This window comes from Enterobacter sp. 725m/11 (assembly GCF_011683705.1).
Taxonomy (GTDB): Bacteria; Pseudomonadota; Gammaproteobacteria; order Enterobacterales; family Enterobacteriaceae; genus Enterobacter; species Enterobacter bugandensis.
In genome coordinates this window covers 1-45,502 of sequence record NZ_JAAQOK010000040.1, presented here as the reverse complement: position 1 = coordinate 45,502, position 45,502 = coordinate 1, and the positions used below count along the sequence as shown (strand labels likewise).

The following is a 45,502-nucleotide window of genomic DNA, read 5'->3' as shown; positions in this document are numbered from 1 at the left end:
TTTTTTCTCTTCAACCGACCGGGTTAACTGTGAAGTGATTCACATCCGCCGTGTCGATGGAGGCGCATTATAGGGAGCTGCCGAGGAATGACAAGCGGAAATATGCATTTTTATTTCGACCGCTCACCTTTTCGCCAAAAAGGCTATTTCTGATGCTTTTTTATCTCTTTTGGCAGCTCTGCCAGACTATTAATCACCCAATCCGCTGCACTTTCTGCTTCTGGCGTTACGGGCTTACCGGTACGCACTAATATTTTGGTACCCACTCCCGCCGCTGCGGCCGCCTGCATATCTTCCAGCTTATCGCCCACCATATAAGAAGCAGCCATATCAATGTGCAAGAACTCCTGCGCAGAGTTAAACATGCCCGGATGCGGTTTACGGCAGTCGCAGGTCTGACGATACTCTTCTACCGTTCCCTGCGGGTGGTGCGGGCAGTAGTAAATGCCATCAAGATCGACCCCGCGATCGGCCAGCGACCAGTCCATCCATTCCGTCAGCGTCTCAAACTGCGCTTCGGTGAACTTACCACGCGCGATGCCGGACTGGTTCGTTACGACCACCAGCGCATAGCCCATCTCTTTTAGCTGGCGCATTGCCTCTATAACGCCGTCGATAAATTCGAATTCATCGATCTCATGCACATAACCGTGATCCACATTAATAGTGCCATCACGGTCGAGAAAAATTGCGGGTACTGATTTTGCCACCGGTTTGCTCCTGAAAAAGGCCTGTTGAGCTAGTATCTCATGAATCGCAGCGCAATAAAGTGCTCATCGTACAGAGTTGGATTGATTTAGACGTCTGGATGCCTTAACATCCGTTTTGTTTACGGTCATCACCCGTATCTGGCAGAAGAAAATGCCACGGCTAACTTACATACGATAAAAATAATCTAATGATTAAACTTTCCAATATCACCAAAGTGTTCCAGCAGGGGAACCGAACCATTCAGGCGCTGAACAACGTCAGCCTGCATGTTCCTGCTGGTCAAATTTATGGCGTCATTGGCGCATCGGGTGCAGGTAAAAGCACGCTCATCCGTTGTGTTAACCTGCTTGAGCGCCCAACCCAGGGCAGCGTAGAAGTTGGCGGTCAGGAACTTACCGCCCTTTCAGAAAAAGAACTCACCAAAGCGCGCCGTCAAATTGGCATGATCTTCCAGCACTTTAACCTGCTGGCTTCCCGCACGGTGTTCGGCAACGTCGCCTTACCGCTGGAGCTGGATAACACGCCGAAAGAAGAAGTGAAGCGTCGCGTTACCGAACTGCTCGACCTCGTGGGTCTGGGTGATAAGCATGATAGCTACCCGGCAAATCTGTCCGGTGGGCAGAAGCAGCGTGTTGCTATTGCTCGCGCGCTGGCCAGCAACCCAAAAGTACTGCTGTGCGACGAAGCTACCAGCGCACTGGATCCGGCCACCACGCGTTCTATTCTGGAACTGCTGAAGGACATTAACCGTCGCCTGGGCCTGACGATCCTCCTTATTACGCACGAGATGGACGTGGTGAAACGCATCTGCGACTGCGTGGCGGTCATTAGCAACGGTGAACTGATCGAGCAGGACACGGTAAGCGAAGTGTTTTCCCATCCGAAAACGCCGCTGGCGCAGCAGTTTATTCAGTCCACGCTGCATCTGGATATTCCAGAAGATTATCTGGAGCGTTTGAAAACCGAGGCAACGGCGGACAGCGTCCCGATGTTGCGTATGGAATTCACCGGTCAGTCCGTTGATGCCCCTCTGCTTTCCGAAACCGCGCGTCGCTTTAACGTGAACAACAACATTATTAGCGCGCAGATGGATTACGCCGGTGGCGTGAAGTTCGGCATCATGCTGACGGAAATGCACGGCACTCAAGAAGAAACCCAGGCCGCAATCGCCTGGCTGCAAGAACATCATGTAAAAGTAGAGGTACTGGGTTATGTCTGAGCCGATGATGTGGCTACTGGTTCGCGGCGTTTGGGAAACGCTGGCAATGACCTTTGTATCGGGTTTCTTTGGTTTTGTGATTGGCCTGCCGGTAGGCGTACTGCTGTACGTGACGCGTCCGGGTCAAATCATTGAGAACGCGAAGCTCTACCGTACGCTCTCCGCGCTGGTGAATATCTTCCGTTCCATCCCGTTTATTATTCTGCTGGTGTGGATGATTCCGTTTACCCGCGTGATCGTCGGCACATCGATTGGTCTGCAGGCGGCTATCGTTCCGCTGACCGTAGGCGCTGCGCCGTTTATCGCCCGTATGGTGGAGAACGCCCTGCTGGAGATCCCAACCGGTTTGATTGAAGCTTCTCGTGCAATGGGGGCAACACCTATGCAGATCGTCCGCAAGGTTCTGCTGCCTGAAGCACTGCCGGGCCTGGTGAACGCGGCAACGATTACGCTTATTACTCTGGTAGGGTATTCCGCGATGGGCGGTGCCGTAGGCGCTGGCGGTTTAGGACAGATTGGTTATCAGTACGGCTATATTGGATATAACGCTACCGTGATGAATACCGTTCTGGTATTGCTGGTTGTTCTGGTTTACTTAATCCAGTTCTCTGGCGATCGCATCGTCCGGGCTGTTACTCACAAATAACGTTACACACAACACAAACTCGATGAGTTAAGGATAAAACATGGCGTTTAAATTAAAGACCTTTGCAGCAGTAGGCGCGCTGATTGGATCTCTGGCACTGGTGGGTTGCGGTCAGGACGAAAAAGATCCAAACCATATTAAAGTGGGCGTTATCGTAGGTGCAGAACAGCAGGTTGCTGAAGTTGCTCAGAAAGTGGCGAAAGAAAAATACGGTCTGGACGTTGAGCTCGTAACCTTCAACGATTACGTTCTGCCGAACGAAGCGCTGAGCAAAGGCGATATCGACGCCAACGCCTTCCAGCATAAGCCATACCTGGATCAGCAGATCAAAGATCGCGGCTATAAGCTGGTTGGCGTGGGTAACACCTTCGTCTACCCGATTGCAGGCTACTCCAAGAAAATTAAATCGCTGGACGAACTGCAGCCGGGTTCTCAGGTAGCCGTGCCTAACGATCCAACCAACCTCGGACGCTCCCTGCTGCTGCTGCAGAAAGTGGGCCTGATCAAACTGAAAGACGGCGTTGGCCTGCTGCCAACCGTTCTGGATGTCACCGAGAACCCGAAAAATCTGAAAATTGTTGAACTGGAAGCACCGCAGCTGCCGCGTTCTCTGGACGATGCGCAGATTGCCCTGGCCGTTATCAACACCACTTACGCCAGCCAGATTGGCCTGACGCCAGCGAAAGACGGTATCTTCGTTGAAGATAAAGACTCTCCGTACGTTAACCTGATCGTGACTCGCGAAGATAACAAAGACGCGGAAAACGTGAAGAAGTTCGTCCAGGCCTATCAGTCAGACGAAGTTTACCAGGAAGCCAACAAAGTGTTTAACGGCGGCGCTGTTAAAGGCTGGTAATCTCACCTCAGTGTAATATCATCAGGACGGGCTTATGCCCGTCTTGTCATTTGTGCAGTCACCTGATTCAATATCTGACGTTTTGATTATCCATTGAGGAATTATTATGCGTGCTTTACCGATCTGTCTTTTAGCACTCATGCTGAGCGGCTGTTCTATGCTAAGCAGATCTCCTGTTGAACCCGTTCAAAGCACGGCAACCCCGCCAAAAACAGAGCCTGCAAAACCGAAAGTGGTTCGCCCTGCGCCGGTTCGCATTATCACCAAGGCTGACGAACTGGTCGGCAAACCGTTCCGTGAACTGGGTGAAGTGAGCGGTGAATCCTGTCAGGCAACCAATCAGGACTCTCCACCGAATATCCCGACTGCGCGTAAACGCATGCAGATTAACGCCGCAAAAATGAAAGCTAACGCGGTGCTGCTGCACAGCTGCGAAGTCACCAGCGGCACGCCGGGCTGCTACCGTCAGGCGGTTTGCATCGGTTCTGCGCTGAACATTACGGCGAAATGAGTGCATTTCAGTTTGAGCAAATAGGCGTTATCCACTCTCCGTATAAAGAGAAGTTCGCCGTGCCCCGCCAGCCCGGTCTGGTCACCAGCGGCAGCGGCGAGCTTCATCTTCAGGCACCTTATAACCAGGCCGATGCGGTACGCGGGCTCGAGTCTTTCAGTCACTTATGGGTGGTATTTGTTTTTCACCAGACAATGGAAGGCGGCTGGCGTCCCACCGTGCGTCCCCCGCGCCTGGGCGGAAATGCGAGAATGGGCGTGTTTGCGACTCGTTCGACCTTCCGCCCCAATCCGATCGGGATGTCGCTGGTTGAACTGAAAGGCATACGTTGCCAGAAGGATCAGGTCATCCTTGAGTTGGGCAGCCTGGACCTGGTTGACGGCACGCCGGTTATCGACATTAAACCTTATTTGCCTTTCGCCGAATCCCTCCCGAATGCGCGTGCAAGCTACGCTCAGGACGCACCGCAGGCGGATATGCCAGTCTCGTTTACGCCTGAGATAGCCTTACAGCTGAGTCAGCTGGAGAAACGCTATCCTCGCTTACGGCATTTCATCACTGAAGTTCTGGCACAGGACCCCCGTCCGGCCTACCGTAAAGAAGAGGAAGCAGGAAAGACGTACGCCGTCTGGCTGCTGGATTTTAACGTGCGCTGGCGCGTCACTGGGGCAGGTTTCGAAGTGTTTGCCCTTGAACCCAGGTAATTTTGTTCTCCTCTCTTTTGGCATCTTTGCCACACTGGTAAACTAAACCACTTTTTTTGTGTCAGGCTGGCGTTTCAGCCTGTTCCAATCGTCGAAATGGAACCGTAACAACATGCGTACTAGCCAATATCTGCTCTCCACTCTGAAGGAGACACCTGCCGACGCCGAAGTGATCAGCCATCAGCTGATGCTGCGCGCCGGGATGATCCGCAAGCTGGCCTCCGGGTTATACACCTGGCTGCCGACCGGCGTGCGCGTCCTGAAAAAAGTCGAAAACATCGTGCGTGAAGAGATGAACAACGCCGGTGCTATCGAGGTGTCCATGCCCGTGGTTCAGCCCGCTGACCTGTGGCAGGAGAGCGGTCGTTGGGAGCAATATGGCCCAGAACTGCTGCGCTTCGTCGATCGCGGCGAGCGTCCATTCGTTCTCGGTCCAACGCATGAAGAAGTCATTACCGATCTGATTCGTAATGAGCTGAGCTCTTACAAACAGCTGCCGTTGAACTTCTTCCAGATCCAGACCAAGTTCCGTGACGAAGTGCGCCCACGTTTCGGCGTGATGCGCTCTCGCGAATTCCTGATGAAAGATGCCTACTCTTTCCATACGTCACAGGAATCGCTGCAAGAGACCTACGACAAAATGTACGAGGCTTACAGCAAAATCTTCACCCGCATGGGTCTGGATTTCCGCGCTGTGCAGGCTGATACCGGCTCCATCGGCGGTAGCGCGTCCCATGAGTTCCAGGTTCTGGCGCAGAGCGGTGAAGACGATGTGATCTTCTCTGACTCTTCAGACTACGCGGCGAACATCGAATTTGCAGAAGCGCTGGCACCAAAAGAACCTCGCGGCGCGGCAACGCAAGAGATGACGCTGGTTGATACGCCAAATGCGAAAACCATCGCCGAGCTGGTTGAGCAGTTCAGTCTGCCAGTCGAAAAAACCGTGAAAACGCTGCTGGTGAAATCCACCGAAGGCAGCGCTTACCCGCTGGTTGCCCTGCTGGTGCGTGGCGATCATGAACTTAACGAAGTGAAAGCCGAAAAGCTGCCGCAGGTCGCCAGCCCGCTGACGTTCGCCACGGAAGCGGAAATCCGCGCCGTCGTGAATGCTGGCCCAGGCTCTCTCGGTCCGGTGAATATGCCGGTTCCTGTCGTTATTGACCGCACGGTTGCTGCAATGAGCGACTTCTCCGCGGGTGCTAACATCGACGGTAAACATTACTTCGGCATCAACTGGGATCGCGACGTAGCGACACCAGAAGTGGCAGACATCCGTAACGTGGTTGCAGGCGACCCAAGCCCGGACGGCCAGGGTACGCTGATGATCAAGCGCGGTATTGAAGTGGGCCACATCTTCCAGCTGGGTGATAAATACTCTCGTGCGCTGAACGCCGCCGTTCAGGGTGAAGATGGCCGTAACCAGATCCTGACCATGGGCTGCTACGGTATCGGGGTAACGCGCGTGGTGGCTGCGGCCATCGAGCAGAACTACGACGAGCGCGGCATCGTCTGGCCGGACAATATCGCGCCGTTCCAGGTGGCCATTCTGCCAATGAACATGCACAAGTCTTACCGCGTGCAGGAGCTGGCCGAGAAGCTGTACGCCGAGCTGCGCGCTCAGGGTATCGAAGTGCTGATGGATGACCGTAAAGAGCGTCCGGGCGTGATGTTTGCCGATATGGAACTGATCGGTATCCCGCACACCGTCGTCATCGGCGACCGTAACCTCGACAGCGATGAGATTGAATACAAATACCGTCGCAGCGGCGAAAAACAGATGATCAAGACCGGCGATATTCTTGATTACCTGGTGAAAGCCATCAAAGGCTAAACAAAAAACCCCGCTCTGGCGGGGTTTTTTAATGGCTCAACGTCAATTTATTTACTGTTACAGTCTTTACCCGCGACAAACTTCGCGTCTTTATCTGCCACCAGCGTTTTCACCATCTCCCCGCTATCCGGGTTTGGCTCCAGCGTAAAGTGGCCGTCAACCGTCAGCAATACCGGCTTGCTGTCATTGCCGCGCGCCACGGCGTAATCACGTTCAAGCTGCGCATTGTTTGCCACGCTGACTTTCTTACCGGTAGCGCAGTCGGTAAAGATCGCCGCATCCGCCATATAGAAATACATCCCCCGCATCGCCATTGGCGTGGCTGGCAGCGCCGCTTTCACCGGCGTCAGCGTGTAGTTGAGCTGGGATTCAATCGGATTGCCTTCCCGGTCGAGCATTTCCATGTTCTCACCTTTAGGGCGGAACCAGGTTTTGTCACCGGAGGTATCCGTCAGGACCAGCTTCTCCGCCGTACGCGCCCATGTCCCGTAGGTGGCAAATGAAGAGGGTTCTTTCGCGCCCTGGTAGCGCTGGTTCATCACCCAGGTACCGTCTTTTTGCAGGAACAGTGACGTTTCAATGCCTTCGCAGTCCGCGCAAGGCAATACGCCGCGCCAGCTCTGCTGCATTGGCTTTAACTCTTCATTCTGCGCTGGCTGCAAAACCTGCGTTTCAGAACGGTTGTTACACCCGAAAAGCGCAAACAATGTACTCACTGCCAGCGCTGAAAATAATGCTTTTTTCACAATGAATTCCTTATGAAAATTGTGTTCCCTTTCGTCACTCCATCGGGCGACGAACTTTACCGCGTAATGCTTTCACTGTGGATTTTTGGGCTTTCGAGGACAGCCGACGCTCTTTCGATGCGCGGGTTGGCCGCGTTGCCCGGCGGCTTTTTTGTACTGCCGTTAACTCTTTGATGACCGCCACCAGCCTGGCTAGCGCCGCTTCCCGGTTTAATTCCTGGCTGCGGTACTCCTGGGCTTTGATCACAATCACACCATCGCTGGTGATCAAGTGATGGCTGGCGGCAAGCAGACTTTCTTTATAATACTCTGGCAGGCTTGAGGCCCGAATGTCAAAACGCAAATGGATAGCCGTCGACGCCTTGTTGACGTGCTGCCCGCCCGCGCCCTGAGCACGGATGGCGGCGATCTCCAGCTCGCTATCAGGGATACTGACGCTTCGGGACAAGACGATCATGGCGCAGGCTGCCAGGCTGCCAGATGAATTTCCAGATTATTCTGAGAATCAGAAAGCCAGATGGCTCCGTCCTGGATCGTTGCCTGCAGCGCCATCGTCCGGCTGGCGAACTCGCTCAGCTGCGCCAGCTGTTCATCATCCAGATACCAGACGGCGAGATTTTTAAACTGCGCGCATTTATTCTTATTTTGCTGCCACCAAATCTCCGCCGCGCGCTGGTTATAGGCGAATAACGCCACTTCCGCAGACTGAGTACACGCCTTTTTAATCCTGCGCTCATCCGGCAGACCGAGTTCAATCCATAAATCGATCCCCAGATGGTCGTTGCGCAGCCAGGCTTCAGGCTCGTCTTCCGCGCTTAACCCACGGGTAAACTGCAGACGTTCATCAGCATACTTAATCCACGCCAGCAGGCGCAGCATCATACGCTCCTGTGTTTCGGAGGGGTGGCGTGCCAGCGTAAGCGACGCGTCCAGAAACTGGTTGCGATCAAGATCGGCCACGTTGACCACTGCTTTATAAATTGTCGCTTTCAGCGCCATGAGAGAACTCCATTCGAATCAGCCGCACATTGTAGCGAAAACGGAGGCAAAAGGCTGTTACGGAGTAATAAATACACCGCTATCAAGGCGCTGATATTGCTTAAATGAGTATGGTATAGTCACCTTGCTAAACCGAGTTTATCTTCGTAGGCTTAATGATATCTCACAGTAAGTCAGTGCGCTGGCGGGAGGGGATGTGAATAATTATTGTGAGTTAATTCGCAAACGGTATGCGGAAATCGCCAGCGGAGATCTGGGGTATGTCCCGGACGCGTTGGGCTGTGTATTGAAGGTGCTTAATGAAGTGGCCTCTGATGAGAGCCTTTCAGAGTCGGTCAGGGAAAAAGCAGCGTATGCTGCGGCGAATTTACTGGTGAGCGATTATGTCGATGAATGATACTTATCAACCCATCAATTGTGATGACTATGACAACCTCGAACTCGCCTGCCAGCATCATTTAATACTGACGCTGGAGCTAAAAGATGGCGAAGTGTTGAAGGCGAAGGCCAGCGATCTGCTTTCACGCAAGAATGTGGAATACCTGGTCGTGGAAGATGCCGGTGCGACGCGCGAGCTGCGTCTGGACAAAATAGCCAGCTTCAGCCACCCGCAAATCGGCACCGTCGTGGTGAGCGAATCCTGATGACATTAACGGGCAGCCGGGCTGCCCGTTACGCTTTCCGCCACTCGAAGCTGGCACCCTCTTCTGTCCACCCCTCTTCCGTGATGAACACCCCTGCAGCAGCAATCAGCGTTTCACCGTAGAATAGCAGCGGCGTGGTGTCGCGCAGCCACGGCGGCACGTTGTACTCCTGCCATATCTTTTTCAGCTTCCGTCCCCCGTTGCGTCCGACGATATGCAGCAAGCCGCCAGCCTTAAAGCGCACGCTGACGGGTTCACCGGGCTTTGGCAGACGCACATGCCCAGTCGACATCAGAGAGACACTCCCCGCGTCCTGGGGCAATATCAGCGGTGCCTCTGGTGAGGTCCAGTGAAGCACCACATCGGTCAGCGAGGGGGAGTATTTTACCCACCAGAGTTTGCCTTTATAGCGTCTGACCTCATATCCACTCAGGTGTACGCAGGGGGAAGCATCTTCCCGCGCCTGCGCGACTTCGTTCCAGACACGGCTCAGCATTGCCCGCGACGGCATCGCAGCATGATGCGTGGCGAGCCAGCGACGTAACAGTGCGGCCCGACGCGCCGGGCTTATCGCCTCCAGAGGCGCAATTGCCAGCGCACCGTCTTCTGAAATGAGGTCAGACAGCTCCTCGCTGAGTAACTCATCCAGCAGGCTTTCCTGTTCGGCACACAGCATGGCGCTTCTTGCCGTCGCGTCGGCGAAATGCGGCCAGCGCTCGCTTAAAAGCGGGAGGATGCGCAGACGCAGGAAGTTACGATCGTAGCTATCGTCCTGGTTGCTCTCATCTTCGATCCAGCTCAGCTGATGTTCCCGCGCCCAGGCTTCCAGCGACGCGCGTGTCTCGCCAAGCAACGGCCGTAATAATTGCGTTCCGGCAAAATCAGAACGCGCCGGCATGGCGGAAAGCCCCGCGGGTCCGCTGCCCCGCTTAAGCGCCAGCAAAAAGGTTTCGCACTGATCGTCCAGATGCTGCGCCGTGACCAGCGCTTCGCCGGGCAGCAATACGCAGGCAAAAGCGGCATAGCGGGCTTTACGCGCCTGCGCCTCAATACCCAATCCTTCATCAGCAAGCGTGACGCGCTCAACGATGAGCGGGATAGCCCACGCCTCACACAAGGCTTCACAGTGCGCCACCCACTCCTCTGCATGACGGCTTAGTCCGTGGTGGATATGTATAGCCCGAAGCTGGACGCCAGGGTCCCGATCGCGCCAGAGCTTAAGGCGATGTAGCAACACGGTGGAATCCAGGCCACCGCTAAACCCCACCAGCAGCTGGCGGTACGGTGAAACGGCTTGTGCGATAGCAGGTAAGGTCATAGGAAATTACACATAAAAAATGCCCGAACTGAGCGGGCATTATCACACAGGACAAACATTACTGCTGGTAAAGCTCCAGCGGCAGGCCGTCCGGGTCGTTAAAAAAGGTAAACCGCTTGTTGGTAAACGGATCGACGCGAATCGCCTCGCACGTCACGCCGTGCGCTTCCAGGTGTTTTACTGCGCTATCAAGATCATCAACGCTGAAAGCCAGATGACGCAGTCCGCAGGCTTCCGGGCGGGACGGACGCGACGGCGGGAAAGGAAAAGAGAACAGCTCAATCACATACTGCCCGTTTAGCGCGAGATCGCCCTTCCAGGAGTCACGCTCCTCGCGGTAGGCCTCGCTCATGAGCGTAAAGCCAAGAATGTCGCAGTAGAAGGCCTTACTTTTCGCATAATCGGTGGCGATGATCGCAATATGGTGAACCGCTTTTAAACCCAGCATAGCTTCTCCTTTTTATGATGCCTGAACGTTACAACCGAAAACCCACACCTGGCAAGCGGTCACCTTTATTTTAGGACTCGCACCCAGTACACGCCGTTTTCATCGCGCTTCGCGCCGTGAATATCCGTTTCAAAGCCTGGATAGTGACGTCCTACCGAACAGAGCATCAGCAGAAAATCGAGTACCGCCCGGCTCTCCTCGGTGATCATCTCACCCGGCATCAGCAGCGGCACGCCCGGCGGATACGGCAGGATCATGTTGGCCGATACCCGACCGACCAGATTTTCCAGCTCAACGGTTTCGACTTCGCCTTTCACCTGCCGCTGCCAGGCCTTGTGCGGCGTCAGCTTCATATCAGGCAGGACGTCAAACGCCTGGAGCATCAGGCGCGGCAGATCGTGCTGGCGGATCAGCCGGTGGATCCCCTGGGCCAGATCCTGAATACGCATGTTGCGATAGAAGTCAGGATCTTCCGCGTAGAGATCCGGCAGCATGTTCTTCACCCGCAGATTCAGATCGTAGGCGCGCTTGAACTCCATCAGCCCGCGGAGCAACCCCATCGCCCGTGTTTTATCGATCCCTATGCTGAACAGGAACAGCAGATTGTAAGGACCGGTTTTTTCCACCACCACACCGCGCTCGTCAAGGAACTTCGCCACCAGTGCGGCAGGGATCCCCTCCTCGCCCATCACGCCCTGTTCGTCCATGCCCGGCATCAGGATCGTCACCTTCACAGGATCGAGAAACATGTGGTCCGCATCGGCATCCCGGAAGCCGTGCCAGCTCTCTCCCGGCGCGACGGGCCAGCACTCCGCCTCGTCGATCTCTTCCGGCTGCCAGATATCGAAGAACCAGCCGTCGGCCTCATCCTTCAGCCGCTGGACCTCTTTACGGAAATGCAGCGCCCGTTCCACCGAGCGGTTAATCAGGCGTTTACCCGGATTGCCGCGCAGCATCGCCGCCGCCGTCTCGATAGAGGCCACAAGCGGATAGCTCGGTGAGGTGGTGGTGTGCATCATAAAGGCTTCATTAAACGTATCCTCGTCGTACTCGCCTTTAATATGGATTAACGAAGCCTGCGAAAACGCGGCCAGCATTTTGTGCGTCGACTGCGTTTCGAAAAAGACCTTGCCCGGCACGCGCTCGCCGCTCATCCCGCTTTTGCCCGAGTAAATCGGGTGGAAGTTGGTATAGGGCACCCACGCGGAATCGAAGTGGATCGACGGTACGTCCAGCGTCTGCTTGATCCAGTTCGTGTTATACAGCAGACCGTCATAGGTGGAGTTGGTGATTACCGCATGGACAGGCCAGCTTGCGTCGGGGATCGCCGCAACCTTACTTTCGATGGCCTGGTGCGTGAACTCCCGGCGCGGAATGCCGCCGAGGATACCGAGCGCGTTACGCGTGGGTGACAGCCAGATCGGGACGACGTCGCTCATCATCAGCAGGTGCGCCAGCGATTTATGGCAGTTACGGTCAATCAGCAACGTGCTTCCGGTTGGCGCGGCGTACATTCCGACGATTTTGTTCGAGGTCGAGGTGCCGTTGGTCACCATATAGCTCTGCTCGGCGCCAAAGGTGCGGGCGATATACTCTTCGGCTTCAAGATGTGGCCCGGTGTGATCCAGCAGAGAACCCAGTTCTGTCACTGAAATCGACACGTCTGCTTTCAGGGTGTTGCCGCCGAAGAAATCGTAGAACAGGCACCCCACCGGGCTTTTTTGATAGGCCGTTCCGGCCATGTGTCCCGGCGTACAGAAGGTGTATTTCCCCTCTTTCACATAGGTGAACAGCGCGCGCGTAAACGGCGGCGTGATGTTATCAAGGTATTCACCGGTGTACTGCTGAATGCGGGTCGCAATGTCCTCGGCCACGCCAAGCGCGTATTCGAAGAACCACAGCGCCATGCGCATATCGTGCGCGCTGACGTCCATAGTCGAGTGAGTGTTGATAAAGGCGTAGAGCGGAAGGTATTCATTCAGCCTGTTGATCTCGCTGCACAACTCCATGTCGTATTCGTCCCAGTCGAATATCACGCCACAGATGCGCGGATTATGTTCGATGAATTTCAGCAGATCGGCGCTGTTTTGCGGCCAGATTAGCTGATATCCGCGCGCTTTAAGGGCTTGCTCCAGCTCCTTGATGGGCTCGTCTTTATAAAAGACGCCGTGTGGCCCCATGATGGCAATGATGTTCATGGTTTACCTCCTTGAAAAACATCAGATAAGCATAGTTAAGGTAAACGGCAGGTATAAAAAAAGCCGCAACAATGTGCGGCTTTTCAGATAATTGTGAATCTTACGCGTAACCGTAGGTCATCAGACGCTGGTAACGACGGTTGAGCAGGTCTTCTTTGCTCAGGACGTCCAGATCGGCCAGGTCGGCCAGCAGCTGTGCTTTCAGGGAAGCAGCCATCACTTCCGGCTTACGATGCGCGCCGCCCAGAGGCTCCGGGATAACGGTGTCGATCAGCTTCAGCTCTTTCAGACGCGGCGCAATGATGCCCATCGCTTCAGCGGCCAGCGGCGCTTTGTCGGCGCTTTTCCACAGAATGGACGCACAGCCTTCCGGGGAGATAACGGAATAGGTGCTGTACTGCAGCATATTCACTTTATCGCCCACGCCAATCGCCAGCGCACCGCCGGAACCACCCTCACCGATAACGGTACAGATGACCGGAACCTTCAGGCGAGACATCTCGCGCAGGTTGCGTGCGATAGCTTCAGACTGGCCGCGCTCTTCCGCGCCTACGCCTGGGTATGCACCCGGCGTGTCGATGAAGGTGATGATTGGCATATTGAAACGCTCAGCCATCTCCATCAGACGCAGGGCCTTACGGTAGCCTTCTGGGGCTGGCATACCGAAGTTACGACGGATCTTCTCTTTGGTTTCACGGCCTTTCTGGTGACCAATGATCATCACCGGACGTCCATCCAGACGCGCGATACCGCCAACGATAGCTTTATCGTCAGCGTATGCGCGGTCGCCTGCCAGTTCGTCAAATTCGTCAAACGCCAGGCGGACATAATCCAGGGTGTACGGACGCTGTGGATGACGCGCCAGCTGCGCGATCTGCCATGCGCCGAGATCGGCAAAGATTTTGCGCGTCAGCTCTACGCTTTTTTCGCGCAGACGATGCACTTCTTCGTCGATGTTAATATCCAGTTTTTCATCCTGACGGCTTACCGCTGTCAGAGAATCGATTTTCGCTTCCAGCTCAGCAATCGGCTGTTCGAAATCAAGGAAATTCAGACTCATAGTATTCCTGTATTAGTCAAACTCCAGTTCCACCTGCTCCGAACCAATGAGGCCACGGAGATCGTTCAGTAAACGATCGCTCGGAGAGACACGCCACGTTGCACCAAAGCGCAACCGCGCACGTGCATCCGCCCTCTGATAGTAGAGATGTACTGGAATGGTCCCCGAGCGGTGGGGTTCCAGAGACTGACGGAGTCGGTTTAAAAGCTGGTCATCAATTTGCCTGTCCGTCAGCGAGATAGCAAGCCCGCGAGCATATTTTTCCCGGGCTTCGTCAATGTCCATCACTTCGCGGGCGGTCATTTTAAGCCCCCCGCTGAAGTCATCAAAGCTGACCTGTCCGCTGACGATAAGTATGCGGTCTTTTTCCAGCAATTGCTGGTATTTATCCAGCGCGTCGGTGAACAACATCACCTCCAGACGCCCGGAACGGTCATCTAACGTACAGATGCCGATACGATTGCCGCGCTTGGTGACCATTACCCTTGCAGCAATCACGAGCCCCGCAGCCGTGGTGATTTTACCACGTTCTGTCGGATGCATGTCTTTGAGCCTGTGGCCGCCGACATAGCGCTCAATTTCTTTAAGATACTGGTTGATCGGGTGCCCCGTCAGGTACAGACCTAACGTTTCCCGCTCTCCATCCAGTACTACCTGTTCTGGCCACGGCTGGCAGTTGGAATAGGACTGCTCGATCTGCTCTGGCTCTTCAGCCAGCACGCCGAACATATCCGCCTGGCCAATGGCCTCCGCTTTCGCATGCTGATCGGCCGCCTTCAACGCATCGCCGAGCGAGTTCATCAGCGCGGCGCGGTGTGGCCCCAGCCTGTCAAACGCGCCGGACATGATCAGTTTTTCCAGCACGCGGCGGTTCAGTTTTTTGGTATCGGTACGGGCGCACAGATCGAACAGCTCACGGAAGTAGCCGCCGTTATTACGCGCTTCGATGATCGCCTCGATCGGCCCCTCACCCACGCCTTTAATCGCGCCGATCCCGTAGACGATTTCCCCGTCATCGTTAACGTGGAAATGGTACAGACCCGAGTTAATATCCGGCGGCAGGATCTTCAGCCCCATGCGCCAGCACTCGTCCACCAGGCCAACCACCTTTTCAGTGTTGTCCATATCGGCGGTCATTACCGCCGCCATAAACTCAGCGGGATAGTGGGCCTTGAGCCACAGCGTTTGATACGAAACCAAAGCATAGGCGGCGGAGTGAGATTTGTTAAATCCGTACCCGGCGAATTTCTCCACCAGGTCGAAGATTTTCATCGCCAGTTCGCCATCGACGCCGTTTTTCTTCGCCCCATCTTCAAAGATGGAGCGCTGCTTGGCCATCTCTTCCGGCTTTTTCTTACCCATCGCACGACGCAGCATGTCCGCGCCGCCAAGGGTATAGCCGGAAAGCACCTGGGCGATCTGCATGACCTGTTCCTGATACAGGATGATGCCGTAGGTCGGCTCCAGCACCGGTTTCAGGCTTTCATGCTGCCACTGCACGTCCGGGTAGGAAATCTCTTCGCGCCCGTGTTTACGGTCGATAAAGTTATCCACCATCCCTGACTGCAGCGGGCCCGGACGGAACAGGGCCACCAGCGCGATCATATCTTCGAAGCAGTCGGGCTGCAGGCGTTTAATCAGATCTTTCATGCCGCGGGATTCAAGCTGGAAGACGGCTGTCGTCTCCGAGCGCTGCAGCATGTCGAAACTTTTCTTGTCATCAAGCGGGATGGCCGCGATATCCAGCGGCGGCTCGCCGTTCTTCTCGCGGCGGGCGTTGATCATCTCCAGCGCCCAGTTGATGATGGTCAGCGTGCGCAAGCCGAGGAAGTCGAACTTCACCAGCCCGGCGTATTCCACGTCGTTTTTATCGAACTGGGTGACCGGGTGCTGGCCCGCTTCGTCGCAGTAGAGCGGCGCAAAGTCGGTGATTTTGGTCGGGGCGATAACCACGCCCCCCGCATGCTTACCGGCGTTACGCGTCACGCCTTCAAGCTTACGCGCCATGTCGATCAGCGCTTTTACCTCTTCATCAGCTTCGTAGATTTCCGGCAGCTGAGGTTCGGCTTCAAAGGCTTTTGCCAGCGTCATGCCCGGATCGGGCGGCACCAGCTTTGAAATACGATCGACAAAACCGTACGGATGCCCCAGCACGCGGCCCACGTCGCGGATAACCGCTTTCGCCGCCATGGTACCGAAGGTAATGATCTGCGAAACCGCGTCACGACCGTACATATCGGCCACGTGCTCAATCACCTGGTCGCGTTTTTCCATGCAGAAGTCGACGTCGAAGTCGGGCATGGAAACACGTTCCGGGTTAAGGAAACGTTCGAACAGCAGGTCAAACTCCAGCGGATCGAGGTCGGTAATTTTCAGCGCATACGCCACCAGCGAGCCCGCACCCGAGCCACGGCCCGGACCTACCGGCACGCCGTTATCCTTCGACCACTGGATAAATTCCATTACAATCAGGAAGTAGCCCGGGAAGCCCATCTGGTTAATCACCTGGAGTTCAATATCCAGGCGTTCGTCATACTCCGGACGACGTTTTTTACGCTCTTCTTCATCCGGGAACAGGAATTCGAGACGCTCTTCCAGACCTTCTTTCGATTTCATGACCAGGAAATCTTCCGTGGTCATGTCCCCGGTCGGGAACTGCGGCAGGAAGTATTCGCCGAGGCGCACGGTCACGTTACAGCGCTTGGCAATCTCTACGCTGTTTTCCAGCGCTTCAGGAATGTCGGAGAAGAGCTCGCACATCTCCTCTTCGCTGCGCATATACTGCTGCGATGAGTAGTTCCGCGGACGCTTTGGATCGTCGAGAGTGAAGCCATCGTGGATAGCGACGCGAATTTCATGCGCGTCAAAATCGCCGGACTCCAGGAAACGCACGTCATTCGTTGCCACCACGGGCAAGCCGCGCTCTTCTGCCAGTGCGACAGCAGCGTGCAGATAGTTCTCTTCATCCTGGCGGCCGGTGCGAATCAGCTCCAGATAGTAACGATTCGGGAAGTACTCTTCATAGAACGAGACGCACTGATCCACCAGCGCGCTGTTACCGCGCAGCAGGGATTTACCGACATCGCCCATACGGCCGCCGGAGATCAGCAGCAGCCCTTCGTTCAGCTCAGCCAGCCATTCCCTGTCAATCCACGGACCCAGCGCCCCATAACCGCGCTGATAGGCTTTTGAGATAAGCAGAGTGAGGTTTTGGTAACCCGTATTGTTCATGGCCAACACAGAGATTTGCGTCAGTTCATCGCCGATGAGATCGCTCTGCACATGGAAATCCGCACCGACAATAGGCTTCATCCCCGCGCCATGCGCCGTCCCGTAGAACTTAACCAGGCCGCACAGGTTGGTAAAATCGGTGATCGCCAGCGCAGGCATGCCAAGCGAGGCCGCCTTTTTTACCAGCGGCCCGGTCTTTGCCAGCCCATCGATCATGGAGTAGTCGCTATGCACCCGCAGGTGTACGAAACGTGGTTCAGCCATCTTCAGATCCCGCGTTACTTAATTGCTTGCGTCTTGATTCAGGACACCAGTCCCAGCGCGCGCTTCACCGGGCCAAAGCTGCGCCGATGATGTTCAGTTGCGCCATGTTCAGCCAGCTTTTCCAGATGGAAAGCCGTTGGATATCCCTTATGCTGGGCGAAACCATACGCGGGATAAGTGAGGTCCAGCGCGGCCATTTCGGCGTCGCGCGTCACTTTGGCAATAATAGAAGCTGCACTGATCTCTGCGACGCGGCTGTCGCCTTTAACGACGGCCATCGAAGGCATCGGCAGCGCCGGGCAACGGTTACCGTCGATCAGCACATATTCTGGCACAACCTTCAGGCCAGCAACGGCTCGCTGCATTGCCAGCATCGTGGCATGCAGAATATTCAGATCGTCGATTTCATTCGGCTCTGCGCGCCCTACGCTCCACGCCAGCGCCTTCTCTTTAATTTCATCGAACAGCGCCAGGCGGCGCTTCTCACTGAGTTTTTTTGAGTCGTTCAGACCCATAATCGGGCGCGTTGGATCGAGGATCACCGCCGCGGTCACCACGGCACCGACCAACGGGCCGCGCCCGACTTCATCCACTCCGGCAACGAGGTGCGTGTGGGGATAAGTAAATTCCATCATTTTGCTAACTCCAGCACTGCATCAGCCGCCTGCTCATCAGCATTACAGCGGATCTGCTGATGCAGTTCACGGAAAGTATCGTGCATCTGGTGGCTGGTCTTGCCGTTGGCCAGCAGCGGCAGCAGGGCATCCGCAAGCGCCTGCGGCTGGCACTCATCCTGCAACAGCTCTTTAACCAGCTCGCGCCCGGCAAGCAGGTTTGGCAGGGAGACATAATCCGTTTTCACCAGACGTTTTGCCAGCCAGAAGGTAAACGGCTTCATGCGATAACCGACCACCATCGGGCATTTCGCCAGCATACACTCCAGCGCTGCCGTGCCGGAAGCCAGCAGTGCGGCATCGCTTGCATACATGGCTTCCCGCCCTTTCCCGTCGAGAAGACGAACGTGAAGATCCGGGGCAACGTCTGCTTTGATGCGCTCAAACTGCTCGCGGCGTTTGGCATTCACCAGCGGCACAACTACTTCAAGATCGGGCCAGGTCTGGCGAAGAATCTGCGCGGTCTTCAGGAAATCAGCGCTCAGCATCTCGACCTCTGCGCCACGGCTGCCCGGCAGCAGCGCCAGACAGTGCACATCATGCGGGATACCCAGCACGTCGCGCGCCGCGTTTTTATCCGGATCCAGCGGCATCGCATCCGCCATGGTATGACCGATAAAACGGCACGGAACATTAAATCTGTCGTAAAACGCTTTTTCGAAAGGCAGGAAAGCCAGCACCAGATTGGTGGACCGTCCGATTTTGAAAACGCGTTTCTGTCGCCACGCCCAGACGGACGGACTGACATAGTGAATGGTTTTGATGCCCTGCTTTTTCAGATTACCTTCGAGGGTAATGTTGAAATCAGGTGCATCGATACCGACAAACACATCGGGTTTGAGTTCGGTAAAGCGGCGGGTGAGATCGGCACGAATATGCAGCAGGCGTCGCAGGCGCCCCAGCACCTCGACGATGCCCATCACGGCCAGCTCTTCCATTTCATACCAGGCTTCACAGCCTTCGGCCTGCATCAGCGGGCCAGCCACGCCAACAAAGCGAGCATTGGGTACGCGCGCCTTAAGCGCCCGGATGAGACCTGCACCAAGAATATCGCCGGAGGTTTCTCCGGCGACCAGGGCTATCGTAAGCGGACGACTGTCGACCATTAACGAATCAGACCCCTCGTGGAACGGTCAAAGAATTCCATGAACGCGTTCACTTCAGGATGCTTATTCGCCAGCTCGGCAATTTCCGGCTTCGCCTCTTCCAGCGTTTTACCGCTACGGTACAGCAGCTTGTACGCGTTGCGGATCGCAGTAATCGCTTCGCGGCTAAAGCCACGACGCTTGAGGCCTTCGATGTTCACGCCAAACGGCGTGGCATGGTTGCCCTGCGCAATCACATACGGCGGGACGTCCTGCGCCACACCGGAGCATCCGCCGACCATCACGTGTGCACCAATGATGCAGAACTGATGGACTGCGGTCATGCCGCCAATAATTGCGAAGTCATCAACCGATACGTGTCCTGCCAGCGTTGCGTTGTTGGCAAGAATACAGCGATCGCCCACGGTACAGTCGTGCGCAATGTGCGCATTCACCATGAACAGGTTGTCGCTGCCCACCTTCGTCAACCCACCACCCTGCACTGTTCCACGATGAATGGTGACGCTTTCGCGAATACGGTTACGATCGCCAATTTCCAGACGGGTCGACTCACCAGCATATTTCAGATCCTGGTTAACTTCGCCGATGGAAGCGAACTGATAGATCTCGTTATTGCAGCCAATGGTCGTGTGACCATTCACGACAACGTGAGATTTCAGTACTGTACCCTCACCAATTTCGACATGGGGTCCAACAATACAGAACGGGCCAATGTGGACGTTTGCGCCAATAATGGCACCGGTTTCCACAATAGCGGTAGGATGAATAAAGGCGGATTTATCAATCACGTATCAGGACTCCCGGCTACGAGCACACATCATCGTCGCTTCGCAAACAACTTTGCCGTCAACCAGCGCTACGCCTTTGAAGCGAGTCAGGCCACGACGCGTTTTTTCAAAAGTGACTTCCATGATCATCTGATCACCAGGCACGACAGGACGCTTGAAGCGTGCTTCATCAATACCTGCGAAGTAATACAGTTCACCCGGCTCCAGCTTACCGACGCTTTTAAACGCCAGAATACCGGTAGCCTGAGCCATCGCTTCCAGAATCAACACACCCGGGAAGATAGGCTTACCCGGGAAGTGTCCCTGGAAGAACGGCTCGTTCACGGAAACATTTTTCACTGCGCGCAGAAAACGACCTTCTTCAAAATCCAGCACACGGTCTACCAGCAAAAACGGGTAGCGGTGCGGCAGAAGTTCTAAAATCTCTTCAATATGCAGAGTATGAGTGTCAGTAGTCAAAATACTCTTCCTGTCAAAATGTACTGATAACAATAATAACACGGCCTGCCGGTTTATTAGAAAGCCGACAGGCCGGGAAAGATAGCGTTAAACGGGTGACGTTTAGTCTTGTTGATCGATCTTACGCTCAAGAGACTTGAGTCGCTTGCTCATATCATCAATGTTCATCACCAGAGCTGCTGTTTTACGCCATACCTTGTTGGGTTGCAGCGGAATACCGGAGGAATAGACGCCAGGTTCAGTGATAGGACGCATTACCATGCCCATGCCCGTCACCGTCACCTTGTCGCATATTTCCATATGACCATTAATCACGCTCGCGCCGCCAATCATGCAGTAACGACCAATTTTCAGGCTGCCCGCCATGATGACGCCCCCCGCAACCGCGGTATTGTCGCCAATCACAACGTTATGCGCAATCTGGCACTGGTTATCGATGATAACACCATTGCCAATGATCGTGTCGTCGAGTGCACCACGATCGATCGTGGTACAGGCCCCGATCTCCACGCGATCGCCAATAATAACGCGACCAAGCTGCGGGATCTTAACCCAGTTACCGCGATCGTTCGCGTAACCAAAGCCATCAGAACCAATCACGGTACTGGACTGGACGAGGCAATTTTCGCCGATTTCAACTTCATGATAAACGGACACATTGGCCCATAAACGGGTTCCAGCGCCGATTTTCGTATTTTTCCCAACGAAGCATCCGGGGCCAATGACGACGTTATCGCCCAGCTCAACGCCAGATTCAATAACCGCATTCGCGCCAACGGCCACGTTGTTACCCAGCTTAGCCGTCGGATCAATCGCTGCACTGGCAGCAATGTTCTGCGCCGGCTGCGGCGTGGTATCAAGAATTTGAGCCATGCGTGCATACGTCAGGTAGGGATTTTTCACTACCAGCGCGCTTCCAGTGGCAAAAGGAAGATCGTCCTGCGTCAGAACAACAGCTGACGCCTGGCATTGAGCCAGTTGTTCACGGTACTTAGGGCTTACCATGAAGGTAATCGTGCCAGCTTTAGCAGATTGCATGGACGCAACAGCGGTGATGACGATATCGCCATCACCGTGTAATTCTGCATCCAACTGCTGAGCTAAATCAGCCAGTCGAATTGAAGGCATTACTTATTTAACCTGTTTCAGAACATCAGCGGTGATGTCTTTAACATCGCTGCTGTTGAAAGCAACGGCGTTCGCATCAACAACCAGATCGATGCTCTGATCGGCAGCAACTGCTTTAACAGCAGTCTGAATGCGAGTCACCAGCTTGCCACGCTCTTCGTTAGAACGACGCTGACGATCCTGCTCGAAAGCCTGCGCTTTCTGGGAGAAGGTCTGGCGCTGAGCCATAACGTCTTTTTCCAGTTTGCTGCGATCGCTTGCTTTCATGGTAGAACCATCACGCTGCAGACGCTGCATTTTGGACTGAAGATCGCCTTCCATACGCTGCAGTTCGCTCGCACGGCCTTTGAATTCGTTTTCCAGAGTCGCAGAAACACCTGTTTTCTGAGCGACCTGCTGGAACAAATTACCCATGTTGACGATTGCGATTTTGTCTGCTGCCTGAGCAGAAGTTGCCATCGCTAAACCGAGACCTGCAGCTAATAACCACTTTTTCACAATTAACTCCTTACCATCCCATTGGCACCAGAAGGTACCGTTCTTTGCGTGGCAAGGCGACCGTTTTACCGATCGCCGGTTGTCAGCGCTACACTGCCAACGCATTCCATTGCAGCGGATTATTACCAGGTTTTACCAATGTTAAACTGGAATTGCTCCGCTTTGTCTCCATCGTATTTCTTAAACGGCTGGGCGTAGGAGAAGACCAACGGCCCCAGCGGTGACATCCATTGTAATGCGATACCGGCAGACATGCGAATATTGCCCGGATCGCTATAGTCTGGAACGCCAGCCGCGCGCATCTGGGCAGTATTCTCCCAGTTGGTATCCCACACCGTACCCGCATCCCAGAAGAAGGACGTACGTACGGAGTTCGCGTATTTATCACTGATAAATGGCGTTGGGGTGATGAACTCGAGGCTCGCCACGGCCATGGCGTTACCCCCTACCGCATCATCAGAGCTACATACTTGTTTTGGATCACGGCTTGCGCAGTTATCTTCATCATTACCGCCGTAATAAACCGCTTTCGGACCAATGTTGTTAGACTGGAAGCCACGCACGGTGCTTGAACCACCCGCGTAGAAGTTCTCATAGAACGGCAACTCTTTACTGCCGATACCGTCACCATAGCCCCAACGGGTACGACCCAGCACCACCCACTTGTGATCGTCATCAATCGGGAAGTAGGACGCGGTATCCAGCGTCACCTTGTAGAACTCGTTATCGGAACCAGGAATGGTCACCTTACCGTTCAGGTTAACGCGAGAGCCTTCCGTTGGGAAGAAACCGCGGTCAAGACGGTTGTAGGTCCAGCCATAGTTGAAGGTGAAGTCATCTGCAGCAAAACCGTTGTCATCGCTGGAGGTACTCGCCGACTGGCCGATGGAATCCAGATAACGCCACATCGCCACCTGCGGCTGCATGTTGGACAGGTCGTTATGCACGTAACCTAAGCCCGCTCGCAGGGTGTTGTATTCGTTAACCGGGAAGCCAAGCGTTCCGTCCACACCGTAACTTTTGTTGGTGTAGGAAGACAGATCTGCATCATCCGCTTTAAAGTCGTTATAGAAGATACGACCGCCCAGGCTCACACCGTCAACGGTGAAGTATGGGTTGGTAACGGAGAACTCAGAGTAGGTCTGGTAGTCGTTTTTGGTACCGTTAATACCAACAGAGTAACCCGTACCCAGCCAGTTATCCTGCTGGACGCCTACCTGGAAACTCACGCCGCTTTCCGTGCCGTAGCCCACGCCGAAGTTAAAGCTACCGGTGTTACGCTCTTTCACTTTATAAACGACATCAACCTGATCCGGGCTGCCCGGTACACGCTGAGTTTCAGTATCTACGGTTTCAAAATAGCCCAGACGGTTCAGACGCTCTTTACCCTGGTCGACCAGGTCGCTGCCCAGCCACGCCCCTTCCATCTGACGCATTTCACGACGCAGAACGGAGTCTTTAGAGGTGTCATTACCGACGAAGCGGATCTTACGCACGTAGAAACGGTTACCCGCATCAACGTTAACGTGCAGCTTAACGGTTTTATCCGCATCGTTGATTTCCGGCTGAGTTTGTACGCGCGGATAGGCATAACCATAGCGGCCGAGCAGCTTCTTAATGCTGTCTTCCATTTTGGTGACTTTGGATCCGCTGTACAGATCGCCCGGCTGAATTTTGGTCAGCGATTCGATCTCAGCAGAATGCCCCGCCAGGTTACCACTCACTTCAACACCAGAAAGCTTGTACTGATCGCCTTCAGTGATGTTAACCGTAATGTAGATACCTTTCTTGTCCGGAGTCAGACTGACCTGAGTCGAGTCGATATTGAAGCGAGCATAACCGCGATCCAGATAGTAGCTGCGCAGGGTTTCAAGGTCGCCCGCCAGCTTCTGTTTCTGGTATTTACGATCGCCAACCACGTTCCACCACGGCACTTCATCGCGCAGCTGGAAGGTCGAGATCAGTTCGTCGGTGCTGAACGCGTGGTTACCCACGATGTTGATCTGCTGGATCTTCGCAGAAACACCTTCCTGGAAGACCAGCTTCAGGTCAACACGATTACGCGGGAGCGGAGTGACAACCGCTTTCACGCTGGCGCTGTATTTACCGACGCTGTAGTAGAAGTCTTCCAGACCTTTTTCAATGTCTGAAAGGGTTGTGCGGTCCAGAGATTCACCCACACGAACACCCGATGCTTCAAGATTTTGCTTGAGCATGTCATCTTTCACCGACTTGTTGCCGGAGAAAGTGATACTGGCGATCGTTGGACGTTCTTTTACCTGTACCAGCAGCGTATCACCATCGCGCAGGACGCGGACGTCCTCGAAGTTGCCGGTGGCAAACAGAGCACGGATGGTGTTACTGATATCTTCATCATTAACCGTATCGCCGGGGCGCACAGGCATACTAAGGAGGGCCGCACCAACGGCGACACGCTGAAGGCCTTCGAAATGAATATCTTTCACTACGAACCCGTCAGCACCGTATACGGTGGCGCTGCTAAACAGCAGCGACGCTATGAGCAACTTTTTCATCGCCATCGTTATTATGCGTTCTTCCTAACTAACTCTCTTACAACCGAGAGAAATCATTGAAAAGTGCAAGCCCCATTAACAGCACCAGCAAAATCGAGCCAATGCGATAACTAAAGTCTTGAACTCGCTCGGATACCGGCCCGCCTTTTAGCTTTTCAATCGCTAAAAACAGCAGATGACCCCCGTCTAAAACGGGAAGCGGGAACAGGTTGATAATCCCAAGGTTCACGCTAATAAGCGCGAGGAACATGAGATAGTAAATCACCCCGAACTCCGCTGACATCCCAGCCCCCTGAGCAATCGAGATTGGCCCACTGAGGTTGTTCAGTTTCACATCACCGGTTATCAATTTCCCCAACATGTTGACCGTCAGCTTCATCAGTTGCCATGTTTTATCCGTGGCTTCAAGAATGGCGCTGAACGGCCCATACTGGCGTATTGTCTTGTACTCATCTGGCAGCGGGATCACTTTTGGCACAACGCCTGCAAACCCTTCTGCCTTTTTGCCGACCGACTTCGTATCCGGGATCAGCGTCAGCGAAAGCGGACTGCCTTGCCTTTCAACTTCCAGCGCAAGGGACGTCCCCGGATTATCGCGCACCAGAGTAACAAAGGTCATCCACTCTGTTAATGGTTGACCATCGACTTTAACGATCCTGTCGCCAGCTTGCAAACCCGCTTTGCTCGCCGCCGAATTTGCCTGTACTTCGGCTAATACCGGCTCAATCTGCGCGCCGCGGGGACGAATGCCCAGCGCAGCGACGGGATCCTCTTTGTCTGGCTCGAAACGCCAGTGGCGTAAATCCAGTACTTTGTCCTGACGCGCGTCTGACCCAAACGGCGATACGCTGATAGTTGTCTGCGGATCGCCAATTTTGGCTACCAGCTGCAGTCGCACGGCATCCCAATCAGGGGTTTCGATGCCATCAATCGCTTTAAGTTCCATCCCGGAGGTAATTTGCGCACTCGCCGCGATGGAGTCAGGGGCAATATCCCCCACTACCGGACGCACGCCAGGGACGCCGATGATAAACACCAGCCAGTAAGCGAAAATCGCAAAGATGAAGTTGGCTACCGGTCCGGCAGCGATGATAGCGGCGCGTTGTCCAACGGTTTTGTTGTTAAACGCACTGTGTCGCAGTTCGGGAGCGACAGGCTCAACACGTTCGTCGAGCATTTTGACGTAGCCGCCAAGCGGGATAAGGGCGATGACAAATTCCGTGCCGTGACGGTCGGTGCGCGTCCAGAGTGATTTGCCAAAACCAATGGAGAATCGCTCTACCCGCACACCACAACGGCGAGCAACCCAGAAATGGCCAAATTCATGCACGGTAATCAGTACACCCAGTGCAACAATGAACGCCGCCAGATTCCAGAGAATGCTCAGCATAAAACCTTCCGTTAAATCGTCCCGAATACCAGTAAAAGCAGGCAAGCAAATACTGGAACAGCCGCTGTCAGGCTGTCAATGCGATCCAGTATACCGCCATGCCCTGGAATAAGATGTCCGCTGTCCTTAATCCCTGCTTCACGCTTAAACATACTTTCGGTTAAATCACCGAGCACTGAGGCAAGTGCAGCAAAAATCGAGCACACCAGCAGTATTGACGGTGCCACGGCCAGATCTGCCCAGATGCCATAGCCCCAGGAGATGATCGCTGCCGTAAACAAGCCGCCGATGAAGCCTTGCCAGGTTTTCCCCGGCGAAACTTTTGGTGCCAGCTTATGTTTGCCAAACAGTTTACCAAACATATAGGCCCCGGAGTCAGCCCCCCAGACGAGAATCATCACATAAAGCAGCCAGATCGCACCGCTGTAGTGATTTTCGTCATAGTGCCAGGCGCGCAGCGCGACCATGCCCCAGAAAAACGGAACAATGGTGAGCAAACCAAAAATCAGTCGCAGCACTTTTGAATGACGCCAGATTGCGGCCGAACCTGGATAAAAAAGCACCAGCAACAGCGCAACAACCCACCAGGCCAACGACATCCACAAGGAGCCGGCAACCAGCGGTTGATGAATATCATGGTGATATTCAGGCAACGTAAACAGCATTATGGCCAGGATAAAGCCACAGAGTACCGCAAGCCATACTCGCTGGCTGCGCGAGGTAAAGCCGCTAAACTGTCCCCATTCCCACGCGGCAAGCATGCACACTACCAGCGTGACAATGGCGAATCCCACCGGGGGCAGTAAAAACAGCGCCGCAATGACAATGGGTATTAAAACAAAAGCGGAAATCAGGCGATACTTCAGCAAAAGCTACCCCCATCAGGCTTTGTCGCCACCTGGCTCGGTGCCGCCGAAACGACGCTCTCGATTGGCAAAGGCATGCAGCGCACCTTCAAAGTCTTGTTCATCAAAATCGGGCCAGAGAACATCTGTAAAGTAAAGTTCAGCATAGGCAATTTGCCATATCAGAAAGTTACTTATGCGATGTTCCCCCCCTGTCCTAATTACCAAATCCACAGGTGCCAGTTCATTCATGCAGATTTGCTTGCTCAGCGCCTCTTCATCAATCTGGTCGGGTCTCAACAGCCCTTCCTGAACCTGTTCGGCCAGATGCCGAACGCCCTGGATAATATCCCAGCGTCCACCGTAATTCGCCGCAACGTTGAGCGTCAGACCGGTATTATTTTCCGTCAGCGCTTCTGCTTTACGAATCCGCTCCTGCAAACGTGAGTTAAAACGACTGGTATCGCCAATGATGCGCAGGCGAACGTTGTGGCGGTGCAGGCTTTTTACTTCGCTGTCTAGCGCCCACACGAACAATTCCATCAACGCAGTCACTTCCTGCGGAGGTCGATTCCAGTTTTCACTGCTAAAAGCATAGAGCGTTAACGCATCAATGCCGTTATTGGCGGCAAAAGAGACGGCGCGGCGAACAGATTTCGCTCCCGCTTTATGCCCAAAGGCTCGTATTTTCCCTTGTCTTTTCGCCCAGCGCCCGTTGCCATCCATAATGATTGCTACATGACGGCAGCCATGAGCTGGCAAGTTTTCGCTTATTGGTTGATTCGCAGACAACATAACGCGTTTTTTGTCCCTGAAAGGATTTAACGGTACTCAGGAATACTTAAGCCTGTACATAAAAAAGCCGTGTCAAACCACGGCTTACCTGACCACATAAAGTCAAATTCCTGCGATCAGGTGGCGCAGACTATATCACTGAAGCCCAACGCTAACAAATAGCACGACCACTAGTGCTTGCTTTATCACCAGCTTGCGAGACGTGTCACCTGTTTACGCGCAATATCACGAGCAGCTGTATCCACCGCCAGTACCTCTTCCACGCTTTGTGGCTCGCGCAAATCCATCATTTCCAGTACCGATAAATTTAAGGACGCGATATCGGTAAAACGGATCTGCTGATTCAGAAATGCGTCAACGGTAATTTCATTGGCTGCATTCAGTGCTGTCGTCGCCGCCTGCCCCTGGTCAAAGGCGTTCATTGCAAGCTTCAGACAAGGATAACGATCGTAGTCTGGTTCACTGAACGTCAGAGAACTGAGCTTACAGAAATCAAGCGGCTTCACGCCGGATTTCACCCGGTTCGGCCATGCCATTGAATGGGCAATAGGCGTACGCATATCCGGCTCGCCGAGCTGTGCCAGCACGCTGCCATCCTGATAGCGCACCATCGAGTGAATCACCGACTGCGGGTGGATCAGTACTTCCATCTGTTTCGCCGACGCATTAAACAGCCAGCGCGCTTCAATGTATTCCAGACCTTTGTTCATCATGGTGGCAGAATCCACGGAGATTTTACGCCCCATTGACCAGTTCGGATGACGGCACGCCTGATCCGGCGTCATTGCGCGCAGTTCAGACAGTGGCGTTTCACGGAACGGGCCACCAGACCCGGTAAGCAGAATCGACACAACGCCATTCTGCTCCAGGTCAGCGTACCCCAGGTTCTGTTGAAAAGGTTGCGGTAAACTCTGAAAAATGGCGTTATGCTCGCTGTCGACCGGTAAAAGACGCGCCCCGCGCTGTTTTACCGCGTCCATGAACAGACGTCCGCAGGTCACCAGCGACTCTTTATTGGCGAGCAAAACATCTTTACCGGCATCGATCGCAGCAAGTGTCGGCAGCAGCCCGGCTGCGCCGACAATGGCCGCCATAACCTGGTCAACCTCATCCAGCGCCGCCATCTCGCAGGCCGCCTGCTGGCCACTCAGCACCTCGGTTCGGCTGCCCTTCTCACGCAGTTGGGCTTTTAGCAGGCGCGCGCCCTCTTCGTCATCCATCACCGCATAGCGGGGCATAAACTCCAGGCACTGCTCGACCATACGCTGCACATTCTTACCGGCCACCAGCGCTGTCACGGTGTAAAGTTCAGGATTATGGCGGACGACGTCGAGAGTACTGCAACCAATGGAACCGGTTGAGCCGAGGAGTGTTAAATGCTTCATGAGATGCCCGAAAAAAGTTAGACCAGATAAAAGCAAAACGCCGCCAGCAAGACCCGAAGTCCCTCTGAACGGCGTTTATCAGTGTACGACAGAAATCAGAACTGCATCAGTTCCGCTTCTTTTTCTGCCAGCGCCGCATCAATTTTCTTGATGGCAGCGTCGGTCATTTTCTGAATGTCGTCCTGAGAACGACGATCGTCATCTTCGCTGATCTCTTTTTCTTTCAGCAGTGCTTTCACTTTATCGTTCGCATCGCGACGCACGTTACGCACGGAAACACGACCTTGCTCAGCTTCACCGCGAACCACTTTGATGAGATCTTTACGACGCTCTTCCGTCAGCGGAGGCAGCGGAACGCGGATGTCAGCACCCGCTGAGCTTGGGTTCAGACCCAGGTCAGAAGCCATGATCGCTTTCTCAACGGCCGGGCTCATAGAGCGATCGAAGACGTTGATTTTCAGCGTACGGGTATCTTCAACCGTCACGCTCGCGAGCTGACGCAGAGGGGTTGGCGTACCGTAGTATTCTACGATGATGCCATCCAGCAGGCTTGGGGAAGCACGGCCAGTACGGATTTTGCTGATTTGGTTTTTGAACGCTTCTACGCATTTGTCCATGCGTACTTCAGCATCTTTTCTGATGTCGTTAATCACGTTACGAATCCTTGAAAACTTGTCTCAGGCAGACTATCCGCCAGCACAGCGCTACAGGTGTGCTAAGTATAGTCGCGTTTAATTCATGACAACGCCAAAGGCGCGTCCAGGTAAGATACCACTACAAAGTAAAGCGGAATCTTACCTGTATTTATCGTCGACGGAAATTATTCCGTGATCAAAGTGCCTTCTTTTTCGCCCATGACCACGCGACGCAGTGCGCCAGGCTTGTTCATGTTGAAGACTCGGATCGGCAGTTTGTGGTCGCGAGCCAGCGTGAAGGCGGCAAGATCCATCACTTTCAGCTCTTTATCCAGCACTTCGCTGTAGCTCAGCTGATCGTACATGGTCGCAGAAGGATCTTTTGCCGGGTCGGCAGTAAACACGCCGTCTACTTTGGTCGCTTTCAGCACCACGTCGGCTTCAATTTCGATACCGCGCAGGCAGGCAGCGGAATCGGTGGTAAAGAACGGGTTACCCGTACCGGCGGAGAGGATCACCACGCGGTTGTTGCGCAGCAGGCTGATGGCCTCTGCCCAGCTGTAATTATCGCAAACGCCATTCAGGGGAATCGCGGACATCAGGCGGGCATTCACGTAGGCGCGATGGAGCGCATCACGCATTGCCAGGCCATTCATCACGGTTGCCAGCATACCCATGTGGTCGCCCACAACGCGGTTCATCCCCGCTTTCGCCAGACCAGCACCACGGAAAAGGTTGCCACCGCCAATGACCACGCCAACCTGGATACCCAGTTCGACCAGTTCTTTGATTTCCTGTGCCATGCGATCAAGGATGCTTGCGTCAATACCGAAGCCTTCCGATCCCTGCAGCGCTTCGCCACTCAGCTTAAGCAGAATGCGTTTGTACACGGGTTTTGCATTGGTAGCCATGTTTCTTTCCTGAGACTGTCAACGATTAAGATGGGAGTTAATTCTGGCGACATAATATGCCGCAAATCAGCACGGCGATACTGGAGCCTGTCTGATTTCCTGTGACGGGTGACAAAAAGAAGCCGCCCTCAGGCGGCTCCTTTTCAATCATTAAGACTGCTTGGACATTGCAGCAACTTCTGCTGCGAAGTCAGTCTCAACTTTCTCGATGCCTTCGCCCACTTCGAAGCGGATGAAGCCAGTTACGTCAGCGTTGTGCTCTTTCAGCAGCTGAGCAACAGACTTGCTTGGATCCATAACGAAAGGCTGGCCAGTCAGAGAAACTTCGCCGGTGAATTTCTTCATGCGGCCTTCAACCATTTTCTCTGCGATTTCTTTTGGCTTACCAGACTGCATCGCGATGTCCAGCTGAACCTGGTACTCTTTCTCTACCACTTCAGCAGACACGTCTTCTGGCTTAACGAATTCTGGTTTGCTTGCAGCGATGTGCATTGCCAGCTGTTTAACCAGCTCTTCGTCAGCGCCTTTAGCCGCAACCAGAACACCGATACGTGCACCGTGCTGGTAAGAACCCAGTACTTCGCCTTCCAGGGAAGATACGCGACGGATGTTGATGTTCTCACCGATTTTAGCAACCAGCGCAACACGTTCTTCTTCGAACTGTGCTTTCAGAACTTCAACGTCAGTGATTTTGCCAGCAACAGCTGCGTCCAGAACTTTGTTCGCAAATGCCTGGAAACCGCCATCTTTAGCAACGAAGTCAGTCTGGCAGTTAACTTCCAGAATGATGCCGTAGGTGCCGTCGATTTTAGTGATGATCACGCCGTCAGCAGCAACGTTGCCTGCTTTCTTAGCTGCTTTGATCGCACCGGATTTACGCATGTTTTCGATTGCCAGCTCGATGTCGCCGTTCGCTTCAGTCAGCGCTTTTTTGCAATCCATCATGCCTGCGCCAGTACGCTCGCGCAGCTCTTTTACCAGGGATGCGGTAATTTCAGCCATTCTTAAATCCTCGGGAGATGTGAACTGCCCGGCCGGAGGCCAAACAGTGTAAATTGAAAAAAGGGGCCGATAATGGGCCCCTATTCATACACGGTACTAATAAGGGGTAAAACCTTATTATTCAGCTTCTACGAAGCTTTCTTCCGCCTGAGAAGCCAGATCCTGGGAACGGCCTTCACGAACGGTAGCAGCTACAGCGCTCAGGTACAGGCTAACAGCACGGATTGCGTCGTCGTTACCCGGGATAACGAAGTCAACACCGTCCGGATCGGAGTTGGTATCAACGATAGCGAATACCGGGATACCCAGGTTGTTAGCTTCTTTGATAGCGATGTGCTCGTGGTCTGCATCGATTACGAACAGCGCGTCTGGCAGGCCGCCCATATCTTTGATACCGCCCAGGCTGTTTTCCAGCTTGTCCAGTTCACGAGTGCGCATCAGCGCTTCTTTCTTAGTCAGCTTGTCGAAAGTACCGTCCTGAGACTGGGTTTCCAGATCTTTCAGGCGCTTGATGGACTGACGAACAGTTTTCCAGTTGGTCAGCATGCCGCCCAACCAGCGATGGTTCACGAAGAACTGGTCGCAGCTGTTAGCAGCATCTTTCACAGCTTCGCTTGCAGCGCGCTTAGTACCAACGAACAGAATCTTACCTTTACGGGAAGAGATCTTGTTCAGCTCAGCCAGGGCTTCGTTGAACATTGGTACAGTTTTCTCAAGGTTGATGATGTGAACTTTGTTACGCGCACCGAAGATGAAAGGCTTCATTTTCGGGTTCCAGTAACGGGTCTGGTGACCAAAGTGAACACCAGCCTTGAGCATGTCGCGCATGGAAACAGTTGCCATGTTTTAAAACCTCTATATTGAAAGTTGGGGTTATGCCTCCACGTATCCCATATTACCGACCCCGAAGGGCACCCCGGAATATGTGCCGATACGTGTGTGTTGTTACACAAAGTGAGATTTGTCGCTTCCGTCCAGCCTGTGTATCTGAGATGGATCGGAAGTCCGGCGCGCTTTATACCACAAAACACGACCAGAAACCAACAGTTGTTGGCGGAGTGTGCTGTTAATGATTCTCAATTTGGCACGGGGCGTGCCTGACTGATACCATTGACGACACTTAGACTAGTATTGTCGAAAAAATCGACACCGATGGACAGATTACATGGCTATCTCTATTAAGACACCTGAAGAAATTGAAAAGATGCGCGTCGCCGGTCGTCTGGCCGCGGAAGTGCTGGAAATGATCGAGCCGTTCGTGAAACCGGGCGTCAGCACCGGCGAACTGGATCGCATATGTAATGACTATATCGTTAACGAGCAGCACGCGGTTTCCGCCTGTCTCGGCTACCACGGTTTCCCGAAATCCGTCTGCATCTCTATTAATGAAGTGGTTTGCCACGGTATTCCGGACGACGAAAAACTGTTAAAAGATGGCGACATCGTCAACATCGACGTGACCGTCATTAAAGACGAGTACCACGGTGACACCTCGAAGATGTTCATCGTTGGCAAACCAACGATTCTGGGCGAGCGTCTGTGCAAAGTGACGCAAGAGAGCCTGTACCTGGCGCTGAAAATGGTTAAGCCGGGCATCCGCCTGCGCACTCTCGGTGCCGCAATTCAGAAATTCGTGGAAGCGGAAGGTTTCTCCGTGGTGCGCGAATACTGCGGTCACGGCATTGGCCGCGTCTTCCATGAAGAGCCGCAGGTTCTGCACTATGATGCCGATGACGGCGGCGTGGTGCTGCAGAAAGGGATGACCTTCACCATCGAACCGATGGTCAACGCCGGTGACTACCGCATCCGCACTATGAAAGACGGCTGGACGGTGAAAACCAAAGACAGAAGCTTGTCTGCCCAGTACGAGCATACTATTGTGGTAACGGACAACGGCTGCGAAATTATGACGTTGCGCAAGGATGACACCATCCCGGCAATACTGACGAACATTGAGTGATAAGAAGCCGGCAAATGCCGGCTTTTTTAATGGCGATAGCTTTTTCTTATGGGTGGCGCACGATGAGTAATCTATTACCCGAACAGTATGCTAACACAGCACTTCCCACCCTCCCCGACCAGCCCGATAACCCGGGCGTCTGGCCGCCGCACGAACTGACCTGCGCGCACATAAAAGCCCATATGGATGTTTTCCACCGCTGGCTGGGCAGCGCGTTCGACGCGGGCGTCTCTGCCGAGCAGCTCATCGAAGCGCGCACCGAATTTATCGACCAGCTCCTGCAACGTCTGTGGATCGACTACGGTTTCGGGCAGGTGAGCGACGTCGCGCTGGTTGCCGTGGGGGGCTATGGCCGCGGGGAGCTGCATCCGCTTTCCGATATCGACCTGCTGATCCTGAGCCGCAAAAAACTGCCGGACGAACAGGCGCAGAAAATAGGCGAGCTGCTGACTCTGCTGTGGGACGTCAAGCTTGAAGTGGGCCACAGCGTACGCACCCTGGAAGAGTGCCTGCTGGAGGGGCTCTCGGACCTGACCGTCGCCACCAACCTGATTGAAACCCGCCTGCTGATTGGTGACGTCGCGCTGTTTCTGGAGCTGCAAAAGCATATTTTCAGCGACGGCTTCTGGCCATCTGAGAAATTCTTCGCCGCCAAGGTCGAGGAACAAAACCAGCGCCACCAGCGCTACCACGGCACCAGCTATAATCTTGAACCCGATATTAAAAGCAGCCCCGGCGGCCTGCGCGACATCCACACGTTACAGTGGGTCGCCCGTCGTCACTTTGGCGCCACCTCGATGGACGAGATGGTCGGCTTTGGCTTCCTGACCGAGGCCGAGCGTAACGAGCTAAACGAGTGTCTGCACCTGCTGTGGCGCATCCGTTTTGCCCTGCATCTGGAAGTTACCCGCTACGATAACCGCCTGCTGTTTGACCGTCAGCTCAGCGTAGCGCAGCGGCTGAACTATCAGGGCGAAGGCAACGAGCCGGTTGAGCAGATGATGAAGGATTTCTTCCGCGTCACCCGCCGGGTCACCGAGCTGAACCAGATGCTGTTGCAGCTGTTCGACGAGGCCATTCTGGCCCTGACTGCCGACGAAAAGCCGCGCCCGATTGACGATGAATTCCAGCTGCGCGGCACGCTTATCGATCTGCGCGACGAAACGCTGTTTATCCGTGAGCCGGAAGCGATCCTGCGGATGTTCTACACCATGGTGCGCAACAGCACCATCACCGGGATCTACTCCACCACCCTGCGCCATCTGCGCCACGCGCGCCGCCATCTGACGCAGCCTTTGTGTTACATCCCGGAAGCGCGCTCGCTGTTCCTGAGCATGCTCCGCCATCCGGGTGCCGTCAGCCGCGGGCTGCTGCCGATGCACCGTCACAGCGTGCTGTGGGCCTATATGCCGCAGTGGTCGCACATCGTTGGGCAGATGCAGTTCGATCTGTTCCACGCCTACACGGTGGATGAACACACCATCCGCGTGATGCTCAAGCTGGAAAGCTTTGCCAAAGAAGAGACGCGCTCCCGCCACCCGCTGTGCGTGGAGCTGTGGCCGCGCCTGACCCATCCGGAACTGATCCTGATTGCCGCCCTGTTCCACGACATCGCTAAGGGCCGCGGCGGCGATCACTCGGTGCTGGGCGCGCAGGACGTGCTGAAATTTGCCGAACTGCACGGTCTCAATTCGCGCGAAACGCAGCTGGTCGCCTGGCTGGTGCGCCATCACCTGCTGATGTCGGTCACCGCCCAGCGTCGCGATATTCAGGACCCTGAGGTTATTAAGCAGTTCGCCGAAGAAGTTCAAACGGAAAACCGTCTGCGCTATCTGGTCTGCCTGACGGTGGCCGATATTTGCGCCACCAACGAGACCCTGTGGAACAGCTGGAAGCAGAGCCTGCTGCGCGAGCTGTACTTCGCCACCGAAAAACAGCTGCGACGCGGGATGCAAAACACCCCGGACATGCGCGAGCGCGTGCGTCATCACCAGCTGCAGGCGCTGGCGCTGCTGCGGATGGATAACATTGATGAAGAAGCGCTGCATCAGATTTGGGCCCGCTGCCGTGCCAACTATTTTGTGCGCCACAGCCCAAACCAGCTTGCCTGGCACGCGCGGCACCTGCTGAAGCACGATCTGTCTCAACCGATGATCCTGCTGAGCCCGCAGGCCACGCGCGGCGGAACGGAGATATTCATCTGGAGCCCGGACCGGCCTTATCTGTTTGCTGCCGTCTGCGCCGAGCTGGACAGGCGTAACCTGAGCGTTCATGACGCGCAGATTTTTACCACCCGCGACGGCATGGCGATGGATACCTTTATTGTGCTGGAGCCGGACGGCAGCCCGCTGTCCTCGGACAGGCATGAAGGGATACGCTTCGGTCTGGAGCAGGCGATCACGCAGCGCAGCTGGCAGCCACCGCAGCCGCGCCGTCAGCCGGCTAAGTTACGCCACTTTACCGTCGATACCGAGGTCAACTTCCTGCCGACCCACACCGACCGTAAATCGTTCCTGGAGCTGATCGCGCTCGACCAGCCAGGGCTGCTTGCCCGCGTCGGCCAGGTTTTTGCCGATCTGGGAATTTCGCTTCATGGGGCCCGAATTACAACCATTGGCGAGCGAGTAGAAGATTTATTTATAATCGCCACCGCCGATCGGCGTGCCCTTAATAATGACCTGCAGCTTGAAGTGCAACAACGGTTGACAGCAGCCCTCAATCCAAACGATAAAGGGTGACGTGTTTTTTAGTAAAATGGAAAGAGTAAACAATGCAGCAGTTACAGAACGTTATTGAGTCCGCTTTTGAGCGTCGCGCCGAGATCACTCCGGCAAATGTGGATACCGTGACCCGTGAAGCGGTAAACCAGGTTATTTCCCTGCTGGATTCCGGCGCCCTGCGCGTGGCAGAAAAAATCGACGGTCAGTGGGTCACTCATCAATGGCTGAAGAAGGCCGTGCTGCTCTCTTTCCGCATCAACGATAACCAGGTTATCGACGGAGCAGAAAGCCGCTACTTCGATAAAGTGCCAATGAAATTCGCGGATTACGACGAAGCGCGTTTTCAGAAAGAAGGCTTCCGCGTAGTACCACCGGCAGCAGTACGTCAGGGTGCATTCATCGCACGCAACACCGTGCTGATGCCATCCTATGTGAACATCGGTGCATACGTTGACGAAGGCACCATGGTCGATACCTGGGCAACCGTCGGTTCCTGCGCGCAGATCGGTAAAAACGTTCACCTGTCCGGCGGCGTCGGCATCGGTGGCGTTCTGGAGCCACTGCAGGCTAACCCGACCATCATCGAAGACAACTGCTTCATCGGCGCGCGTTCAGAAGTGGTTGAAGGCGTGATCGTGGAAGAAGGCTCCGTGATCTCCATGGGCGTTTACATCGGCCAGAGCACCCGCATTTACGATCGCGAAACCGGCGAAGTGCACTACGGTCGCGTTCCGGCGGGCTCAGTGGTCGTTTCCGGTAACCTGCCGTCAAAAGACGGTAAATACAGCCTGTACTGTGCCGTTATCGTGAAGAAAGTGGATGCGAAAACCCGCGGTAAAGTGGGCATCAACGAACTGCTGCGCACCATCGACTAATCCCCGACGCGTTGATAAACCGGGACGCGCCTGTGCGTCCCGGTGTAATCATCAAAAACGTCCGTTTCCGCAGTGGCGATTGCCATTCCCTTTTTTCTCAACCCTGCGATATCCGCCGCCATACGCTGGCTCCCCAGCCAGAAAAGCCCGTCGAGAGCCGTCACGGCCAGACCCGACTCCAGCGCCAGCTTCAGTCGCTCACGCGGCGCTTTTACCTCTTTGGCGATCTGCCGGAAGGGCTCTGCAGTAAGCCCGGTGGGATCGATCCGCCGAATGCGGGTGCTCATGCGGTACTGAAAAGCCTCAGGAATCGCATTGAGATCGGCTTTCAGGCTGTAGACGCAGCCAAAGCGCTTGCCGTTAAAGATGACGTTCTTCTGGCTTAGCTGAAACTCATCGCGCAGCCCGGCGATAAGCTGAGGGGCGCGGGTCAGCACCAGTCGGAACGGCAGTTCGAAGCTGGTGACATAATCCACGTTCAGTAAGGCAATACGTAAACGCTCTTCCGCACCCGCTTTTAGCTGGCGGCACTCTGCGGCAACTTCTGCCCACTGGTGCGTGAGCCTTGGGCTCTCATCTGCGGCGCCAAAGCTGTATTTTTCGATCTGATAATCAATGCGTCCTGACATGTCATTATCCCCGCGGGCTACGCTTTCGTGCGATAACTTTGCCTCATTTCCCCGCTTTTGAATACCCGTCTCGCTCGCCTTTTCTCAGCTGAAGTAACAATGATGAATCTCTTTACAAGCAAGTTCACCTCGTTACTTAATGCAAATTTTTTCTTTTAAAACATAGGTTTGTTGAAAAACAGGATTAACGATATTATTCGTGAACAGCAAATAATAATCTGGCCTTGCGGACAATAAACGGGAATCGTGCAATGAGTCATTACGGCAAAATAATTGGTGCGGGGATCGCAGGTCTGGTCACTCTGGCCGGGACGTATTTATGGGGAAAAAATAACGGCAAAGACGAAGGGATTGCTGAAGGGCAGCAGATCGCAAAAGCTGAATATGCCGAAAAGATCAAAAAACTCCAGACTGAACTGGCGGACAAGATGCGCGATATCAGTAAACGGGATGACTTTATCCTCGCGGCGTATGCGCTGGGGACATGCTGCATCAAGGCTAATGGCAAGACCCCAGCGGAAAATATTGCCCTGCTGGATGATGCAGTGTCTGGTCTTGTTCCGCGGGAAAAGTTACCTCAAGCCGTTCAGCAGAAGATCGTCGAGATGGTCGAAACACCGCCCAATCTGCCAACGGTTTGGTCACTTATAAATGAATATCAGCTTAACGATGCGAAAAGCCTGGAGAGGTTTAGCCTCATTGTTGGCATGATGGCAAGTCAGGATGAGCTAAGAACACAAAGCGAAAGTGATTTTATGGCCTCCTGGAACTTACTGGTTGCGGCCTGAGGACGACGGATGACAAATCTTAATGCACATCTCGCCAGAATGAAAAAGCTGCAACAGGTGCGGAATGCCCCTGCGCTAAAATCCGTGGCGACGGCGTCCGCCATCAAAGCTCATCTGACCGGAGAAGTCGATGCTGCATTTATAAAGGGGTGCGATACCGGCAGCATTTACCGCGAAGCGATCATGGGGGCCAACCTGACGGTCAGCAACGACGACGTTATGGCCCGCCTGAACGTAATCTCAACGGGCAGCGCCATCGACAATATCCTCGAACCCGTGTTTCTCAGCCTGCTCGACGGCACAATGCGCGCCTGCAATATCGGCACCCGACAAGGTGTTACCCCGTCCCGCCTGTACCAGGAGTGCCGGGCGTTCAGTTACGAAGCGCCCGAAAGAAATGCCTTTATGCTGGATAGCTACAGCGAGCACTTGAACGAACGTCAAAACATTGACCGTTTTTCTGAACAATCGTCGTTTAACGGCGGCGAAATGACGCGCAACAACGACTCTCTGAACATGCGCGATGGTGCAAAAATGGAGGCCCGTAAAGAGAACCATTTCTCCGGTAATCTGCGCGCTGAGGATGAATATGGTAACGGCACGATCTACCAGTACAAAAAACATGCGAAAAGCGAGGGAGAGCAGAAGCAGGCTGCCGAAGTCGATCATGTCGTCTCCTGCGCCGAAGTATGCAACAACCTCAAAAGCAACAAGGCTCTGAAGCTTGATGACATCAAAAATATTCTCAATATTGACGAAAATTATGCTGTTACCAGCATGCAAAATAACCGTGGCGAGAAAACCGGTAAGTTCGCTAAAACCCGCGAAGAACTCCAGCAGGAGATCGATCAGGGCTTTGTAGTTGTCAAAAAAGGGAAAAAAGATGTCGCACATCCGCTGACAGAAGAGGAAATCAAAACGCGGCAGGTGATGGTCGAGAAAATGGACATCGCGCAGCAAACGATGGATACCAAAACCAATGAAACCGTATTTGATAATATCCGCAAGGATCGCGACGTCCAAAAAGTTCTGGCGAAAGATGCGGCCCAGGCATCAGGTCATCAGTCGCTGGGCGATCTCATTCTCTTCATTATCAAGCCTCTTTACTATGAGCTGCGCAGCTGTTTAACGCACGGTATTGAAGCTGGCGTAGATGCGAGCGATTTTTCGCAGGCTCTGTCGATTCGTCTTGGTCGCATGAAAGATCACATTCTCAAAAACGCTGTCGTTTTATTAAAAGATGTTGCCGTCGGCTTTATTAAAAATTTCGTGTCGATGCTGCTGGAAGGGATTGTTAACTGCTTCGTTGGCGTGTTCAAAAACATCATGCGGATGGTAAAAGAAGGCTTTAAGGTCCTGATGCAGACGGTACCGATCCTCAGGGATAAACACAGCAGTATGGCCCAAAAAGGCGATGCCATTCTTAAGCTTGTAGCAGGTTCTCTTTCCGTCTTTGCGGCTATTGGCCTTGAGTCATGGCTCAGCGGCCTTGGTCTACCAGGACCGCTCCCCATTTTACTCTCATCGGTCCTGACCGCCGTGATTACGGCGCTGGTGATGTTCCTGCTGGATAAGCTCGATCTGTTCGGCGTCAACCAGGCAATCAAAAAACAGCGGATCGACGAACTGTTGGAACAGGAAATTACCACCACGGAAAGCGAAATGCTGGCCTCCATCGCCTTACTGCGCTAGCGCTCAGATCGTCAGGTTTTGGTATTAAAATGATTTCCACTTGACGTAGTCGTTAAAAACAACAATAAACGAGTGGGGGCAATGCACCTTCCCTGCCCGGTAATTTCAGTGAAATGTAATCAGGATCGACCCCGCTTTTTTTATATATGAGGGTGGCAAAAAGGAATTTTTTCATTAATTATTCAAAGGTTATGTTGAGATAAGGGTACCGCTATGTACGATAATCTGAAAAGTCTGGGCATTACCAATCCTGATGAAATCGATCGTTACAGCCTTCGCCAGGAAGCCAACAACGACATTTTAAAAATCTATTTTCACAAGGATAAAGGAGAGTTTTTCGCCAAGAGCGTGAAGTTTAAATATCCACGCCAGCGTAAGACCGTCGTCGCTGACGGCGTAGGACAAGGGTACAAAGAGGTGCAGGAAATCAGCCCTAACCTGCGCTATGTGATCGATGAACTCGATCAGATTTGCCAGCGCGATCGCACCGAAGTCGATCTCAAGCGTAAGATCCTCGACGATCTGCGTCACCTTGAAAGCGTTGTCACCAACAAGATCAGCGAGATTGAAGCAGATCTTGAGAAATTAACGCGGAAATAAAAGCAAAACGGCAATCCCTGATTGCCGTTTTTAGTGTTTGCGCCCTCTCCCCGTGGGAGAGGGATGGGGTGAGGGCACCAGACCGCACTCAGTCATCTCTGTTCGTCCAGCTGCAACGCGACATAGAGCAGCAGCCTGTCGTCAAAGTTCCCCAAATCCAGCCCCGTCAGCTCCGAGATCCGGTTTAGCCGGTACTCAAGCGTATTGCGGTGAATAAACAGCGCTTTTGAGGTCGCCAGCGGTTGCACGTTATGGCGAAACCACGCCTGCAGCGTCCGGCGCAGCAACCCATTGTTGTCCATCGCCTTCAGGCGCGCTAATGGCCGCGCCAGCTCATTGGCCTGCCAGCCGCCGCGCAGGCTGTCGAGCAGCACCGGCAGCATCAGATCCTGATAGAAATAACTGCGGCTCTCCGGCATCCGCTGCTTGCCCACCATCATGGTGGTGCGCGCGGTACGCCAGGACCGGGCGATGCTGCCCGGCCCGGTAAAGTAATTGCCCAGGGCAACGCGAAAACGCAACTGGCCGTTCTCCTGCATACGGGAAATCAGCAGTTCCACGCGACGACGATGATCTTCCGCATCCCAGCGGCCGAACGCATTGAGCGCGGGTTTGAGTACCACCATTTCCGTCAGCGAGACTATCGCCACCAGGTTGTCGCGCTCCGGCGTCGCCAGCGCATTTTGCAGCTGCTGCAGCTCGGCCATCGCGCTGTCGACGCCAAGCTGTCCGCTATCGACCTCAATCACTGCCACCACGCGCGGCTGGTTCAGGTCGATCCCCAGACGCTGCGCCCATTCGCTGAGTGCAGGCGTATGTTCTTCCGCCTGAATCAGGTTCATCACCAGCTCCTCGCGTAAACGGCTGTCCTGAGCAAGCAGATGCATCAGGCGAGACTGCTCCAGCATCATTTCCGCCGTCATGCAGACCAGCTCGCCGTATTTACGCAGGGATTCCGGTTCGCCCGTCAGGCCGATGACGCCAACAATTTCCCCTTCCAGACGCAGCGGCAGGTTGATCCCCTGACGCACGCCGTGCAGGTGTTTCGCTACCGCATCATCGATATCAACCACGCGACCCTGAGAGAGCACCAGCAGGGCTCCTTCGTGCAATTCCCCAATACGCTCGCGATCGCCGCTGCCAATAATGCGCCCGCGGGCATCCATTACGTTGATATTGGTATCAATGATGCGCATGGTGCGCGCCACAATATCCTGCGCCATTTTGGTATCAAGATGCCAGCCAGCCATGTAACCCTCCTGTGAGCAGAGCTCAAGCATAGGGAAGTTCAGCAGCGACTGCATTGTGCGAATGCACAAAGTGAGAGGGGGAAGTATGGAGTTGCGGTAGGCGTCACAGAAACAAGAAAGCCCCTGCGAACAGGGGCTTAAAAGGATTACTGCATCAGCAGGTAAATTGAGGTGTCACCGCGCTGGATATTCAGCGCCAGTACGGACGGTTTGCTGTCGAGAATTTTGCGCAGTTCAGCGATGTTTTTCACCGGTTGCTGGTTAGCCCCCATGATCACATCGCCTTTTTTCAGGCCGATACGGGCAGCAGGTGAATTTGCTTTCACGTTGTTCACCACCACGCCTTTGTCCTGGCCCTTGTTACTCATCTCTGCGCCTTCAATTCCGCTGAAGATGGTGCTGGAGTCCACCTGATTCTGGCTGCTCTGCTGCAGCTCCAGGCTTACGTTAACCGGTTTGCCGTCACGCAGCAGGCCAAGGGTCACTTTGCTGCCAATTGGCATCGAGCCCACTTCCGCACGCAGGGCGGCAAAGCTGCTGATCGGTTTACCGTTCAGAGAGGTGATCACATCACCCGCTTTAATGCCCGCCTTCGCTGCAGAGGAGTTCGGCATAACCTGGCTGACGAACGCACCGCGCTGCGCATCCACCTTCATCGCTTTCGCCAGCTCGGAGTTCAGCTCGGTACCCATAATACCCAGCTCACCGCGTTTCACCTGGCCATACTGCACCATCTGAGCAGTCAGGTTTTTCACCATGTTACTCGGGATAGCAAAGCCGATACCGATGTTGCCGCCGTCCGGTGCCAGAATAGCGGTGTTGATACCGATCAGCTCGCCGTTCAGGTTCACCAGCGCACCGCCGGAGTTACCACGGTTAATGGCCGCATCCGTCTGGATGAAGTTTTCATAGTTTTCCGCATTCAGGCCGCTACGGCCCAGCGCAGAGACAATACCGGAGGTCACGGTTTCACCCAGACCGAACGGGTTACCGATAGCGACGGTGTAATCGCCCACGCGCAGCGCATCGGAGTCGGCAATTTTAATCGCCGTCAGGTTCTTCGGATCCTGAATCTGGATCAGCGCGATGTCGGAGCGCGGATCTTTACCCACCACTTTAGCATCGAATTTACGACCATCACTCAGCTGAACTTTAATGGTGCTGGCGTTATCCACAACGTGGTTGTTGGTGACCACGTAGCCTTTTGCGGCATCAATAATCACACCGGAACCAAGCGCCATGAATTTCTGTTGCTGGCCGCCGCCCTGGCCGTCATCCCCTGCGCCACCGCCCTGACAGAACGGAGAACTCTGGAACGGCGAACCGTCCTGGCAGAACGGTGAATTGTCACCGAAGAACTGCTGGAAGTTACGCGGCATGCGCGGCGTATTGACGGTCGTGCTGCCCTCAACGTTAATACTCACCACCGATGGCATCACTTTTTCGAGCATCGGTGCCAGGCTTGGCATCTGCTGCGCGGTTGCTGCCGACGACGCGGTCTCAGCTGCAGTAGCAGTCAGAGGAGACAGCGCTAAACCTAAACTCAGAGCCAGTGCACTCATTGCTAATGTGGTTTTTTTCATGTTTCTCAATCTCGATTTACAGGTAACGCAAAATTGCTGTGTAACTCAGATTCATTTTATACCGCTTAGTTCCGGCCATAAGTTTATGGAAAAGGTAAAAATTTATTGGCCTTCTTTACAAAACTCCGGAATTATTCCACGGCCATGAGCTTGCGGTATTCATCCCAGGCATACAAATCGGTCATGCCGCTGATATAGTCCTGGATTAGACGGCAGCGATAATAATATTCCATCACCGGCCATTCCAGAGCGTGGCGATCCAGCTTACCCATCGCTTCGACATACGCCAGCCGATGGCGGGTAGAAAGTTTCTGATAAAGCCGGGATTCGATAGGAATTCGCCGCACGCGTTCTTTTTCCACCAGCTCGCTAAACTCCTCGACGGGGAGCTGAAGCAACGGGGAATAAATTTCCAGTAATCCACTGATTACACGGTATCCCTGCAGTTCCAGCTGCTCGACATCAGGATGGCTGAACACATGCCGCATTGCCACATGTTTATAAAGCTCAAGGAGTTGGCTGAAACTGCTGTCATCTTCCAATAGCGCATGATTGAATTCCCCGCTAAAGATTTGCGGCAAATTATCAATAAAGCGCGAGGCGGCATACGGCACCAGTTTATTTAATGTATTTACCCGCAAATACATAAAGAACTGATCTTCCGTACTGCGGCTCAACGTATTTGAGCGCGATTTTTCCCAGGCATTTTCGACAACCTGCGCAAACAGCGATCCTTTTTCATGGGTTCCCCATGCCGCATAAAGATGCTGATAAAGCTCCTCGACGCTGAATATTCTTTTCTCAACGGCATCTTCCAGGTCAGCCACGCAATAGGAAATATCGTCGGCGGCTTCCATAATCCACGTCAATGGGAATCGGCCGTTTGGCGTCAGGGAAAGTTCTTTACGCAGCCGTTCTATATAGGCCTCTTCGGAAAGGTAATAGCCTGGTTTTTTCATTAAATAGCTGTGGGATGCGGGCGTCTCCCCCATCCACCACGCGGGACGCGTATATTTCAAAATGCAGCCAACCTGCGCCCAGGTCAGGTTCATGCGCATCAGGGAGTGCACCAGCCGGATCCCCTGCGCGTTGCCCTCAAAGTGACAGAGATCCTGGCGCACTTTGCGGCGCAGATCGTTCAGCCCTTCTTCGCCTTCACGCAGGCGTAAATCGCGCACGATGCAGCGGTCATCGCTGAGTGGCTGGCTTGCCGCATCCGACGGATAAAGCCGTTGTTTAAACCAGTCATTAATAGCCGCCTCGCCAAAATGGCCAAAAGGCGGGTTGCCGATGTCATGCATCAGGCAGGCCATCTCAACGATGCTCTCGAAAGGCCCCGTCAGCTCATCCAGGCCATAGGTTTCCAGTAAACGCTGCTCTTTGAGGCGGCTTAAAATCTCTTTGGCAATATAACGCCCGACCTGCTGCACTTCCATGGAGTGGGTTAAGCGCGTGCGCACCGCGGCGTTACGCTCCAGCGGGAATACCTGGGTCTTTTGCTGCAGACGCCGGATGGCGGGCGAGTTAATAATCCTGCCGCGATCGCTTTCGAAGATGCGCAGGATCTCATGTTCGCTCTTTTCGCCCTGCGGCGAACGGAAACGTCGGTGCCAGTTAATTTTGGTACGAAAATCGATTGGTGACATGTGCTCCCCCGCGTGAGAATGCGTTTCCCCTTAACCGCATGATAGACTATGCCTCTTAACAAGGCACATCGCGAGTAAATCTATGAAAATCGGCATTATTGGTGCAATGGAAGAAGAAGTTACGCTCCTGCGTGACAAAATTGAGAACCGTCAGACCCTCTCTCTCGGGGGTCTGTCTCTTATACACATCTGACGCTGCCGACGACGGAGAGAGTGTAGATCT

42 protein-coding genes and 1 pseudogene are annotated in these 45,502 nt (G+C 54.2%); 15 read left to right on the top strand and 28 right to left on the bottom strand.

Annotated features, from left to right (window positions below; all coding sequences use genetic code 11):
• Positions 1-143: 143 nt before the first annotated feature.
• Complete coding sequence (gene gmhB, locus HBA26_RS16970; RefSeq protein ID WP_028015601.1) at positions 144-710, bottom strand: D-glycero-beta-D-manno-heptose 1,7-bisphosphate 7-phosphatase; 567 nt, start codon at positions 708-710, stop codon at positions 144-146.
• Positions 711-898: 188 nt separating this feature from the next.
• Between gmhB and metN the strand changes: the two genes are divergently transcribed.
• From metN to proS, 6 genes are all read left to right on the top strand, one after another.
• Positions 899-1,930 (top strand): methionine ABC transporter ATP-binding protein MetN, encoded by a 1,032-nt coding sequence (gene metN, locus HBA26_RS16965; RefSeq protein WP_028015600.1) that lies wholly within the window; start codon positions 899-901, stop codon positions 1,928-1,930.
• Positions 1,923-2,576: a methionine ABC transporter permease MetI gene (locus HBA26_RS16960; protein WP_003856130.1), complete on the top strand. Its 654-nt coding sequence runs from the start codon at positions 1,923-1,925 to the stop codon at positions 2,574-2,576. Before metN ends, HBA26_RS16960 begins: the two co-directional genes overlap by 8 nt.
• A gap of 40 nt (positions 2,577-2,616) precedes the next feature.
• Entirely contained in the window at positions 2,617-3,432 is an 816-nt protein-coding gene (gene metQ / locus HBA26_RS16955) for a methionine ABC transporter substrate-binding lipoprotein MetQ (RefSeq protein ID WP_014168729.1), read from the top strand.
• A gap of 106 nt (positions 3,433-3,538) precedes the next feature.
• On the top strand, positions 3,539-3,943 hold the full coding sequence (gene rcsF, locus HBA26_RS16950; protein WP_008501883.1) for an Rcs stress response system protein RcsF: 405 nt from the start codon (positions 3,539-3,541) through the stop codon (positions 3,941-3,943).
• A complete protein-coding gene (tsaA, locus tag HBA26_RS16945) occupies positions 3,940-4,647 on the top strand; it encodes a tRNA (N6-threonylcarbamoyladenosine(37)-N6)-methyltransferase TrmO (protein WP_041911179.1) in 708 nt (235 codons plus the stop codon). Before rcsF ends, tsaA begins: the two co-directional genes overlap by 4 nt.
• 112 nt (positions 4,648-4,759) lie before the next feature.
• Positions 4,760-6,478 (top strand): proline--tRNA ligase, encoded by a 1,719-nt coding sequence (proS, locus tag HBA26_RS16940; protein ID WP_166720962.1) that lies wholly within the window; start codon positions 4,760-4,762, stop codon positions 6,476-6,478.
• Between the two features lie 47 nt (positions 6,479-6,525).
• On the opposite strand, the gene nlpE is transcribed toward proS, so the two are convergent.
• The 3 genes from nlpE to HBA26_RS16925 are packed head-to-tail and all read right to left on the bottom strand — an operon-like array spanning position 6,526 to position 8,223.
• Positions 6,526-7,224, bottom strand: a complete 699-nt coding sequence (gene nlpE, locus HBA26_RS16935) for an envelope stress response activation lipoprotein NlpE (RefSeq protein WP_048960338.1) — start codon at positions 7,222-7,224, stop codon at positions 6,526-6,528.
• A gap of 34 nt (positions 7,225-7,258) precedes the next feature.
• On the bottom strand, positions 7,259-7,681 hold the full coding sequence (gene arfB, locus HBA26_RS16930) for an alternative ribosome rescue aminoacyl-tRNA hydrolase ArfB (protein ID WP_028015595.1): 423 nt from the start codon (positions 7,679-7,681) through the stop codon (positions 7,259-7,261).
• Positions 7,678-8,223: a YaeQ family protein gene (locus tag HBA26_RS16925; protein WP_049000573.1), complete on the bottom strand. Its 546-nt coding sequence runs from the start codon at positions 8,221-8,223 to the stop codon at positions 7,678-7,680. The genes arfB and HBA26_RS16925 overlap by 4 nt, the downstream gene beginning before the upstream one ends.
• A gap of 196 nt (positions 8,224-8,419) precedes the next feature.
• On the opposite strand from HBA26_RS16925, the gene HBA26_RS16920 reads away from it, so the two are divergent.
• Entirely contained in the window at positions 8,420-8,620 is a 201-nt protein-coding gene (locus HBA26_RS16920) for a YaeP family protein (RefSeq protein WP_008501889.1), read from the top strand.
• A complete protein-coding gene (rof, locus tag HBA26_RS16915; RefSeq protein ID WP_028015593.1) occupies positions 8,607-8,867 on the top strand; it encodes a Rho-binding antiterminator in 261 nt (86 codons plus the stop codon). The genes HBA26_RS16920 and rof overlap by 14 nt, the downstream gene beginning before the upstream one ends.
• Positions 8,868-8,895: 28 nt before the next feature.
• Here rof and tilS read toward each other — a convergent pair whose 3' ends face one another.
• From tilS to rpsB, 20 genes are all read right to left on the bottom strand, one after another.
• On the bottom strand, positions 8,896-10,185 hold the full coding sequence (gene tilS, locus HBA26_RS16910) for a tRNA lysidine(34) synthetase TilS (RefSeq protein ID WP_126345469.1): 1,290 nt from the start codon (positions 10,183-10,185) through the stop codon (positions 8,896-8,898).
• 58 nt (positions 10,186-10,243) lie between these two features.
• Complete coding sequence (locus tag HBA26_RS16905) at positions 10,244-10,633, bottom strand: VOC family protein (RefSeq protein WP_049000570.1); 390 nt, start codon at positions 10,631-10,633, stop codon at positions 10,244-10,246.
• A 65-nt stretch (positions 10,634-10,698) separates the two neighbouring features.
• On the bottom strand, positions 10,699-12,831 hold the full coding sequence (locus tag HBA26_RS16900; RefSeq protein WP_126345468.1) for a lysine decarboxylase LdcC: 2,133 nt from the start codon (positions 12,829-12,831) through the stop codon (positions 10,699-10,701).
• A gap of 100 nt (positions 12,832-12,931) precedes the next feature.
• Complete coding sequence (accA, locus tag HBA26_RS16895) at positions 12,932-13,891, bottom strand: acetyl-CoA carboxylase carboxyl transferase subunit alpha (RefSeq protein ID WP_013095666.1); 960 nt, start codon at positions 13,889-13,891, stop codon at positions 12,932-12,934.
• 12 nt (positions 13,892-13,903) lie between these two features.
• The gene (gene dnaE / locus HBA26_RS16890) at positions 13,904-17,386 is read right to left on the bottom strand and encodes a DNA polymerase III subunit alpha (protein WP_041911187.1); all 3,483 of its coding nucleotides are present in this window, start codon (positions 17,384-17,386) and stop codon (positions 13,904-13,906) included.
• 38 nt (positions 17,387-17,424) lie between these two features.
• Positions 17,425-18,021, bottom strand: coding sequence for a ribonuclease HII (gene rnhB / locus HBA26_RS16885; protein ID WP_028015588.1), 597 nt, complete (start codon positions 18,019-18,021; stop codon positions 17,425-17,427).
• Positions 18,018-19,166, bottom strand: coding sequence for a lipid-A-disaccharide synthase (gene lpxB / locus HBA26_RS16880; RefSeq protein ID WP_041911188.1), 1,149 nt, complete (start codon positions 19,164-19,166; stop codon positions 18,018-18,020). The genes rnhB and lpxB overlap by 4 nt, the downstream gene beginning before the upstream one ends.
• Positions 19,166-19,954, bottom strand: a complete 789-nt coding sequence (gene lpxA, locus HBA26_RS16875; RefSeq protein ID WP_023310462.1) for an acyl-ACP--UDP-N-acetylglucosamine O-acyltransferase — start codon at positions 19,952-19,954, stop codon at positions 19,166-19,168. The genes lpxB and lpxA overlap by 1 nt, the downstream gene beginning before the upstream one ends.
• Positions 19,955-19,957: 3 nt before the next feature.
• Entirely contained in the window at positions 19,958-20,413 is a 456-nt protein-coding gene (fabZ, locus tag HBA26_RS16870) for a 3-hydroxyacyl-ACP dehydratase FabZ (protein ID WP_010426706.1), read from the bottom strand.
• 102 nt (positions 20,414-20,515) lie between these two features.
• Entirely contained in the window at positions 20,516-21,541 is a 1,026-nt protein-coding gene (lpxD, locus tag HBA26_RS16865; protein WP_041911190.1) for a UDP-3-O-(3-hydroxymyristoyl)glucosamine N-acyltransferase, read from the bottom strand.
• Positions 21,542-21,544: 3 nt separating this feature from the next.
• The gene (gene skp, locus HBA26_RS16860) at positions 21,545-22,039 is read right to left on the bottom strand and encodes a molecular chaperone Skp (protein ID WP_014882635.1); all 495 of its coding nucleotides are present in this window, start codon (positions 22,037-22,039) and stop codon (positions 21,545-21,547) included.
• Positions 22,040-22,161: 122 nt separating this feature from the next.
• Positions 22,162-24,579, bottom strand: coding sequence for an outer membrane protein assembly factor BamA (gene bamA, locus HBA26_RS16855; RefSeq protein ID WP_028015584.1), 2,418 nt, complete (start codon positions 24,577-24,579; stop codon positions 22,162-22,164).
• 31 nt (positions 24,580-24,610) lie between these two features.
• Positions 24,611-25,963: a sigma E protease regulator RseP gene (rseP, locus tag HBA26_RS16850; RefSeq protein WP_041911192.1), complete on the bottom strand. Its 1,353-nt coding sequence runs from the start codon at positions 25,961-25,963 to the stop codon at positions 24,611-24,613.
• Between the two features lie 11 nt (positions 25,964-25,974).
• Positions 25,975-26,832, bottom strand: a complete 858-nt coding sequence (gene cdsA / locus HBA26_RS16845; protein WP_126345467.1) for a phosphatidate cytidylyltransferase — start codon at positions 26,830-26,832, stop codon at positions 25,975-25,977.
• Between the two features lie 12 nt (positions 26,833-26,844).
• On the bottom strand, positions 26,845-27,603 hold the full coding sequence (gene ispU / locus HBA26_RS16840) for a (2E,6E)-farnesyl-diphosphate-specific ditrans,polycis-undecaprenyl-diphosphate synthase (protein ID WP_028015581.1): 759 nt from the start codon (positions 27,601-27,603) through the stop codon (positions 26,845-26,847).
• A gap of 185 nt (positions 27,604-27,788) precedes the next feature.
• The gene (ispC, locus tag HBA26_RS16835; RefSeq protein ID WP_047367359.1) at positions 27,789-28,988 is read right to left on the bottom strand and encodes a 1-deoxy-D-xylulose-5-phosphate reductoisomerase; all 1,200 of its coding nucleotides are present in this window, start codon (positions 28,986-28,988) and stop codon (positions 27,789-27,791) included.
• A gap of 95 nt (positions 28,989-29,083) precedes the next feature.
• A complete protein-coding gene (gene frr / locus HBA26_RS16830) occupies positions 29,084-29,641 on the bottom strand; it encodes a ribosome recycling factor (RefSeq protein WP_003856180.1) in 558 nt (185 codons plus the stop codon).
• 167 nt (positions 29,642-29,808) lie between these two features.
• Positions 29,809-30,534: a UMP kinase gene (gene pyrH, locus HBA26_RS16825; protein WP_008501910.1), complete on the bottom strand. Its 726-nt coding sequence runs from the start codon at positions 30,532-30,534 to the stop codon at positions 29,809-29,811.
• 150 nt (positions 30,535-30,684) lie between these two features.
• A complete protein-coding gene (gene tsf / locus HBA26_RS16820) occupies positions 30,685-31,536 on the bottom strand; it encodes a translation elongation factor Ts (RefSeq protein ID WP_028015579.1) in 852 nt (283 codons plus the stop codon).
• Positions 31,537-31,653: 117 nt separating this feature from the next.
• Positions 31,654-32,379, bottom strand: coding sequence for a 30S ribosomal protein S2 (rpsB, locus tag HBA26_RS16815; RefSeq protein WP_003856207.1), 726 nt, complete (start codon positions 32,377-32,379; stop codon positions 31,654-31,656).
• 322 nt (positions 32,380-32,701) lie between these two features.
• Between rpsB and map the strand changes: the two genes are divergently transcribed.
• From map to dapD, 3 genes are all read left to right on the top strand, one after another.
• Positions 32,702-33,496: a type I methionyl aminopeptidase gene (gene map / locus HBA26_RS16810; RefSeq protein ID WP_028015578.1), complete on the top strand. Its 795-nt coding sequence runs from the start codon at positions 32,702-32,704 to the stop codon at positions 33,494-33,496.
• A gap of 62 nt (positions 33,497-33,558) precedes the next feature.
• The gene (gene glnD, locus HBA26_RS16805) at positions 33,559-36,234 is read left to right on the top strand and encodes a bifunctional uridylyltransferase/uridylyl-removing protein GlnD (RefSeq protein ID WP_008501914.1); all 2,676 of its coding nucleotides are present in this window, start codon (positions 33,559-33,561) and stop codon (positions 36,232-36,234) included.
• Between the two features lie 32 nt (positions 36,235-36,266).
• A complete protein-coding gene (gene dapD / locus HBA26_RS16800) occupies positions 36,267-37,091 on the top strand; it encodes a 2,3,4,5-tetrahydropyridine-2,6-dicarboxylate N-succinyltransferase (RefSeq protein WP_008501915.1) in 825 nt (274 codons plus the stop codon).
• Here dapD and HBA26_RS16795 read toward each other — a convergent pair.
• Positions 37,088-37,720, bottom strand: coding sequence for a DNA-binding protein (locus HBA26_RS16795; RefSeq protein WP_041911197.1), 633 nt, complete (start codon positions 37,718-37,720; stop codon positions 37,088-37,090). The two genes, dapD and HBA26_RS16795, sit on opposite strands and share 4 nt — an antisense overlap.
• 251 nt (positions 37,721-37,971) lie before the next feature.
• Between HBA26_RS16795 and HBA26_RS16790 the strand changes: the two genes are divergently transcribed.
• The 3 genes from HBA26_RS16790 to HBA26_RS16780 all read left to right on the top strand — a co-directional run bounded on the left by HBA26_RS16790 (position 37,972) and on the right by HBA26_RS16780 (position 40,800).
• Positions 37,972-38,508, top strand: a complete 537-nt coding sequence (locus HBA26_RS16790; protein WP_047363662.1) for a hypothetical protein — start codon at positions 37,972-37,974, stop codon at positions 38,506-38,508.
• A gap of 9 nt (positions 38,509-38,517) precedes the next feature.
• Entirely contained in the window at positions 38,518-40,200 is a 1,683-nt protein-coding gene (locus HBA26_RS16785) for a hypothetical protein (RefSeq protein WP_126345466.1), read from the top strand.
• A 213-nt stretch (positions 40,201-40,413) separates the two neighbouring features.
• Complete coding sequence (locus HBA26_RS16780) at positions 40,414-40,800, top strand: DUF3461 family protein (RefSeq protein WP_014168696.1); 387 nt, start codon at positions 40,414-40,416, stop codon at positions 40,798-40,800.
• A gap of 92 nt (positions 40,801-40,892) precedes the next feature.
• Here HBA26_RS16780 and cdaR read toward each other — a convergent pair whose 3' ends face one another.
• The 3 genes from cdaR to dgt form a co-directional block, all read right to left on the bottom strand.
• Positions 40,893-42,050: a DNA-binding transcriptional regulator CdaR gene (gene cdaR, locus HBA26_RS16775; RefSeq protein WP_032644978.1), complete on the bottom strand. Its 1,158-nt coding sequence runs from the start codon at positions 42,048-42,050 to the stop codon at positions 40,893-40,895.
• A gap of 146 nt (positions 42,051-42,196) precedes the next feature.
• Complete coding sequence (degP, locus tag HBA26_RS16770) at positions 42,197-43,633, bottom strand: serine endoprotease DegP (protein ID WP_028015572.1); 1,437 nt, start codon at positions 43,631-43,633, stop codon at positions 42,197-42,199.
• Between the two features lie 131 nt (positions 43,634-43,764).
• Entirely contained in the window at positions 43,765-45,279 is a 1,515-nt protein-coding gene (dgt, locus tag HBA26_RS16765) for a dGTPase (protein WP_126345465.1), read from the bottom strand.
• Between the two features lie 82 nt (positions 45,280-45,361).
• On the opposite strand from dgt, the pseudogene HBA26_RS22950 reads away from it, so the two are divergent.
• A pseudogene (locus HBA26_RS22950) lies at positions 45,362-45,502 on the top strand (hypothetical protein); the annotation flags it as partial.

Coding starts and splice junctions, on each gene's coding strand:
- metN (WP_028015600.1), top strand. CDS start 899: ATGATTAAACTTTCCAATATCACCAAAGTGTTCCAGCAGGGGAACCGA.
- HBA26_RS16960 (WP_003856130.1), top strand. CDS start 1,923: ATGTCTGAGCCGATGATGTGGCTACTGGTTCGCGGCGTTTGGGAAACG.
- metQ (WP_014168729.1), top strand. CDS start 2,617: ATGGCGTTTAAATTAAAGACCTTTGCAGCAGTAGGCGCGCTGATTGGA.
- rcsF (WP_008501883.1), top strand. CDS start 3,539: ATGCGTGCTTTACCGATCTGTCTTTTAGCACTCATGCTGAGCGGCTGT.
- tsaA (WP_041911179.1), top strand. CDS start 3,940: ATGAGTGCATTTCAGTTTGAGCAAATAGGCGTTATCCACTCTCCGTAT.
- proS (WP_166720962.1), top strand. CDS start 4,760: ATGCGTACTAGCCAATATCTGCTCTCCACTCTGAAGGAGACACCTGCC.
- arfB (WP_028015595.1), bottom strand. CDS start 7,681: ATGATCGTCTTGTCCCGAAGCGTCAGTATCCCTGATAGCGAGCTGGAG.
- HBA26_RS16925 (WP_049000573.1), bottom strand. CDS start 8,223: ATGGCGCTGAAAGCGACAATTTATAAAGCAGTGGTCAACGTGGCCGAT.
- rof (WP_028015593.1), top strand. CDS start 8,607: ATGTCGATGAATGATACTTATCAACCCATCAATTGTGATGACTATGAC.
- tilS (WP_126345469.1), bottom strand. CDS start 10,185: ATGACCTTACCTGCTATCGCACAAGCCGTTTCACCGTACCGCCAGCTG.
- HBA26_RS16905 (WP_049000570.1), bottom strand. CDS start 10,633: ATGCTGGGTTTAAAAGCGGTTCACCATATTGCGATCATCGCCACCGAT.
- HBA26_RS16900 (WP_126345468.1), bottom strand. CDS start 12,831: ATGAACATCATTGCCATCATGGGGCCACACGGCGTCTTTTATAAAGAC.
- accA (WP_013095666.1), bottom strand. CDS start 13,891: ATGAGTCTGAATTTCCTTGATTTCGAACAGCCGATTGCTGAGCTGGAA.
- dnaE (WP_041911187.1), bottom strand. CDS start 17,386: ATGGCTGAACCACGTTTCGTACACCTGCGGGTGCATAGCGACTACTCC.
- rnhB (WP_028015588.1), bottom strand. CDS start 18,021: ATGATGGAATTTACTTATCCCCACACGCACCTCGTTGCCGGAGTGGAT.
- lpxB (WP_041911188.1), bottom strand. CDS start 19,166: ATGGTCGACAGTCGTCCGCTTACGATAGCCCTGGTCGCCGGAGAAACC.
- lpxD (WP_041911190.1), bottom strand. CDS start 21,541: ATGCCTTCAATTCGACTGGCTGATTTAGCTCAGCAGTTGGATGCAGAA.
- bamA (WP_028015584.1), bottom strand. CDS start 24,579: ATGGCGATGAAAAAGTTGCTCATAGCGTCGCTGCTGTTTAGCAGCGCC.
- rseP (WP_041911192.1), bottom strand. CDS start 25,963: ATGCTGAGCATTCTCTGGAATCTGGCGGCGTTCATTGTTGCACTGGGT.
- ispU (WP_028015581.1), bottom strand. CDS start 27,603: ATGTTGTCTGCGAATCAACCAATAAGCGAAAACTTGCCAGCTCATGGC.
- ispC (WP_047367359.1), bottom strand. CDS start 28,988: ATGAAGCATTTAACACTCCTCGGCTCAACCGGTTCCATTGGTTGCAGT.
- pyrH (WP_008501910.1), bottom strand. CDS start 30,534: ATGGCTACCAATGCAAAACCCGTGTACAAACGCATTCTGCTTAAGCTG.
- tsf (WP_028015579.1), bottom strand. CDS start 31,536: ATGGCTGAAATTACCGCATCCCTGGTAAAAGAGCTGCGCGAGCGTACT.
- rpsB (WP_003856207.1), bottom strand. CDS start 32,379: ATGGCAACTGTTTCCATGCGCGACATGCTCAAGGCTGGTGTTCACTTT.
- map (WP_028015578.1), top strand. CDS start 32,702: ATGGCTATCTCTATTAAGACACCTGAAGAAATTGAAAAGATGCGCGTC.
- glnD (WP_008501914.1), top strand. CDS start 33,559: ATGAGTAATCTATTACCCGAACAGTATGCTAACACAGCACTTCCCACC.
- dapD (WP_008501915.1), top strand. CDS start 36,267: ATGCAGCAGTTACAGAACGTTATTGAGTCCGCTTTTGAGCGTCGCGCC.
- HBA26_RS16795 (WP_041911197.1), bottom strand. CDS start 37,720: ATGTCAGGACGCATTGATTATCAGATCGAAAAATACAGCTTTGGCGCC.
- HBA26_RS16790 (WP_047363662.1), top strand. CDS start 37,972: ATGAGTCATTACGGCAAAATAATTGGTGCGGGGATCGCAGGTCTGGTC.
- HBA26_RS16785 (WP_126345466.1), top strand. CDS start 38,518: ATGACAAATCTTAATGCACATCTCGCCAGAATGAAAAAGCTGCAACAG.
- HBA26_RS16780 (WP_014168696.1), top strand. CDS start 40,414: ATGTACGATAATCTGAAAAGTCTGGGCATTACCAATCCTGATGAAATC.
- cdaR (WP_032644978.1), bottom strand. CDS start 42,050: ATGGCTGGCTGGCATCTTGATACCAAAATGGCGCAGGATATTGTGGCG.
- degP (WP_028015572.1), bottom strand. CDS start 43,633: ATGAAAAAAACCACATTAGCAATGAGTGCACTGGCTCTGAGTTTAGGT.
- dgt (WP_126345465.1), bottom strand. CDS start 45,279: ATGTCACCAATCGATTTTCGTACCAAAATTAACTGGCACCGACGTTTC.